The following is a 57,671-nucleotide window of genomic DNA, read 5'->3' as shown; positions in this document are numbered from 1 at the left end:
AAATTGTTTAAAACCGCAAAACTGCTGCAATATCAGCTTGAATTGGCGCGCGTAGTATTAGCGGCAGATGTCAAACCTCTTTTAGAGCAAGCCTTTCATAATTATGGCCCGAGTGACCTTGTTTCGATTAGAACCAAAGAAAACCTGCTCCAGCTAATTTCCGATTCGCCGTCCATAACAGCGCAAGACCTTGTAGTCTTTCTTGAAAATAAATTAGTGATCTTAAAGCACTTTCCTGCCGGCACTACTGAAATAATCCAAAGAGAATGGGCTGCCGACCTTCATCATCTGCTTTATATTGCCAGCAGCCAAACACCGCTGCAAGTGGGACTTGGCAGTCTGGCCCAAGCCTATACCGACCTAAATCAGTCATACCAGGAAGCTCTATTTTCGCTTGCTTGCAGTAAGGGCTCGGCAATAGCCGCTATCTATGATTTTGATATTTTAACAGCTTATCTTATTGGTAAAATCCGTAATACACCGTCCTGCCAACCCCTTAATGAAACTAAAACCAAGCTGGAAAATGGTTTCTCCCGGAAATATGACATGAAAAACACCGTTGTTTGTCTTCTAAATAACCATTTAAACATTAGCAGCACCGCAAAAGCACTGTATGTTCATCGCAATACCCTGTTATTCCGCCTTGAAAAGCTCAGAGAAGCCACAGGACTTGACCCTTGCCGCTACTTAAATCACGCCATACTCTGTAAAATAATTTTTGATGATTAAGCTAAAGAAAACACAGATCCGCCGAGCCTTGGTCAGCAAAGAAACTCGCTTTTGCACATATCCTATTTTAGAAATAGTTGTACTTTCTTAGGATATAGTAAATTTACCAGGATTTTAAAAGAGGAAGTCATCTCCATTACCCGAGATACTCCCTCTTTTATTTTTCTGTTTAGATATTAACCTACTACTTGGGCAATCAGCATAATTCCAGCTAGCCCCAGTACAGCAGCTACTGTCGTAGCCAACGTATACGTCCTGAACATATGCGGCAATGACATTCCGAAATATTCTTTAACAATCCAGAAGCCAGAATCATTTACATGGGAAAAACCAATCGCACCAGCGCCAATTGCTACGGCAATATAGGCGGGATCTATGCCAGGGTATGCCTGAAGCACGGGAGTAATAATACCGGCAGCAGTCATCATGGCAACCGTTGCCGAGCCAACAGAAAACCGCATAATAATTGCGACAATCCAGGCCATAATTAACGGACTCATATGCATACTTGTCAATACTTTGGCAATCTCATTGCCCAAGCCACTGTCAATAAGAACCTTGTTGAAGGCACCGCCGCCGCCGATAACCAACAAAATACCGGCAACAGGTCCAAAACATTGTTCAGTAAAGGCTGTTAATTGATTCATAGTAAAACCGCGGGCAAAACCAAGTGTATAGTAGGCAACAAATACCGAAATGAGCAGTGCGGTAATTGGGTTGCCTACAAAATTCACCAGCGGCATAATGGTCGCATCCTTAGGAACATTAAGCTCAATAATCGTTTTTGACACCATAATTAAGAGCGGTAGTAAAATAGTAAGCAAGGTAATACCAAACGGCGGCAGCTTAGCGTCAAGTGTCCGCTCGCTTTTCGCCAAATGAGCCGGAGGTTTAATATCCACTTTGCCACCGAAAAGATTAATAAAGACCGGGCCAGCCAAAGCAGCCGCCGGAAACCCTACTAGTAAACCATACATAATAACCTTACCCACATCCGCCTTAAGCGACAATGCAATAGCCATTGCGGCCGGATGGGGTGGAACAATACAATGCACAGTCATAAGTGTTACGGCCAAGGGAACACCGATGGCTACCAAAGATAAACCGGTTTCCAGAGCTACACTAAACACAAGCGGAATCAAAAGTACAAAGCCTACCTGGAAAAATACCGGAATACCGGCAACAAAGCCCACAATCATCATGGCCCATTGAGCATTTCTTTGTCCAAGAGCCTCAATCATGGTACGGGCCAGGCGTTCAGCGCCACCCGATACCTCCAGCATCTTACCAAGAATAGTACCCAGACCCAAGATGGTAGCCAAAAAGCCCAGTGTACTTGCCATCCCTGCTTCAATTGACGCACCAATTTTGGCCAGAGGCATCCCGGTAGCAAAACCAACAAACATACAAGAAACGATAAGTGCTAAAAATGCGTGAAGCCGAACTTTCATAATCAGAAAAACAATTAAGCCAATCGCTGCAAATAACACTAACAATAATGCTGCACTACTTCCCATAATATCCTCCTTAGTATTTTCTTCCTCTAGAACCGCCGATTTTCCCGAATCACCGCCCTACCCTTTCGGTTTTTATACCATTCTGCCGTTTATTCATCCTAATTATAACGGTCATTATAAACACAAACAATTGACGCTATTCACAACGTTCACCCTCTTTGAGTGCAATATATTGTATGTTTTATCTAATATATGAGACAAAAATAGCCTTTAAAGGAATCAATGAAAGAAAGTAGGATATGCGCTTTTACACATATCCTACTTTTGAGTAAGAAAAAGGCGCACATTTTGCCAACGCGCGCCGATACCGTAATTAAATTTTATATATTCGCAAAGCGTTTTCGCGAAGAATCTTCCGGGCAATCGCAATAGCCGTATCCTCGTCGATGATATCGTCATCAATCATGCCGCTAAGCGCCATATAGACAGCGGCCCGGCCGGTTTTTGCGCAGGTATAAATGTACCGCTCGCCCCATAATACGTCGGAACCGTAAATGATTTTGTCCCATAATACAGGCTTTTCCAGCCAGTCCCGCAGCATCTTGGCAATAATTTTCGGATGATTGGCAAACATAATCCGTCCCGAAATATCTATACACACATTATTGGGAGTCAACCCTCCCAATGCCAATACTTCGGCACTGCCGTAACGGGGATACCCGCCATGCAGGATAACAATCTTGGCATTTTTCAGTTCTTCGTCTGCCAGCATGTTAGCTAAATTAAGAGGATCAAAATAGTTCACATAGTTATCGGTTATAGCAAAGTGAAACTGTACCGCCATATCATAACGAACAATTTTTCGCATGATATACCAGACAAGCATATCCTGCAGCTTGGTATAGGCCTCTTCACCCCCGTTTCTAGCCGCCAAATAAAGAGCAGGCCCTTCGTCAATGGCAACGTTTTCAAAATAGGTAGTCCGGGCATATGCCATGACAAATTTGAATGCGGGTGAGTTATCTTGCACATAGCCGCCCAACACCTTATCCACAAAACGCAAATACCCGGCAAAATCCTCTTCTTGATACTGGTATTTGGTCTTAAGCTGCTCCAACTCATACTCAAAGTAGCCGATAAAATACTTGCTCAAAGGACGTTTCTTCATGTAGGTATTATCGAAAGGAAATACCAGCGGGTCAACAGCCGGAACAAATCGTATATTTGGTTTGTTGGCAAGTTCCTTGGGCAGGGCAATATTGGCCATAAGCAGTTCCACTCCGGCCTGGTCCATAAGCTTGTCAATCCAATCAGCGATCGCCAGCCGCTTCTCTTCGTAAGTTGCTACCAGCTGTTCCCGCTTTTCCGGATCTTGTAGTTCACTTGCCGTAAAGCCGTAAAACTGGGCATACGCCTCATAGTGCAAATCCCGCAAAAAAGGGAAGCCACCACAGCTTTCCTCCGGAGTTTTAAACGTATCGGTTGCAAACGGAATTCTCCGCTCCTCGGGCAACCCGGAAAAATACATGGCAAATCCCGGGTGTCCATGGTCATCAATAATTCGCAGGGTATCAATCGTGTGTTTTAAACGATCATACATGAAATGCACCTCCGCTTTTTATCTCGTACCTTTGCTTCGTATTTAACCACCTAGACAACTCTATAGACTGAGGCTATATAATAATAATAGCCTCAGTCTTTGTTGATTAGAAGAAGAAGTTTAAGGTAGATTGAATACTGTTATTGTTTTCACCACCGGAAATCGGCCTAATGCGATCATAAGTTAATGTCCATTGAACGTTTTTCCAGGGAACATATACATAATCTACCCGCCATGCGTTGATACCGTCAAACGTATTCTGCCATGCTCCGGCTTTGTCTGTGGTCAAAGGAATCCAGCTGAAGGCCCCTCGATTATAAGCGCCGGCAACTCCGCTCGGCATATGACGGTAGGAAATTCCCCAACCACTGTCACCTTGTTTAAACGGATTGACCATATTGGTATATAATGCCGGCATATAGTTCGTTGCGGCATACTTTGACTGCAAGCCAATAAAGTAACCGTCCTGTTTTCCCTGATAATGCCGGCCGCCAGCAGTGAAATCATTGGCATTATTCTTAGCATATTCAAAAGAAAGCGCCAAGCCGGGGGCAATCTGGGCAGCTCCGTTTATAACCTGAAGTTCCAAGTCTTTGACATTATTGTCATAGTTTTGCTTTAGAACATAGGCACCGATATCCATTTTGTCATTGGGCCTATAGGTAACTTCGCCAAAGTTAATGGCTTGTCCTGTCGCCGTTAAATAAGAACTGCGCGCGCTCCCGACTTTTACCGTTAGTTTATTTCCCAACTTCGTGGTATAGTAAGCACCTTCCGTATCGCCGGTATTGCCAAAGAAGGAGCCTTTCCCGGGATAAAGCTGCATTTTGCCCAATTCCAGTTTGCCGCCGAAAATATCTTTGCCTGTCAGCCAGAAACGGTCAAAGCGGGTTGTCTCACTGGTAGTCGAATCAAAATTCCATTTGGCTTGCACGAGACGAGAATTCCACTCCCACTTGTCACCAACCGGTGCATTCATATATATCCGGATTCGTTCCATAAACTGATCCTGATCTTTAACTTTTCCATTAGTAATCCAGGCCCCGTGATTGCTGTCAGGATTCAAGCTGTTGTGCGTATACTCAATACGGTTATCAAAGAAAAAGTTAACCTTGGCTTTAGCCTCGGCCCGGGCGGCTTGGGCTTCGACTTTAGCAAGCCGGGCGCCAATTTGCTGCAAATCTTTGTCATATTCGACGGCCAGTTTATCAATAATAGCCTTTTGCTTAGCATCCGCCTTTTCCAGCTTAGTCATAGCGTTGGCGACAAGCACGGCCATTTCGTAGCGGGTAATTGCCTTGTCGCCGTTAAACCGGTTGGCGTCACCTGAGATTATACCTTCCTCGGCCAGTTGCTTGACAGCGCTATATGACCAATGCTTGGCCGGTACATCGGCAAAGGTTTCTCCCGGGGCCGCAAAGGCCGGAACGGTCATGGCAGTTGCCATAGTTAGCGTTAAAGCAGCAATCAATCTTCTGGTCATTTTTTTAGTTTTTTTCATTTACTCTTCTCCCCTTTTCGTAACTACTCTATTACCACTTAAACACCGTTGTCGCTACAGCAAGACCAACCCCTGACCCGACCATGACAACAACATCACCCTGTTTTATCCGTCCCTCTCTTTCGGCTTTCAGCAAAGCCATCGGTATACACGCCGAACCGGTATACCCGAATTGATCCATTACACAGGTAGTTTTCTCCCAAGGCAGCGCCAGCTTGACCATGACCTCTTCAATTACCCAGCGGTTAATTTGCGTAAAGACCACATGATCAATATCTTGTATTGTCAGTCCGACTTTTGCGAGTGCCTTGGGTATGCACTCCGGCCATAGCTGGATATTGCGATCAGGCGGCAGCGGCTTCAGAAAAGTCAGCAGATGCTTCTTCTCTTCAACCGCCTCTACGGTCACCGGATGCTTGGTACCGCCATAATAGATTCCCAAAAAATCATACTGCGTACCGTCTGCATATAAATAGCCGCTTTGGTATCCGGCTTCACCCTCTTGTCCCTGAAGGACGGCAGCTCCGCCCCCATCGGCAAAAATGGGCGCTACCCGTTCGTTGGTCATATCGGCAAACTTGGTCATGTTATAGACCCCAATGACTAATACATTGGTATAGGTTTGGTCATATCCTATCATGCGGGAAGCCATGTCCAGCGCCGCTACAAATCCGGCGCAGGAAGCATTCAGGTCAAAAGTTCCCGCGTTCTTCGCCCCTAATCGCCCTTGGATTACACTGGAGGTAGCCGGACTCACATACTCAGGAGTATCTGTCGCCACCACAATCAAATCAATGTCTTCCGGGGTCAGTCCGGCATCCAGCAACGCTTCTCTGGCGGCGTGAAACCCCAGATCAGCACTGGAGTATTCTTCCCCTGTCCAATACCGTTGTTTTATACCTAATTTGTTTTCGATACTGTCAGGGATAGGTTTACCCATAATGTTGGCCAACTCTTCATTAGTAACCAGCTTAGGAGGAACCCATTGGCCTAGACCAATAATTCTAGCCCGTCGCATACACATTGCCTCCCTTTTATACCCGCTTGTCCATCCCGGCTTACGCCGGCAAAAACCGCTGCTATCGTGAACGCTAAGTTATACTTTTGGACAGGTCAAAAATTCCGCCAATAACCGGGCGAACAGAGGAGGATTTTCTATCTGCGGGTTATGCCCCACTCCCGGCAATACTTCTATCCGGCTGTTCGGGTAAACCGCTGCCGTATTATGGGCTTCATTCACCGTTACAATGACGTCGTTTTCCCCATGTACCACCAGTACCGGCTTTAGAAAGCTTCGGGCAGCCCTGCTGAAATCTATCCCATCCAACGCACGCGTATTAGGGATTAACGCAGCCTTGGCCTGCAAGCAATCGGCCTGGAGGACCTCCAGTACGGCTTGCGGTACAGGCATAGCCATCGTACCCTGCAGAGAAGCTGTCAGAATCGTATCATTCTGTAATAGCTGCTCCAGCAGCGCATAATTGATGTCTTTCATACCGGTTAGCGGGGCAGAATCGACCAAAACCATCGCGGATAATAATTCTGGAAAAGAAGCTCCCATTTGCATGGCTACCGCGCCGCCTAATGAGTGTCCGACAATAGTAAAGTCAGTAAAATCCAGATCTTTAACCAAGTTGGCAATATCTTGAGCATGATCCTGCAGGGATACTTGCGCGGGGGAAGCCTGCGATTTCCCAAACCCTCGCAGGTCGACCGCAACCATATCGAATTGCGCCTGTAACAGCTCCATGATTGGGGCCCACCAATTGGCCGAAGCCAAGTTGCCGTGAACAAATAGTATTTTCTTAGCGCCTGCTCCGGCGCGAATATAATGCAATCCTTTCACCGGCTTTCGTCCTCTCATCAGTACTTGTCGATCTCATTGCCTGTCCAGATATCAATGGCCTTATCGGCTGACCGTGGCACACCAATTGTCATACTGGCCGGAGCCGGAGTTCCGTGTTCTACCCACTCTACTAGTGCATCAAAGGATTGATGTACATACGGCATGAGCGATTGTAGCTTATGCCCCTTATCTACGCCAGGATGATTAACAAGTCCGTCAAAATGGTTACCTTGCTCAACCATGTACAGCCGGTACATATTCCCCTTGCCATTTTGTTGTACAAGACGTTCATAGGCTTTTGCATGCACATTGGGGAACAGCAGGGAATCCCATGTGCCATGAATAGTGATAACCGGCTTATGTACCTTACCCGTGTTTTCCAATGCAGTTATCCGCTTAATGGCCTCCGGGCGGGCAAACCAGTTATACTGCTGGTAATCTTCCGGATGAGACAAGAACTCCCACCAGTCCCGTTTTTTAAACTCCGGATCATATTTAGCGCGGTGCAGATTCAAAGTAGGCAGCCAATACGAAGAACCATGCAAGGGCCACAAAAATTCGGATTCTTGAGGCAGGCCCATGGCATTAAGCGACTGCACTGCCCGTTTTTTTGCCTCAGGCTCCGCCCCAGCATCCTTTAGTACCTGCCAGGCATTCACAGCGGTAGTCAGGCTGGAGATTAAATTTTCCTCATGCCCCCGCCAGAGCACACCTTCCCAGTCGACCATTCCGTCATACAGCTCAGGGTTATGTTCTAACGCATAGCGTGTAACATACCCGCCGTTGGAGTAACCCCATAAATAGGTGTACTCCGGTGTTTTACCGCGTAAGCGTTTAAGGACATCTTTGGCGGCCACTGTCAGTTGGTGGAACCGGATATTCCATTCAGCCAGCGAGTCCTGCTCACTGCTTAAGGCTGTCATGGCTTTGGCCCAGGGATATATTTTTCCATCAGGAGCCGGGATTTGTTCGCCTGTCGTTCCTTTGTCACAGACAGCGTAGGCATAGCTTGCGCCATCACCGTCAAGCTTTGTTAACACATAATCACTTATTAATGCATCTGTCGAGCGGGCATCACCAAAACCGGGAGCACCAACGACAACCAATCGCCCATTCCACTTTTCCGGCACCCGGATGACAAAATAGCAGTCCTCAAAATACCCGCTAATCTCCATACCGGGCACTTTACCTTTGGGAGTATACCAGTCAGGCCGCTGCGGCTTACCGGAAGCCCAGTTGCTTTCCCCCAAAGCTGCCCGGCGTGCTTCCGACAAACTGCCAATGGCCGGATTATTTGTCGTTAGGTCATCATAATTTATAACATTGACAGAGTGCGCACCGGTAATAAAGGTCGAGGCGGCCTGTACCGGTTGTACCAGAGTTGCCAGCCACAATACAGCAGCCAATAATGCCCCTATGAATTTACCTTGCAACAAAATATTCACTTCCCTTCCTTACAATTATGGTCTTCCAAAAACTGAAAGTATATCCCGGCCGCCGTATGCGGCTTTTCAATAAACGGAGAATGGCCGCAGTTTTCCAAAAAGGCAACCCGTGCCCGGCTCATCGCCCGGATAGTCTCCTGCATGGCCGCAACGGGAATTATACTGTCCTCGCGGCCATGCAACAGCAAGGTAGGAGTGGTAAGCTTCTCCGCTTCGCCAAGTAATACTGTTTCGTGCATGGTCTCCGGATTGCGAAAGTATATTTCCGGCGCGCAGCCAAACGCATCTTCCCAGAGCTCGGTAACAAAATCCTGATTCTCTACATAGGGAACACAGCTTAGAATGGCTTGCCGTAAAAACTCCTTGTCCTGTTGCAGTTTGCCAAAGACCTGCCTTCCTTCATCTGACAAATCCAAGCCGCCGGCCGGTATACTGTCCAGCAGGGTAAGCGTTTGCACCTTATGCGGGTAAGCAATCGTATAAGCCAAAGCGATCTGCCCACCCATGGAATGTCCAAGCAAATGGAACTGTTCCAATTGTAAGGCTTGGGCTAATACATCTATGTCCTTGGCAAACTGAGAAATCTGATACCCTTCACTTACGCGGCTGCTTTGACCGCAGCCGCGCAGATCCATAGCGATCACCCGGTATTCTTGCTGGACATACGGCCACAAATATCGCCACCAGCGGGTGGAAGCCAAATTGCCGTGAATCGCGACAATATTCCGGGGACCCTTTCCGTGTTCCTCATAATACATATCCCAGCCCGGCAAGTTAAGAAACGGCATATCAATCACCTACTTCCGCAAAATCCATTCCCGCCGTTAGTTACCAAGGTACCAACGCGTTATGCATTAAGCTTGGCTGCTACTTCCTGCCGGCTTTTCATTTGCCCTAAAATAAGTACTACGGCCACACCGATCAGTAAGCCGGCAATGGCCAACTGCCACAGTAGCTGATAGCTGCCGGTTGCATCATAAATAGCACCGCCGGCATAAATGCCGATAGCCGCTCCGGCGGCCCCGACCATGGCCATAGCGCCGCTCACCGTCCCCAGACTCTTCCGGCCAAAGGTATCGGCGGCAAAAGCAGAAAATAGCCCATAACTGCCATAGTGGGAAATACCCATAATAAACACAAAAGCGTAGGTCATAGTAATATCTGTGGCATTGAGCAGCAGTACTGTCCCGATAGCCTGAATCGAGAGTGAAATGACTACCGCCGTGCTACGTTTCATGAAGTCGGAAATAGTCGGCCAGATTAACATGGACAGCACCGCCAAAACCATGTTCATCCCCAGAGCTACGGTAGCAGCATCTTTGCTCAAACCCATTTTGATTAAATGCGGCACCTGATGCACTTGCTGCGCCCAACCGTTCCCGCCCATGATAAAATAAGCGAAAAACAGGCACCAAGCCATGGGGGAAGTAAACAGTTTGGTTAACGTCCATTCCATTTCATTAGCAGCAACCGGGGCCGGGGTACCCGTGTTTACAGCAGCCGCGGGCTGTGAATCCCCGTCCGGCAGTAACCCCATTTCTTCCGGTGACGAACGCATCAGGAAATAGGCCGGGATAATGACAACAACCAGCGAAGCAATCCCCATAACCATAAACATTCCCTGCCAGCCGATGGTCTTAAGTAAGTCTTTGGCGAGGAAGGTGAAAACGGCCATCCCGCCGGGAGATGCGACCAGAGCAATCGATAAGGCTCTACCCCGCTTTTTAACAAACCAGCGGTTTACCGCCGTAGGCCCCGGAATCATTCCCATCCCGGTATTGGCCAAACCGAGCAGCACGCCATAGTATAAATAGAACTGCCAGGTTTGCGTTACCGTAGTGACCAGCAGGAATGATATTCCTGTTAACAAGGCGCCGGCAATAAGTACTGTCCTAATACCGATTTTGTCCATAAACCGGCCCACAAACGGAGCAGCTACGGCATATACCAGCATATTGGCCGACATGGCGCCGGCGATGGAAGCCCGCGTCCAGTGCAAATCGTCGAGCATTTGCAATTGCACTACTCCAAAAACCCCTTTGGTTCCGTAGGTAATGGCAACTGATAAAAAGGCTACCAGTACAATCCACCAGCCATGAAATATTTTCTTTTGCTCGGCCATGCTACTTTACCCCCTGCAAAAATTCAGCAACCAAGTGGTTATACTCTTGCGGATTTTCCAGTTTGGTCATATGAGCCGCCTCAGGAATAATCGCAAGCTTTGAAGATGCGAGTACCGATTGCAAAAACTCGGCATAAGCCAGCGGCGTTGTTTGGTCAAACTCCCCAACCATCAATAAGGTTGGCAGCACCATTTTGCTGTGATATTCCCGATAATCGGCTTTCAGTGTGGAAATGGTAGCTTGCCGGTAAGGGTCTTTACGATTAGCCGCAAACAAATTCCTTACCTCGGTTTTGACTTCTTCCGGTGCCCCCGGGCGGCAAGCGCCATTGGCAATTATTTCGGCCATTTCAGCCATTGTCAGAGTATCAATGTTTTTTAGCCTTGTTTCCAAGCCGGTAGTACCTAATGGCGGAGGATAATATCCGGCACTGTCGCTCAATACCATCGCCAGCATGCGCTCCGGGTAATGGGCGGCAATTTCCTGACTGATTAGCCCGCCCATAGAATGTCCGACAAAAACGGCACGGTCGATTTTTAAATAATCCAGTAAAGCTAACACATCGCGCGCAAAAAGTTCCATAGTAATAAACTCGTCGTTGGTACCGCTCTGTCCGTGTCCACGCAGGTCCATGGCAATCACCCGGTGGTCTTTGCTAAAATGAGTAACTTGGTGACGCCAAGAGCTTGCGTTTTCTCCGAGGCCGTGAATAAACACAAGCGCCGTTCCCTGGCCAGCGTCCTCATAATATAGGTCAATTCCGTTAATAGTGGTAAACATTGTCTTCCTCCCTGTTTGAATATTTCCACTAATAAGATAACCAATAGCAGTTACTCGTGAGTTACCAAACGGTTACAAATCGAGTAGGAGCTAAATAATTAATTTATTTAGCGACCTCTCACACCACCGTACGTACCGTTCGGTATACGGCGGTTCAATAATTTTAACGTAAATGAAATGCCTCGTATTTCTTCGCTATGTTCATATAGCCTAGAGATTCGAGGTATTTGTCTGTTAGTGTCCTTTGTAAAATAGCACTTCCCGCAACACGCCAATACCCTAACCGTGTATTGGCATACTGCCAAGCTCTATTCCTATCCAGTCCCAGCTTTTGTAGATTCACAAACTTAGTCTGAACTTTCTTCCATTGCTTCCATAGATACATTCGCAGCCTGCGCCGTATCCATTTGTTCATTTCTTTCATGTTATTGCTCATGTTTGCAATGGAAAAGTAGTTCAACCAGCCTGTTGTATATTTCCTCAGTTCTTGCAGTGTGTCTTGGATTGCCCACCCACGACTTCGGTTGGTTATTTCCTTGATCTTCTCTTTGAAACGTTTCAAGACTTTCCCATGCGGACGTATTCCGATTTGTCCCGCTACCTTATGCAATGCAAAGCCCAGAAACTTCACCCTCAGCGGACTGCCGATTTGGCTTTTCCGCTGATTTACTTGTAACTTCAAAGTTCCCTCAAGGAATTTCACACAACTCGCCATGACCCGCTTGGCTGCACGTTCCGTCCTGACATAGATATTGCAGTCATCTGCATATCTTACGAACTTATGTCCGCGCTTCTCCAGCAGTTGATCAAATTTCGTCAGGTAGATATTGGATAGCAGTGGTGACAGGTTTCCTCCCTGCGGGGTTCCCGATGTACTGGGGCTGACTATACCGCCTTCCATGACTCCACTTTTCAGGTATTTCCGGATTAAGACGATGACTCGTTCATCCTTGATTTCTTCACGGAGCATGTTGATAAGCATGTCATGATTTACCGTATCGAAGTACTGCGCCAGGTCAATGTCTACTACTTTCGTGTATCCTGCCCTATAGTATGCTTCGGCTTGCTTTATCGCCTGATGCGCATTTCTGCCTACTCGAAAACCATAACTTCTTTCTGAAAATTTCTTTTCAAAGATGGGCGTTAACACTTGGGTTATGGCTTGTTGTATTAACCTGTCTAGTACGGTCGGTATTCCTAGCTTTCGGGTTCCTCCGTCCGGCTTAGGTATTTCTACCCTTCTCACGGGTTGAGGGGTGTATCTTCCGGTTCGCAGGGATTCAAGAAACTCTTCTTTATTGTCTTTCAGCCACTGCTTCATATCTCCAACCTGCATGCCATCCACTCCGCCTGCACCTTTCTTGCGCAGTACCTGGGCATATGCTGCATTGAGATTGTTTCGGTCTAGTATTTCTTCTAACAGATTTACGCGGTTCTCTTTTGCATCTTCCAGTGTCGTCATGCTCCGCGCTCCCTTGTTACTCTCTGCTTCCAGCATACCCTGGCAAGGGCAGCCCATTTTACTGGTTTTCTGCTCTCTTAACATGACTTCACCTTCCTTTGCTCAAGAACTCGATTATTGTTCAGTCCTTCTCGAAAAAAACTTCGGTACTATGACCTCTGCTGACTTCTCACAGTAAATCTTATTTCAACCATGCTTCGATTGAGTTATCTTCACATGTCTGTGAGATCTCCCCGGGTAAGAACGCAATCTTTCTCTCCATCTATCTGCCACATTTACAGCGCAAACTTTCGGATAGTTTCGGGCTTCGGTTTGTTATGCAACCTTACCCAGTTTACACTGCCTTATATGTGATTTCTGTTCGTCAGACCAGAGATTTGCCGCCGACTTCCTTCAGATTCCACCTCGCGGTGGACACCCTTGTCTTGAGCTATGCGCTTGGCACTATCTACCCGCGCTCGGGACTTTCACCCGTTAGATTGCGCCCATGCCGGGCGCACATAATAAAAGGGCTGAATTGTTTTTTAACAATTCAGCCCTTTTATTGGTATTTCTCATATATCTGTTTTGTCAGCAGCGATGGTTCTACGCCCAATTCTGTTTCCAGCATGGCCAGACATCGCTTAAACGTACGTGCCAGCAATACTCGGTTAGCTTGTTCCCCATAGCAAATCAGCTTCAATTGATAAGCCCGTTCCCAACAAGCATCGATTTGCAAAATTCGTTCTGACCAGGCAATAGCCTGGTCATAGTCCGCCTGGTCGATATACAAGGAAGCCAGCAACTCGGCGCCTTGCACTGCCAGCAGTTCCAGCCGTTCCCTTTCCTTTAACGAAATGTCGTCAAGATTCTCCCCGGCTAAATATTCCCCTCGATACAAATCCATAGCTGTGAGAAGTAATCCTTTCGCCTGCTCTGTTTGGCTGTTTAGCAGGCTGCGCCCTTCAATCAATAAAGCTTCAAACCGTTCGACATCAACCTGGCATTCCGGGCTTACAATCAACTGGTAGGCAGCACCTTTACGGACAATAAACCGGCAAGCCGTTCTGGGTTTGCGCTCCGGTTCAAGAACATTGCTCAAATGATTAAAAACCACCTTAAAGTTGCGAGCGGCGGCTTCCTCATCCGCATCCGGCCAAAGATGCAGCATGAGTTTGCCTTTGGTTGCCGGCGAGGTTCTTAAGGTAAGCAACAAATTTAATAGTTGTTTGGCACCGGCCCGGCGCCATTCCGGGGGTGATATTTCTTGTCCATATCGCTTGACTTTGAGCGGTCCTAAAGCCTGAATAGCCAAAGGTATCTTATCCGGTGCATAGCCGGAGGTAGCCGGTTCCCTGCTGTTTAACTCTGCAAACCAATTTCTAAATGGTTCTGAAGAAAACCCTGAGATGTCGCCCAGTAAAGAAGACCTCTCCAGGAGAAAACCATAATCATAGCGCTCGCAGTACTCCAGCAGCCGCGAGTAACAGGCCGCAAAAGCCACGTTGTCGCGTGTATGGTAGGCTTCATAGGTAAGCCACCAATAGCACACGGATTGTCCAAACCAATCCCGGCACTTTTGGAATAAGTGCAGGGCTTTTTCAGAATAACCGTTAGCCTCCTCATAGCGGCCACATAATGCGGCCCCCATACCTAACGTATGATATAACACAGCGGTAAACCAATCATCATGCACTTTTTCCGTGATGCCTATGCCCTCGGTTCCCACCCGCTTGGCGGCCTGCCAATTCCCGTCAAGCGCGTACATTAAACACCGGCCTTGGTGCACTTCAGTTTTCCCCCGTATAATACCCAGTTCTTCGGCCAAACTCAGCGCCTTTTGGTAAGATTTTTGACATTGTTCCTGATTTTCCCGATAATTGAGCAGCAAAGCATGCCCTTGCCGCACATAGCCAATAGCGGCAACAAACGGAGACCTGAGCTTCTCGGCCGATTCAATGCCTGCTTGCGCTAGTTCCAAGGCCCTGCCGGACTGCCCGATGAAGGTATAACAAAGCGACAACACCAAGGGGCTTTCCCGGAAAGACCGTGGCACATGATATGTCGTTTGTTCCTCTTTATATTTCCGTTCTAATATCTCAATGACCTCGCCTAACCGCCCGGTCCGCAGAAGAATACGCACTTGGAGATTATTTCTATCCTCAGCGCCGTAGGGTACCACACCGGCCATCAACCGGCAATACCGCTCTGCCCGCCGTGAATCTCCCTGATTGATCATATTCTCGGCCATAAGACCAAGTAACACACCTTTTTCCTCCAGCGGTCCCTGTCGCAATATTTGATAGGCCTGCCGCAAATAACTCTGGGCGTGACTGGGCTGAATAATATCCAGATAAGCTTCTCCAATCCCCCGGCAGGACTGACTCCAGCCAAACAAATCCTTTTGCTTTTGAAATTGCTGGCCGGCTTTTTTATACCAATCAATAGCCTGCTCGTACAAACACGCAAACCGCGCCGCATCTCCCGAAGCCAGATAAATTTCCGGGTGTTGTTTATAGGTAGCAGGCAATTGCTCCAAATAACTGGTTAGCAGCCGGTCGCGGCCGCTGCTAACCCAGCGCCGTCCAATTTCACACAAGATGGTTTCAGCCGTTTCCCACTGCTCTCCGAGAATTAAAAAGTGCAAGGCCCTGTCGGCATTCTCCCGTTTCCAATAATAATAACCGATTTTACTATACAAACCGGCCAGGTCAGGGAGTCTAACTTCGGCTTCCCGGCATAGGAACTCTCTAAATAATGTATGGTAGCGATAAACACCTTGGCCTATCCGGTAAATAAACAGACCTTTCTTTATAACTATATTTAACCATTGCTGAGAACGCTCCGAACCCAAGATTTCTTTGCAATAGGATAAGGTAAAGGACTCGACAAGCGCTGTTTGCAGCAGGAACTCCTGTACTTCAGGCGCCTGACGTTCCAGCACATCGTGGGCCAAATACTCGAAAAGTCCGCCTAAATCCCCGGTCTCAACACTTAGCGGTTCGGCAAAATAGTCCGCCCTCCCCTGCCATTGATTTGCCAGCAGCTTAATAGCAATAACCCAGCCTTCGGTACATTCCAAGATTTTTTGCACTTGCGCTTTGCTTATCGGCAAATCTTTAATCGTGTGAAATAACTTTTCTATCTCGCGAGAGGCGAAGGTTAAGTCGCTATCGACAAAATCCAAGACCCTGCCTTTGGCGCGCAGCCGTTCAGCTTCCGGCAAGCCGATAGGTTCCCTGGATAGAATTACGACGCGGATTCCGGAGGGACAGCAAGCTAAAAAGCGATCAAAAAACAAACGTATTTCGGCATCGGCCTGCACATACTGCCAGTCATCAATGACCAGGATTCCCGCGGCATTGCTTCCGCCGAAAAATTCAATACCTGCCATCAATATAGAAAAAGCGGTTTTCCAATCGAACTTATCTTCTGTCGCTGTTTTATCGAAATACCATTTTTTCAGACCGGGGAGCAGAGAGTTAAGGGCTCCCGCCAAATAGGCAGAAAAAATATATACATTGTCATCTTCCGGACCGGGATTATACCAGCCAACAGGCAATGGCTGGTCAGACAAATACTGTACGAGCGCCGTGGTTTTTCCGTAGCCGGCGCCAGCTATCATTACTGTCAAAAAGTATTGGGGTATCTTCGCCAGTTTGACCCGTAAACCTGGCCTTGGCACAACATCCACGCCCAGAGTGGGTATAGTTATTTTGCTTGTTAACACAATGGTCTCTTGCATGGTTTGTCTCTCCCTTGTTATGGCAAGGTCACCGGCGCACACTTATCCTATCCGGCTTTTCTTACGGAAAATATATGTTTGTTTGTAACATCGAGATACTAGGAAAAGTTGCTATCTAATAGATTCTTATACTAGACAACTATTCTATTCCCGTACTGATAGAATCCTGCAAAGAATTGCAAAAATTATCGAACAATTTTACTCAACACTATAGATAAAAAAACCACGGTTTGAGCCAAACCATTGGCGACAGCTAACATCGATGCAGCCATCATGCTGTTAAAAAAGTGATGCTATCTGTTGGGACAAAAAAAACTCCTCTGTTTGCCTAAAGATATGCCCTTACGGATACCCTTAGACGAACCGGGAGTAAAAAATTCTAAACGATAAAATCCAAATATATAATCTGCTCCTATTCCCCATCAAGCATCAAGCAGCAATTTATCACCTGCTTGCGTCGAAGTAGCCGCAGCTGTTCCCTGCGGCAGCTCTATCACATAGGCGGCTTTAGCAGCAGCGGCCAATCGTCCCGGCATGATTCCTTCAACAACTTTTAGTACGTTATGTGAAGCGTCGACAAACAACACGTCAATAGGAAACCGCATACCCAAAGTATGAATACTGGAACACGGAGTAATCATAAGCCCCCCGCCCGACCGGAGGTGCTTAGTAGCAAGTAGGCCAACCAACCGGGTAAAGAAATTATCCGCTACTTTTATACTGTGACCAATAACTACTTGTTTGGTTTGATTCACGACTCGCACCAAGAATCCTCCCATCGTAATGCCACTCACGCTGCGTTGATTTTATTTTAAGAGATTCGTAAACATCTGGATAATAGCCGGCCCTAATAGCACGACAAACAGCGACGGAAAGATAAATAATACCAGCGGCAGCAGCATTTTTATCGGCGCTTTCATGGCTCGTTCCTCAGCCCGCTGACGGCGTTTTTCCCGCATCGAAGCTGACTGCACTCTAAGTACATTACCAATACTAACGCCTAGTTGATCGGCTTGTACCAAAGAAGTAGTAAACAGTGATAAATCAGGCACATCACAGCGTGTTCCCATAGCCACAAGGGCATCGCGCCTCGGTACTCCCATCCGGATTTCCTGAAGTACCCGGTTAAACTCGTCAACTAGCGCCCCTTTCATCTTTTCGGCCAATTTGGCCAGCGCCCCGTCAAAACCAAGACCAGCTTCAACACTAACAGTTAACAGGTCAAGCACATCGGCTAAATCCTTCTGGATGCTCTTCTTACGGGCAGCTATTTTATGATTTAACAAGAGCATCGGCAACAGTTGGCTAAATAAAAAGGCCATGAGAGTAAAGCCTACGATTTTATTACCGGGCATCCCGGCAAAAATACTCAAGGCACCGGCGATAACCGGCAATGCCACGGCCAGAAATCCCATTATACTTAAAAACTCGTCACTTGTTAGCTTGCCAAGACCCCCGGCCATTAGAAGTTTTTGCTCGATAGTAGCCCGTACCGCCTTCGGCGTAATTTTAGCAAACAAAACAGCCACATCGCCTTTTAACGGGCTTAGAATACGCTGAGCAAAAGGCTTTGCCAGCTCGTCGTCAATATCGGTTCGGCCTGACATTAAACTATCCAATGCCTTTAACCGCATTTCTACCGTGCCATTGACAGGTATAAGTGCATGTAACGCTAAATACAGGAGTACAAACACTGTTAAAAAAGTTAGTAAGATAATAACAATAAGCACCTTATTATCCCCCTTTATTTTGCGATTAACACATAGCTATTTAGGCCAAAAGGTTTCGTTAGGCAAGACAATTCCATTCGCGGCCAGTTTCCCCAAGAACTTAGGCCGAATGCCGGTAGGCTTGAAATAGCCGGTAATTTTACCATTAGCATCTCTGCCTGTCTGTTCAAACACAAAAATGTCCTGCAAGGTAATAACATCGCCTTCCATCCCTTGCACTTCGGTCAGGTGGGTAATACGGCGGCTGCCATCCTGCAAACGGGACTGCTGGAGAATTAGATCAACTGCCGAAGCAATCTGCTCACGAATGGCTCTAACCGGTAAATCCATACCGGCCATCAACACCATTGTTTCCAGACGGCTGAGCATATCGCGGGGTGAGTTGGCATGACCTGTTGTCAGTGAACCGTCATGGCCAGTATTCATAGCCTGCAGCATGTCAAGTGCTTCGCCGCTTCTTACCTCGCCGACAACAATCCGGTCAGGCCGCATCCGGAGACTGTTACGTACAAGGTCGCGCATGGTAATGGCGCCTCTGCCTTCAATATTGGCCGGACGGGTTTCCAGAGTTACTACATGCTCCTGTCTTAGCTGCAGTTCAGCCGCATCCTCGATAGTAACAATGCGTTCATCATGGGGAATGAAGGAAGAAAGAATGTTAAGCGTAGTTGTTTTACCAGACCCAGTACCGCCTGATACCACCACATTGAGCTTGCCTTCTACACAAGCTTTTAAAAATTCGGCCATTTCCTGGGTCAAAGTGCCAAACTGGATAAGATCGTTGACTGTTAACGGGCTTTTAGCAAATTTCCTGATCGTTACACTTGGCCCCTTAAGCGCCAGGGGTGGAATGATGGCATTAACCCGGGAGCCGTCAGGCAGACGGGCATCCACCATCGGTGAACTTTCGTCAATACGCCGGCCCAAGGGAGCTACTATTTTCTCAATAACATGCATAACATGAGCGTCATCCCGGAACCGGACATCTGTCAACACAAGTTTGCCTTTGCGTTCAACGTATATTTGCGAAGCACTGTTAACCATGACTTCTGAAATAGAATCGTCTTTCAACAGCGGGTCAATGGGGCCATAGCCCAATACTTCATCAACAATTTCGGTAATAATTCGTCCGCGTTCGCCGCGCGGCACCGGTACAGTTTCTTCGTCCATAACAGTATTAGCAACACGGGATACCGCATCCTGTAAAACTTTGATATCAGTATCTTTAGCAATAAGAGCCTGGCTTTCTTCGAAACTCATTTCCTCAATTATTTTCTTATGTATTTTTACCTTGAGATTTTGGTAAGGATCATTTTTTACCACAGGAGCGGGCTTAGGCTTTTCTACACTCTTGACGGCCTGCTCTTGCTGATTATTTGCAGCTTCTAAGCGTTTTAACAGTGACATAGTGGCTCCTCCTTACTCAAAATTTTTTGTACTAAACAAACGGAATTATTGAGTTAATTTGCGGAAACTGATTCATAAGGAACTAAGGAAGCACTGTATACTCCGTAATCCGGCGCTGTTCCTGCGGTATCTCCGGCAATTACCAGCCTCATAAATTTACCGGTAACATAGTTTAGAGAGCCTGACCCGGCCACCCCTTCTAAAAAGAACCCGGCAAAACCAACAATTTTAACATCATGCCGCCCGGTGCCATTGGCAATGGCTTCAATAAGCGGCACTACCACGACGCGCGATGACCCTTTTTCTACAGTATTGAAAGTTGCGCTTGGATCAGCATTAATACGATAATTTACACCTTCTTTGGTACCGCCGGACATATTACCAGTCTCAGTTAACACCCACTGGCCAACCGTCAACTTACCCTCATAACCGTATTTAATATTGTCGGTATAGTTACGTGAACCGGTTCCTCCTAACGCCAACGCGTCGTAGTTGCCGCTATACCCGTCACCCGCACCGACCTTTAAGGTATAGGTCTGTCCGTAAATAAAGTTCTGATTTACAACACCAAATGGCACAACCCCTACCACACCGCTTACCGGGCGCAAAACTGCGGCACTTCTTGCCCGTACATCAGACTTGTCCATACCAAAAAGCTGGGCAAACGTAAGGGGAACTGAACGCTTGGCAGTTACGGTAACTGCTTTATCAGTAGGAACAGCAACATTAATTACATCGTCGCTGTTACCGTTTTGGGCAGCATAAGACTGACCGCTTATTTGTGCTTGCACAGTATCTTTAGGCAAATCCTGCACTCCGGCAAGTGCTGCGGCATCGACCATGTTAACAAGCTTGGCTCTGTTAACATACAAAGCGCCAACATCAACAGCAATGGCGGCAACACCAAGTAAAAGAGTCAGGGCTCCCACTGTCACTATGGCGGCCGATCCGCGTTGATTCTTAAAATATTTCATCATGGCTGTTCCACCCGCATCACTGACCGGCCGGCAATTACCGCCGGGTCAGGTGCAAACGCGCTTTCAATAATGTCCCTGATAACAGGTGTGTTTACCTCAATCGGTTTTTTCACCGTGACGGTAACTGATTTGCCCTGCACCCGTCTACCGTCCTGATAGGTAATAGTAACACTTAGCCCATTATTACTTATATTCGCTACCGCATCTGTAACCGCCGTTCGCGCTGCAGTATCATCACTGACGGCTGCAGTTCGTGCCCCTTCCCTGGCAGCTGCTGTTAACACTATATATTGATTGATTACTTGTCCAAATTCTAAAATACCGAATAAGAGCAATATCAGTATCGGCATCACCAAGGCTGTCTCAACAACGGCCTGGCCACGGTTTTGTTTGAGATAACGGGCAATCTTCATACTATCACTCCCATCATAAAAATAGATTTAGCTTCAGGTAGGGTTTGAACCTCATCCGAAGGTTGGTCGCCCTTACCCAAAGACTTATCCGCTTTGCCCTTCCTATCGGAGCAGGGGCTTTTTTAGAGCGTTAGTCACAGCATAAAGGTTAGTGAGGCTACTATACGTAAATTGTAACATTAGCATAACAGGGATAAAATCATGCCTAAGTCTTATCTCACCAGGGAACTTAGTCCTTAGACCTTTGGGAAGATAGTCCTAGCCTTCTTGTTAAACTTTTTTACAAAAATAAAACCCCCTTACCAGTTGGGCAGGAGGTTTAATATGCATTATGTTATCAATCATTGCCAGTAAATTATAAGTCCCAGGTAAGCGAAACCAATTTTCATCAAGGACCGGTTAATTGACCAGTAACTTGAGTAAGTTTCGCGACAATGCCGTCGCCGAGGTTGCCAAATGCCACCATAGCGCCAACTGCTACCAGGGCGAGAATGAGTCCGTACTCTACCATACCTTGACCTTTCTCATTAAAAAAACGAGTCTTAATTAATTCCACATACATTTTTAGCATTTGCTATACCTCCTAATTTTTCTGCTATATTCTTGCGGGTGGTGCTTGTCTGAATCTGATTTTATTATAGCAATAAGGAGGCAGGTTAACATCGTCCTAGAGTCTCAATCGCAGTAGGTTCCAGGGCTTATTCTTTCAGGTTTTACTGTAGGTGTGCAGTCCCAAATTAATTAAGGATAAATGTCCTACCCTGGGTAAGGAATCCTATTGTTTAAGCGGAACAGTAACAAACACGCTTGTACCCTTGCCTTGTTCTGACTTTACGTTAAGGTCCCCCCCCAGGAGGTTGATGCGTTCCCGCATACCCATAAGACCGAAACTTTCATTGCCAACAGTGTCGATGGAAGCAAATCCCTCTCCGTCGTCTTCGATTACTGCTGATACCACACTAGGACGAAAATCTATCCGCACCCACACGGAGGTAGCCTTAGCGTGCTTTTCTACATTATTCAACGCTTCCTGGATAATGCGAAATAGTCCAATCTCAATGTGCGAATCCAAGCGTTTCTCTTCACCTAATACTTTAATCTCGGGATAAACCTTGCTGCGTTCTTTCATTGTCTCCAATACCCGTCTGACGGTAGGCACCAGTCCTAAATCATCCAGAGTCATTGGCCTTAAATCAAATATTATTTTCCGTGTTTCACCAAGAGCTGCCCGCACTTGCTCACGTAAATCTTTAAGCTCAGTTTTGGCTCTGGCAATATCTGTCTCAATAAGACGCTCACATACTTCAGCCCGAAACACAATATTAGCCATAGCCTGGGCTGGACCGTCATGAATCTCTCTGGCCACACGCCGCCGTTCTTCTTCCTGCGCTTTAATGATTTTAGCACCAAACATTTGACTGGCTTGCAGAGATTCGATCTGGCTCACGACTATTCCCATTTGACTGCCTAAATACCCTAGTACGGCACCCACTTGAGACACAAGGCTTTCAGCTTTTTCCACAGTTCCTTTCAGGGTTTTGAGCCTGAGTTCCAAATCGTCACGCTGCCGCCTTAAACTTTGTTCCTGCAGTCGTGCCATTGCCAGTTCCAGTTGTACATTGCTGGTATCCTCATAGGCGGCTTTAACATCGGCTTCAGCATATTTCCCAAAATTACGGCTGACTTCCATAAGTCTGAGACGGGATCGACGCTCCCGCTTTTCCAGTTCATCAACCTTAAAAATTATATCAGCCGTCTCTTGTTTAATGCGCTCAACATCCTTGCGCACCTTTTCCATTTCTTCTCTGGCTGCTTCATATATATCAAATATTTGTGTCTTACTTTTCTCTACTGCTGCGATAGTACCTTTTACAATTTTATCAAGAACCTTTGCATCGAGATTCTTCATTTTGTCACCACTCTAGTTTTTCAGATATTATAAGCAGATTCGCCAAATCACGCACTTATCCTGCTGTAAAACATGCCAAAAGAGGGTAGGAAAAATCTCCCCCCTCATTTTCTAAGCTATACTTCTATATTGACAATTTTTTGGATTGCAATAATCCCCAATAATTGGCCGGCTATAGCTGTTCCTAGCATAAACTGGCCGGTAGGGTGGGTAAACAGAATATTTACATAGCCCGGATTGATAAGCCTTAATGCCAGCAGCAGCACAACCGGCAGCAAACTGACGATAACCCCCGACATCCGCCCTTGGGCAGTCAGTGTTTTAATCTCGCCTTTGATACGTATCCGTTCTCTAATTGTGTTTGCGATACTATCTAAAACCTCGGCCAGGTTGCCCCCAACCTGCCGCTGGATGAGTACGGCAGTAATAACAAGGTCAAGGTCATCGCTATCTACTCGTTTGGCCATATTACTCATGGCCTCTTCCGTCGGAACCCCGAGGTTCATTTCCTTAATAGTCCGGCCGAATTCCGTTGAAATCGGCGGCAGCATTTCCCGTGACACCATTTCGATAGCCTGCATAAAACTATAACCTGTTCTAAGAGCATTGGCAATTAAAATCAGGGTGTCACCTAACTGGTCATTAAAAGCTTTGGTTCTGCGTCTTATTTTTATTTTAAGAAATAAGAATGGCACCATATAACCAGCAAGACCGCCGATGACCGCACCAAGTATCCCGCTGCCGATCATACCAAGAGCTGCGCCTGCCAAAGCTGTTCCCAGGCAGATTACCAGGAACTCCGAGCTTTTAAGCGGTATCCCCGCCTGAATCAAACGATGTTCTACCTTTCTTGACCAAGAGCCGTCAGATAGTTCAATCTGCTGACTCAGCCTGCGGACTACGCCCCGCCAGCCTTTCAAGTGACTAGGAGCCGGCCGCGTTTGAGTCTGATTAACCTCCGGCTGAATCGCCTGCTCAAGGTATTGGCCAATACGCTGGTTAACAGCAACACGGTCACGCTCTTGCCAGCGATAAACCAAGAAACCAATGACAATCAGGTTAATGAGTAGAACAAAAGCAATCAACAACAGCATATTACCGCTCCTCTTTACCCAAATAACCGTTTAAACCGGCCGACAACACCCTTCGCGGAAGCGGCTTCTTCCTGTTCCCGCCAATCCTCTCCGGAAACCAGCCGGGCTAAACTAAATATACTTTGTGCAACCGGTGTTTCCGGATGGCTGTTAACAAAAGGCACACCCCTGTTGACGGAAGCAACTACCACCTTGCCATCACTAGGCACAGTTGCCGCAAACTGATATCTAAGGCTTTCTTCGATCTCATCAAGATTCATTCCCGCATCAGTATTGGCTCTGTTTAAAACAAGCTTGACCTTATCTTTGCCGTAATTAAGCGATTCCATAATTTCCAAACACAATTTAACATTCTTTATTGTCGGTAAATCCAAAGCAGCCACTACCAGCACAATATCCGAGGCATCAAGTACCGCAAGCATGCTTTCGGAAAAGGTCGGCGCCGTATCAATTATTGTATATTTAAAGCTGGAACGCATGGTCTTAAGAATAGCTGCCAAGTGACTGCCGGTAATTGTCTCAGCCTGTTCAGGCCGGATAGGTGCAGACAGCAGTTTAGCATTATTGCTAAAGTGAGCTAAGTAGCCCTCCAAAACAGCTGTATCCAAATTTTCAATGTCATGTACCAAATCGGCAATCGTCGCGCGAGGTATTAAATTTAGAAACAGTGCCATATCACCAAACTGTAGGTCAGCGTCAACTATACCAACACCGGCGTTGGTTTTAGCAGCCAGAGCCACAGCCAGATTTGTCGCAATGGTCGTCTTACCAATCCCGCCTTTAGTGCTGAATACGGTAATAATTTTACCCTGTTCTTCCCTTCTTGGTTCGAACTTTATCACATTGCGCCGCCTGCGCTCGTTGCTAAAAGTTTGTCTAATGGACTGCAACAGTTCATCACGACTAAAAGGTTTAACCAGATAGTTTTTTGCGCCGGCTACCATTGCTCTTTTGAGGTATTCCTGTTCTCCTTGAACGCTCATGATAATTATGCTGGCGTTAGGAGCGTCAATCGTAATTTGTTCAGTAGCGGTAATGCCATCCATTCCCGGCATATTAATATCCATAAGAATGATATCAGGGTGCAGCAGCTTTACCTTTTCTACAGCCTCTGCCCCGGATTCGGCTTGCCCCACAACCTCGATATCTTGTTCGAACTCCATTAGTTTACAGATGTTTTCCCGGGTGGCCGCAACATCATCAACAATAACAATCTTTATTTTTTCAGCCATCTAACTTACCCCCTAAATGGGTTTTCTTTGGCAAATCCTTCCATGTCCCGGGTCTGCTCGGGAACATACTCTGCGGGATTAACCAGGGTCGGTGTTATAAAAATTATAACTTCTGTTTCGCCGCGGCTAAAAGACGTACTTTTAAACAAACTTCCCAGAACCGGTATATCTCCCAGAAGCGGAACTTTAGTTACGTCTTTGGTCACTTCACTGGAAATCAGACCACCAATCGCCATTGTTTGACCTGAAGACATAGCAATAGATGTTTCAGCTTTACGAATTTTAATCGGCGGAATCTTCATACCCAGACCGAGTTCAATTTTATGCTCGTCAGTCCAATCAAGGGTACTGACTTCCGCTTTTATTTTACTTTGAATAAGCTGACCAGCCGTTACTTCCGGCGCAATATCCAATTTAATGCCATAATCTTTCCACTCTATTGAAATCCGTCCATCATTTAAGCCAACAGGTACCGGAATTTGACCACCCACCATAATATTGGCCTTATCGCCGCTTAAGGTAATCATATTAGGCTGGGATAATATCTTCGCCAGTCCGTTTTTGATCATAGCGTCAAGCTGGGCATTGATAGGAGCATATGTACCTAAATTACCGAAAGCTTTTGGGGCGAGTGAGTTGGCCATCGACTGGCCAAGGTAAAAGTTACCCGGGGTTCCGGCAGCATTTCCCGACCATTTAATACCGATATCCTTAGCGGCTTGGCGGTTAATTTCCACAACCCTGGCTTCAATTTTGACCTGTAAAGGACGTGTTATTTCTAAAAGGTTAACTACTTTATCGGCATAGGCTGACGCCACTTTCTCAGCCCTGCTCTTCTGGTATTGGTCGTTAACCGCGCCTTCTAAGATAATGGTTTTATTGACTTTACTTACCGAAATATCTGTAAGTCCCAGGATATTCTTAATATCGTTGGCAATGGTAACATCAGCCGCGCCCACTTCAACTAAATAGCTGTAAACACTATGCCCCGCCCAGATGTGAAGTGTTGTTAACCCGGGCGCTTTACCGACAAGCAGTACTTCAACACCTGACACCACTACTACATCGGCAATTTCCGGATTGGCCACAGCCACTCGCTCCACCGCATTAAAGTTCAAAATCCGGGACTGATTGATAGCTACCGTCAGTTTCTCATCGGCAGAAGCGGCCGCCGCACTCGCTAACATTATTATAATAACTAAAATAATTGTAATAGGAAATTTAAGTGTATTCATTTGACTCCTACCTTTCTGGCAGCCTTTACTTAAACAACTGGGGCTAATTTATTGGTACAATTTCAGTTTTGGTGCCGCGAATCATCTGAATACCACTGACTGGCTGCTTTGCCGCAGGCGGCGCAGAAGGTGCAGGTGCCGGCTCACCAGACTGTTTATCAGGTACCGGCGAACTATGAATACCTACAATATCTTTGGGAGTGACCGAGCCAGCAATACTGACATCAGCATTCTGCATAAACGACCGGAGAGCAAGCCGTACTTTGCCTTTTTCTTCCGACAGGGTTACTTTTGAAGCTTCCTCCGGCGACACGGCCAGCGTCACAGTAGATGTTTTAACAAGTTCTTTCTTATCCTTGGCATTGCTGCTAGTTTGTTCAACAGCCCCTGGCTCAGCTTCCCGGTTAGCTGCTAAAACCATCACATTCTGCAGTACAAACTGGCTGACATTATCGCCGACAATATTTTGATCAAAGGTTACAATAACGTCGACAAAATCGCCGGCCTTAACAAAACCGGCTACTCCGGTTACTTCATTAACGCCGATGGTAACTGCCCGCTTATCCGCTGGAATTAATCCGGTAAATCCGGCTGACTTTCCTTCAACAACAATCCGCCTTGCGGTAACTTGTTCACCGACAACTATTTGTTCCTTACTCATTGCTCCAATGACTTCTTTCGGATCCTGAACACCCCCCGGCTGCAGGTAAGGTGCAGGAACCATTGCAACTTGCACCATTTCTGGAGTAATCCGGGTTTTTGGACCAATATCGACTTTAGCTACAACTACCGAAACGGTATCCTTGGGCTGACTGTTGCTCGTTCTTTTCAAGTAACTATAGACAAGTCCGGTGGTTATAAAACTAAGAATGATTGCAATAATCAGAAGGCCTTTGTTAGAAAGTTTAAGCACGTTTTCCCTCCTGTCTATAAATGCCAAATAGGAACCTGCTGGTTACTCTATACTTAAATTTTATACTTAAATCAGACAAAAAACCACCGGGGAGATTCTCCTATTTTCTTTAGGACTTAGGGTGGAAAGTGACACAGTTTCAGGACTTTAGTCCTGTTACAGCCAGTGCTTTTTCCGGAAATAGCTGATCATGAACAGGCTGATTACCAGCATTAGTGCCAAAACTGCCGGATAGCCATACTCCCATTTCAGCTCCGGCATAAATTCAAAGTTCATACCATATAGCCCGGCGATAAAGGTTAGGGGAATAAAGATGGTAGAGATGATTGTCAGCATCTTCATAACTTCACTCATGCGGTTGCTAATACTGGATAAATAAATATCCATCATACCAGACAGCATATCACGGTAAATTTCAGTAGTCTCGATGACCTGAATGGCGTGGTCATAGACATCGCGCAAATAAATTAATGTCGCCTCCCGGATATGAGAAGCACCTCTCTCCAGCCCGCTGACTACCTCCCGTACAGGCCACACCGACTTTCGCATAAACAGCATATCCTGCTTTAATTCATGCAGTTGGTGCAATAATTCAGGTCGCGGCCGTATTGCAATTTGGTCTTCCAAAGTTTCGATCTTTTCACCAAGATGCTCAAGCACCAGAAAATAATGGTCAACTATACTGTCCAAGAGGGCATATAGTAAATAGTCTGCTCCCTGACGGCAGATTTTGCCTCGTCCGCTTTTTACACGTTCCTGCACAGTAAACAGTACATCCCGGTCTCCCAGCAAACTTTCTTGAAAAGAGATTAAGTAGTTAGAACCTAAAATAAGGCTTACCTGCTCGGCAGTATAACTTTCTTCGTCATCCGCAACAGCCAGAGATTTCAAAATAACGCATAAATAATCTCCGTACTCCTGCAGCTTGGGGCGTTGATTGGTGTTTAAAATATCCTCCAGCACAAGAGGATGAATCCCGAACTGCTGCCCAATGCCTTCTATGGCTTTGGCGTTAAGTCCCCGCACATTTATCCAGGTAACGCCAGGCAACGCCGCCAGCTGCCTTAACTCAGCAACAGGAACATCGTTTGTTTCGGTAACTGTTTCGCCGTTATAATTTATTACATCAATGTACGCCTTATCTGCCCGCGTATCGCCAATATGCAGCAATGTTCCCGGCGGCAGACCTACCTTGGAAGCCAACGATCCAGTAAATTTAGGCATAATACACCTCACAAAAAAGTATTACGAAAAGTATTCACGTTACCTCCATACTTTACCTCTAAGTTATAAGATTAATTAACACAGCCGCCCTCGCTATTCTACTTGAAAGCAAGGGCGGCTGTGTTTTTACGAGCCAATCTTACAATAAATTATATTTCTGCATTTTCTGGTAAAAACCGGAACGGTGAATTCCCAGTATCCTCGCTGCTTTACTCTTATTACCGTCAGCAGCGGCCAACGCATCCATAATAGCTTGTTTTTCAGCGTCATCCTTGATTCCGGCTAAGCCCTGAGCATCTGCTTCATTCACCAGTTTGACTTTCTTAGCCTTTTTTAGTATAGGCGGCAAATGCTCGGGGGTAATTAAACTTTCGTCATCCATTAGATTAATGGACCGCTCAATTACATTTTCAAGTTCACGCACATTTCCCGGCCAGTCGTATTGCATTAATAGCTGCAAAGCTTCCGGGGTTGTTCCTTTTACCCAATGCTCTACCCTTCCATTAATTTTTTCAAGAAGTGTCTCGCATAACAAAGGAATATCCTCCACCCGCTCGCGTAACGGGGGAATACTTAATGTAAATATATTTAACCGGTAGTATAAATCCTGACGAAACTGACCTTGTTCAATCATTTTATCCAAATCGCGGTTAGTAGCGGCAATAACCCGAATATCAAGTTTAATTATTTTGGTTCCACCCAGGCGTTCTAACTCCCGCTCCTGTAATACGCGGAGAAGTTTTACCTGCATGGAAAGTGGCATTTCTCCAATTTCATCTAAAAAAATCGTACCTCCGTTCGCCAGCTCAAACTTACCCGGTTTTCCACCTTTGCGGGCACCGGTAAAGGCTCCCTCCTCATAGCCAAATAGCTCAGCCTCCAAAAGCTGCTCAGGCAAGGCGGCGCAGTTAACTTTGATAAACGGATTTTGCCGCCGCGGACTGGCATTATGCAGAGCATGGGCAAACAATTCTTTGCCTGTCCCGCTTTCGCCTAATATAAGTACCGTTGAATTGCCCTTAGCCGCTTTGGCGGAAACAGTTTTCAGACTCATCATTTCATCACTGTTGCCAACAATATTTTCAAAAGTATAATTGCCACCGTAAGTCTTAAACAATTCCTCTTTATAATATTCCAGCTCAGACTCCAGCTTCCTGATTCTACCGGCCAATGATTTGAATTCTTTGATATCTTTAAAAACTACGTTCCCAACAGCACCGATAGTTTCACCGTCCTTCACAATAGGAATCCGGGAAACAACACAGGTATTTGATTGGATTTTTTGGATGTCTGTCAGTTCGGCTTTTCCCTCTTGCGCTACCAGATGCATTCTGGTATTGGGAATAATATCGGCTACATGCTTGCCAACTACTGCCAAGGGATCAACATTGAGAAATTCTCCATAGGCTTTATTCATTAACGTAATGGAACCTGCTTTATCGACAACCACGATGCCCTCTTGCAAACTTTCCATAATCGACTCTAGGGTACTCTTCAGGCGTTTTATATCCTCAAGCTGGGTAACGGCTTCATGCAACTCGGTAATATCCTGAAAAATAGCAAGCGCTCCGATAACCTGATTATCTGTAACAATCGGTACACGATTTGTCAATATTTCACAGTTACCAACACTCTGACGTTGATTGATCTCTGCTTTTCGTGTCTCCATAACCCGGATCAGAGCAGTATTGGGAATAATGTCATCCACCATATGACCTATAACGTTTTCAGCCTTTAAGCCGGTAATACCCTCGGCTGCTGTATTGAAAAAAGTAACAATCCCGTCGGAATCGACTATTACTATACCATTTCCCACCGAATCCAACGCCACCCAAATTCCCGACAGGTCAGACAAAAAAGCAGCTATAAGATCGTTCTTTCGCATTGCAGAACCTCCTTTGCGATATCAAAAGAGTATTATCGTCTATTAATACCAATTATAGATTGCGTACCAGTGCCTGTCTACAAAAATTTTACAGCGTACGATTTTGTACACTGTAGAACAACATTTCCCGATAAAAAAATCCCCGTGTCTGCTGTCCTGTTTTTTACACATATGTCTAACTTTTTCTACGCTTTATTTATAGTGCCACCACAACGCCCGATTAAACTATACAGAAAATATAGATTTGCACTTTTTTTTTGATAGTTTAGTATTGGCACGATACTTGCTTAATAACTAAGTGAAGCATTTCATTTTTATCAGAAGGGAGGAGTTTCCTGCAAACAATTATTTTGAGCTTAACACAAAATACTAAATAATTTAGGAGGTAAATTTACATGGAAGTAATCGGCATTCTCCTTAGCTTATTTCTATTAATGTTTTTTGCGTATCGGGGGTTCTCCGTTATTTTATTTGCCCCTGTGTTCGCGTTGCTTGCGGCATCATTATCCGGACTTACATTAATGCCGGCTTATACGGAACTATTCATGGCGAAGGCTGTTACCTACATTAAGTCCTTCTTCCCGGTTTTTTTACTGGGTGCCGTATTCGGCAAAATCATGGAAGACACGGGATTAGCCAAAGGCATCGCCCACGCTATTATCAAAGGCCTTGGCAAAGAACGCGCTATCCTGTCGGTCGTTTTGGCCGGTTGTGTATTAACATATGGCGGCGTCAGCCTGTTCGTAGTAGTATTTGCCGTATATCCTTTTGCGTCGGCCTTATTTAAAGAAGCCGGAATTCCCAAGAGACTGCTACCCGCCACTATTGCCCTGGGAGCGTTTACGGCTACCATGGACTGCATTCCCGGCACACCGCAAATCCAAAACCTGATTCCTACTAACTTCTTCGGCACTAATATTTATGCGGCTCCCATTCTTGGTTTAATAGGTGGTGCAGCGGTTTTAGGTCTTGGAATTACTTGGCTGGAGCATCGCCGGAAAAAAGCAGCTGCCGCCGGGGAAGGCTACGGTAACCATACGCAAAATGAACCGGAAATCAAAAACGATACAGCTTTGCCTTCCTGGCAATTAGCCATTCTCCCATTGTTAACGGTTCTAGTTGTAAACTTCCTCATGAACAATATGTTCAACTGGAATCCCTCTATGCTTGAACCGTTCAAAGCTATGAAACTGCCGCTGACAGCTCCTGCCGTTAAAAATGTTATCAGTATCTGGTCTCTGATAATTGCCCTGGTCTCCGGTATTGGTTTAGCCATAGTATTAGGATACAAAAACCTTGGCTCCGTTGGTGTATTGGCTAAGTCCCTTAATGCCGGTGCTATCGGTTCCTTACTAGCAATTATGAATACTGCTTCCGAAGTAGGTTATGGTAACGTTATTGCCTCCCTCTCCGGCTTCCAGTCCATTTCTCATGCTTTAATGAGTATTAAAGTCGGCGGTTCCCCACTGGTTTCGGAAGCAGTAACTGTTAATATTCTTGCCGGCGTTACCGGTTCGGCTTCAGGTGGTATGTCAATAGCCTTAGACCTGATGGCCAAAGATTGGGTGGCCTGGGCCAATTCCATCGGCATGTCGCCGGAAATCCTTCACCGGGTAGCCTCAATGGCATCAGGTGGTATGGATACCCTCCCCCATAACGGCGCAGTTATTACCTTATTAGCCGTATGTGGTATGACGCATAAGGATTCCTATGGAGATATCTTTGTCTTAACTTGCCTTAAGACATTAATGGTATTCGTAATAATCGCCCTACATGCTTTAACAGGAATCCTCTAGAATAACCCGTCCGGAAAAAATCAAAACCCCTGTGCTAGTATTAGCACAGGGGTTTTTGTAAAAATCCCCATTTATTGACCTTTACACCATCTATAAATAAATGTGAGGAAGCGATTTTATGACCGATTTCACTCGGATAACTAATAGCCCGGCTATTCTTACCTATTTCGAACAAGTATTCCCGTATTTGGCCAATTTGTCAACAGGTGAGGTGGGTGTCAGCCTGACAGACAGAGACAAATATCTATTATACCAACCAAGCCGGTCTTTACATCTAAAAATCAACAAAGGTGATTCGATTAAACAAGGCAGTGCCGTCTACCGTGCTATCCACGAGCAAAAACGCATCATGGTCCATGTTGATAAGACCTTGTTTGGGCAGCCCTATATCGCTGTAGCCGTCCCGCTCTATGATGACCGTCATCAAATAGTGGGCGCAGTATGTATTCAGGAACCTGTCGAACGGCAAGAATCCCTAAAAGAAATGGCAACCCAGTTATCCTCGTCTATTACTATCCTGGCCGGTGCAACCCAGGATATTTCGGCCCAGACGCAAGAATTATCGGCGGTTAGCCGGACACTAACACAGCTTTCACATGAATCGGAAACAAAAGTAAGCGAAACTGATCAAATCCTAGGATTAGTAAAGAACATAACAGGGCAAACCAATTTACTGGGGTTAAATGCCTCCATTGAAGCGGCAAGAGTAGGGGAACAGGGCCGCGGTTTTAGTGTAGTAGCGGAAGAAATCCGCAAGTTGGCCGCCAGCAGTACGGACTCAATCAAAAAAATTGACGCCATCATTAAGGCTATTCAAGTCTACAGCCACAACTCCAAATCTCAGATTGAGCATATTGGCAATGCATTAACCCAGGTAGCCGAATCCATTAGCAGTATTGCCGGAACAGCTCAGCAAATTAGCAGTATGGCTCAGCAGCTAGATCAAATGGCCGACTCTTTATATAAAGATGCCGAATCCTTTAAATAGGTGTTGTATAAAAAAACAGACGCCTGTTCATATCAATAAACACTTTCTGCAGCTTGTCTCTCCTTAAAACCCTAAAATTCAATGCTTTCGTCATATCCTTTGTTGGCACACTCCTTGCATTATCTATTGGCAGAAAGCTAAGACTCCGGATTCTATGGATTACCCGCCTCTTATCCAGCTTAAACAAAAGTGATCGAACCGGAATACGATCTCGTAAAAAACTGGACCTTCTAATTTCTAATAGAAAAGGAGTATGTTTTCTGCTCAACCAAAAAGGTCTGAACCGCAGCGCAAAGCGGCTGACATATTATAATGTATATGAGGGGTGTATTTTATGGTACAAGACGTAAAGTTTGCAGACATCAAAGTTGGCGACAAAGCGAGCATGGCCAAAACAATTACAGAATTTGACGTATATACCTTCGCCGGTCTTACCGGTGATTTCAATCCGGTTCATATTAACGCAGAGTTTGCCAAAAATACTATGTTTAAAGAGCGTATTGCTCATGGTATGCTTTCTTCCGGTTTTATCTCCGCGCTCCTTGGAACAACGCTTCCCGGCGCTAATACGATTTACCTGGGGCAGGAATTAGCTTTTAAAGCTCCCGTAAAAATTGGTGATACCGTAACAGCTACTGTAGAAGTCATCGAGAAACTCGAAGCAAAAAGCCGTCTAATTCTTAAAACTACGGTAACTAACCAAGAGGGAACCGTAGTAATCGACGGCAAAGCCACAGTAATGAAAAAAGACTAGTTCTAACTGGTCATAAGTATAAAAAATGATTAGTCAAACCGGACGATCCCCCAGGATTGTCCGGTTTTTTGTATGATTGTAAATGAATACTCTATCCCCTCGTTCTCATCTTAGCCTAAGTCCTTTCCTCTAACTCAAGACGATGTGCCCTTCAGAGTCTTTGCAAAAATAATAAAAAATCCCTCCGGAACCCGGAAGGATTGAAAATAAACTGTACACTTATCCAGCGGTTGCTAATGCCAGCTTTGCCTTAATTTCTTCATATACTTCTTCCCAAACAATAATTGTTGTTTTAGCAAAGCCATTAAATACTGTGGCCGAAGCCGATGTATACGCTCCGCAGTTAGGCACCAAAATCAAATCGCCAATTTCCAGAGGTGCAGTTTGCTTATCCCGGAACATAATATCTAAGGAGTCGCAGCTAGGACCGGCAAATGTAGCCGGGATTGTCTTACCTGTTTTAAATGTTTCCAGTTCAAAATCCCAGTGGTCAAAGATAACGCCCGAAAAAGTGCCGTAGAGACCATCATCAAGAAAATACCATTGCTGGTTATTGCGCACTTTTGTACCAATGACTTGGGTAATAAGGTTAACAGCTGTACCGCAAATATAGCGTCCAGGCTCAGCCCAAATCTCGGTATCGGGGAAATATTGTTTTATGGTTGCATAGATTCCTGTAACCATAGCTGCGACATCAGGTTCTTCCGTTAAGGTTGGAATGGGGAACCCGCCGCCAATATCCAGCATTCTGAGATGTAAGCCCTTCTCAGCAGCAGCGTCAAACAGGCTGCGGCATATTTTGAGAGCATCAATATATGCTTCATTACTTGCCGATTGGCTGCCAACATGGAAGCACAAACCGGCTACATCTAGCCCCGCCGCTTGCGCTTTGATCAGAAGGTCGAGTGCTTCCTCCGGATGCGCGCCGAATTTTTTATTAAGGTCAACAAGCGCCCGGGGATTATCTACCCGAATACGCAGCAGAACCGTACCACCGGGAACAGCAGCTGCCATCTTGGCAATTTCGCTTTCACTGTCAAAGGTAAATTTATTAACCCCGATAGTATGAGCTACCTGTAAGCCGCTTGCAGTTTTAACCGGATTGGCGTATACCATACGGGCTGAGTCAATCCCCAGCTCATTGAGCATGCGCATCTCGCCATCGGAAGCGACATCAAAACGGCCTCCAAGTGCGCTAAGTTTCCGGATGATGCGTTCGTCCGGATTGGCTTTGACGGCATAGTATATTTTAACGTCTGGCATATTCTCCGCCAGCAGATTGTAATTGAGTTCAATTTGTTCTAGAGACAGCACCAACAGTGGGGTACTGTAGGTATCAGCCAGCACCTTAACAGCGTCCTGGGATAACCTAAAATATTTCACTTATCATCGCTCCTTTAAGCCCAAAATTTTGTCGAAAAGTACTCTATGATTGTAACATAACTAGACCAAAGTGCAAGTAGTTTTTTTATAAAAATAAAACCCGCATACCAATATAGGATACGCGGGAAAAATGCTTATTAACCATGGCATTTGTTATGCCGTTTTACCCCTGTCTGCTAATAGGATTTTTCTTGGACTTATACCACTATTTAAAAGTTTGGCAAAATACCTTTTACTTGCATCGATCTTGTCCATAACCTGCAGCGACACGGCGGGATCACCATAAATACGCCACATTCCCCGGCAGCTTACACACTCACGCCCTTTATCCATAAATCCCAATACATCTTTAAGGGGTATACCTAAGAACACACCGATCTCATGTGGACAACCATGCTGATAGCGTTGTTTGAGATAATCCATATTCTTGGCCAGCGAATATTCGGAACTATAGCCAAACTCAGCCAAAAACCGGCAGTTATCGGCTTGCTCTAAACAGCGTTCAAGACTGTCAGGATGGTAAAACAATATCGTAATACTGTTTAGTGACTGACGCATAATAGTCCAGTCGATGACTGCCTGCCGCAGAAAGGCAGCGCCAAAGTTTCGCCAATAACTCAGGCGATGAAACCGGTTGTTGTCAGTAAACGTTAATAGTGTCGACGGCTTTTCACCCATGATGGTAGGCGCTAATTCAACCGTCAGCCATTTCAAAAAATAACCCGGTGTATTTTGTTGCTGAGCCCGCAGCAACGACTCGCCTGTATGCCTGCATCCCATATTGCTGCCCCCTTTCGCATATAACTATATAACATAATATGCAAGAAACTAGCGCAAGGATATAAAGTGGGATCAGGCTTGAGTTAAGCCTGACCCAATTTCCTGGCATATGGCAGCATAGCTATTGAGCTTCAGGTATAATCAGGCTAAAATGTAATTAGACTATCATTTATAGGAAGAAAAACCATGACAACAACTCTTACTTATGAACAATTCTCTGCACACGCTGCAGCTCTTATCCCTAAAAATGCCTTTATGACTACCGCTCACGGCGGAAAAACCAATACAATGACCATCGGTTGGGGTGGTGTTGGCATTATGTGGGGAAAACCTGTTTTTACCGCAATGGTACGTCAGTCCCGTTTTACCAAAGAGCTTGTCGAAAAGAGCGGTGAATTTACCATTACCCTGCCCCTTACTGAAATGAAGGAGGCCTTGGCACTGTGCGGCTCCAAATCCGGACGCGACATGGACAAAATTGCGGCAGCCAATCTCACCGTTATCGCAGGTCAAGCCATAGCTACCCCTGTAATCAACGCTCCCGGCCTGCATCTGGAATGCAAGGTTGTCTTCAAGCAAACTATGACTGAAGAAAACCTTGCAACCGAGCATCAAACCAAATGGTACGCTAATGGCGACTATCACACTTTCTATTTTGGTGAGATTGTTGCCGCTTACAAAACCGAATAACACAGAGTAGACAAAACCCGCTTCAAATTTGGCTTGAAGCGGGTTTTGTCTACTCTCTTGTCAGTATTTTAGGCACTAGTTATCTTGCTTTCTCGCTGCCAGCTGCTCGCGGTCTGCCCTGGCCTCATGCCAAGCGTCCCTTGCCATGTTAAACACTTTCGGCTCCAGCTTGGCTGCTTGACTGCCTACGACTTTCCCTAAATATAACAGCGCCTTTTCACTTTCTCCACAGCGCCGCGCCAATTCGCCGATCAGATAACCAACAGCGGCTTCGCTTAAGTTGCCAATGGGCAGCCGTTCTCGCATCAAAGCCTGTTCATAATATTCGCAGGCTTTGGCAAGAGCGGTTTTTTCTTCGTCGGCTTCCTCGCCTTCACGATACATCCAGCCCAACCGTAAATAAAGTTCTGCAAGTTGACTGGCCGGAGCGGCTATTAAATCGGCAAAGAAAATAGCCAGCTTATAAGTGGCTATTGCTTGCTCGCGCGTGCGTTCGCCGCTGAAATTTACATTAACTTGCCGTCCCGCCAAAAACTTTGCTATTTTGTCTCTGGCCGCAACCGAAAGATTCTCAAAGTGATCATCTGTTGCCGCATAACCGCAATGAGAGCACACCCAGACAGTATAATAATAAGGGTTTATATCTTTGAAATGCGCGCAAAAATCACTGTCCTGCTTATCCAAAACCTGCCGTCCGCGCGTACGTGTAACACTAAATTTTTGTTGGCACACAGGACACTCTTTTTCTACCGAATATGTCGGCTCTGCCATACATCATCGCCTCCATATATACCTTACCATAATACTATCTGGGTCTCAAGAAATATTTAACATATCATGTTGCAGATCCCAGATTTGGGAAAAAAGTCCTAGTTTCAACAGTAATTCCCTTAGACTGCCTTGTTCAGCGATTTTGCCATTTTGCAATACAAGTATTTCATCCATAGTTTCAAGACCTGTCAACCGATGAGTTATGAGCACGACAGACCGGCTTCCGGCAGCCTCTAGAATATTCTTCATCACGACTTCTTCCGTTTGTGCGTCCAGTCCGGCTGTCGGTTCGTCCAGCAGCCAGATTGGCGCCGCTTTTAATAAAGCCCGGGCCAAGGCAATGCGTTGCCTTTCGCCGCCCGAGACAGCCAAACCGTTTTGTCCGGTTCGCGTATCTAGTCCGTAGGGCAGCTTAGCAATAAACGGACTAAGCATAGCCCGGTCAATGGCCGACGCTAGTTCAGACGGGGTGGCGTCAGGCTTAGCCAACAGAATATTATCGCGAATGGTCGCATTAAACAAATAGGTGTCCTGGCTGACCACGCTAAACGTCTGCCTCACTGCTTCGGGAGCATATTCCCTACTATCCTGACTGTTTAACAATATTGAACCATGATTATAATCCCAAAACCGCAGCATAAGCCCGGCCAGCGTACTTTTCCCGGTTCCGCTTTCGCCAATAATAGCCAACCGTTTCCCCGGTGGCAGGGTAAAGGAAATATCGGACAGCACTACAGGTAAATTAGACGAGTAGGCAAAGGACAGCCTATCCACTACAACAGATACCGGTTCGGTTAGCGTTGTTATTTTCCCCTGGCCGCCAACAACCGGCTTCTGGCTAGTTATAGCAGCAATTCGTGTAAATGCAGCAACACTTGCTTGTAAATAATGGACAATCGTCGACAAGGGCAAGATTGCCTCAAAGCTAGCCTGTACCATAAGGGCGAGAACTGCTAAATATACCCCCGGCAGTTCTCCTGAAAACACGACAGGTGCCGTAAAAACTATAACAGCAATAACGGTTAGATTCATGCCCAAATTAGCCATTGCCTCTGCTAGTACCGCAATCGCGTTAGCCTGACGCTGGCGGGCTGTTAATAATTTATTTGCCGCATCCAGCTTCTCGGTCTGTCTTAGGGTCTGTCCCCAGGCAGCAAGTTCTGTAATTCCATCAATACTATCGGTTAAGACAATATTTAATTCAGTTCGAGCCGCAATAACGTTTTGACCAGCTTTACGACCCAAGCAATAAATGACTGCCGGCAAACTGACGCTTACCAGCAAAAATGCACCGGCTACCGGCCATACCAGCCAAGGGGCCAACCACCCCAACAAACCTATTACCGTTACTATTACTATGACAGCAATTCCGAGGGGGAAGACTGCGCGAAGATAAAAAAACTGCAACGTCTCGACATCCGCTACCATACGGCTAAATACATCACCTTTGCCAATTCCCGCCAGGCCCGCAGGCAGTAAAGGTTCCAGCTTGGCATACAGCCTTATTCTGATATCCGCTAACAGGCGAAACGTAAACTCATGTCCTATGTACCGTTCAATATAGCGGCATACTGCACGTGACAGGCCAAAAAAGCGGACGCCGACAATGGCTATCGACAGTTCCGCCACTGACGGATGTAAAGCTGCCGCTGAAATAAGCCAAGCGGAAGCCGCCATCAGGCCAATATTGGTATATACCGTAAAACTGCCCAGCACGCAAGCAGCCATAACCAGCCATAAAGCACGCCCGCTGCCTGCTAACAGCTTCAACATACGACTCCCCCCTGGCCGCAAGATGCAGTTACTAAATCTTTATACAAACCTGCCGCATTCAGTAGCTCGATATGAGTGCCGGCTTCCATGATCCGGCCATCCCTTAAAACCATAATCTTATCAGCCTGACGCACAGTTGTTAAACGGTGGGCAATAATTATCGCAGTCCGGCCTGCAAGCAATCTGGCAAACGCTTCATCCAGCAATGCCTGCGAGTTGACGTCAAGCCCCCGCGCCGCTTCGTCCAGAATAACTAATGGCGCGTCCTGCAAAAAGGCCCGGGCAATCGCCAGCCGCTGCCGCTGGCCACCGCTTAACTCCCGGCCGCCTTCGCCAATTTCCGTTTGGTAGCCGCGAGGCAAACCCATAATAAAATTATGTGCACCCGCCGCTTGCGCTGCGGCAACAATATCTTCAAACCGGGGGTCCGGACAGGCCATACCAATATTATCAGCTACGGTGCCCTGAAATAGGTGCGGACGCTGTGGTACATACGAGACATGACGCAGCCACTCGTCCGATTTTAGTTCCTGCAAGCGCTGGCCATTAATCAGGATTTGTCCGGCTGCCGGTTCAAGAAATTTAAGCAATAAGGCTGCTACCGTACTTTTACCGGCACCGCTTGGCCCCACAATCGCCAAATGCTGGCCAGGATCCAGGACAAAAGATATGCCGCTCAAGGCAATCCGTTTCCCTTGTTGATAGGCAGCATGCACATCACGAAATTCCAACGCAAGCTGTCGTGTCGGCGGCATAGGTATTAAACCGTCAGACGCGCGCCCGCCTGTCAGTTCAAACAGACGATAAATCGCTGCGGCCGCTGTTTTTCCGGACATACCGGCGTGAAATTGACTGCCTAGCATTCTAAGCGGCAAGTAGTATTCGGGTGCCAACAGTAACACAAAGAAAGCCTGCGTAAAGGTAATCTCTCCATACACTAGACGAAGACCGACAGTTACCGCCACCAGTGCCGTACTGATGGTTGCCAGCAATTCTAATGCCAGCGCCGACAAAAAGGCTACCTTGAGCACATCCATAGTGGCTTCCCGAAATTGCTTACTCACCCGGGCAATGACAGCAATCTGCTCAAGACTTCGCCCAAACAATTTCAGTGTTGTCAGACCAGAGAGCACATCAAGAAAATGGGCACTTAATGAATTAAGAACCTCCCATTGTCTTGTATTGCGCCGTTCAGCCATCTTGCCGATAAGCACCATAAATACGGGTATGAGCGGGGCTGTCACCAGCATAATAGCCGTAGAAGTCAGATCAATTGCCCCTACTGCTAATAGAATAAGCACAGGAATACAAACTGCTTTAGCCAACTGCGGCAAATAGTTAGCAAAGTAGGCCTCCAGGCTTTCTATCCCTTCACTCAATACATTGACAAGCTCGCCGGCCGGATATTGAGCCAACGAGACCGGCCCTTGCCGCAGGAGATGATGCAGTAACCGCTGTCTCAAACCGGACTTGATTGCGGCTGCTAAAGTGAATGCCAATACGCCTTCCCAATACATAACCAACGCACGCCCCACGGCAATTCCCCCCAGCAGCCACAATGTTGTGGTCACCGCCGCCAACTCCTGTCTACTTAGAAACAAACTAGCTATAACTTGGGTTAGATAGTAAGCCTGAGCAATGGCAAATATTCCACTGCCAACACCCAAACAAGTCACCATAAGTAACAACCCGTACTTTTTTCCGGCCTCCCGGCTCAATTCTTTCTGCAGCAAAAATCCTCACCTGCCCCGCTAAAGAAAAACCGCCAAGCCTGGCGGTTGTTTATATGTTAGAAGCGATTCCCGTCTGCCTGAACCAGGAACAGCAAGAATCCGGTCAACTTACCCAAAACTTGGCCCAAGCAAACGGTCCCGTATCAGCTATATACTACGCCTGGCAAATTATTCCCTTCTATTTAAACAGCATTAATGGCGAAAAACCGGGAAGACCCTTTTCTGCATAAAAAAGAATGAGATTGCACCATTACCATGGGCAATCTCATTCTTCTTTATGCTGCTAACCTACCGGCCCAGTTTCCTCAAGTAATTCAATGCTTACATGCAAGGTGTTACCTTCCTCGAGATAAGTAACATGAGCAGTATTACGGCCTTTGTCAACATCTTCAATCCATACATAATTATTACGATACTTAACGCCAATAGTATCTGGCGACTTTAGAATTTGTTCGGCTCGTCTCGCGTCCAATATACCACCCCTTTTTTAAGAGTAGTATTATACACTATTGGTTGTTATTATTCCGCTAACTGCAAAGGCGGACAATCTTCCCGCAGCAGCCCAAACAGTTCCAAATCCACATATTTCCCTGCATGAAAAGCAGCCTTACGCAAGGTTCCTTCATAACGATAGCCACACTTTTCCGCGACCTTACGGCTGGCCTCGTTGCCGGCTATTACTGTCAATTGCAAGCGGGGAATAGGCTTGGATTCAAACAAGAATGATGAAAATAAGGCTAGTGCTTCCGACATATACCCCTTACCCCGGTCTTCCCGCTTAAATATCTGATAGCCAACCTCATACCCAGCCCGATAATCAGCATTACGATAATAGATGATTTCCCCGATGATTCGTCCTGCTTGTTCCTGGTCAACCATCAGCAGCCGGCCAAAGTTGTCATGCCAAAAGCCCCTTTCGGCAAATCCCCGCCGGAATGCCGGTTCGGCCGGTATATCAATAAGCCAATACTCACCTTTTTCCGATACATCGGTCATCAATTTATAAATAAGCTCAAGATCGGATTCCCTTACTGTCCTGAGACATACTTTTTTACTTTGAAGCACACAACCACACCCCACAAACACCAACGTCCTCTCTTCTATCTATAATAGGCACACTTAAATAGTATTCTCCATTATCTAACAATATCATAAAAAAGTAAACCCCGGCATTGGGCCATGGACGGTTATTTCTTTTTTACGACTAACCTCTTGAGCTGACGAATGCGGCTGCAAATGTCAGGTTAGCCATTTCAACCTTGTTTATTCGCGGCTAGTAAGCGGAGGGATATTGATAACCTTGCATCTGCTTCTGCATAAAATTGGCGAATTCCTGACGTACGCCGCAGCTATCCCGGATACCTTCCCGATAAACAATTTCAGCCGCCAGTCCGGATTCAAGGGTGGTGGCGGCCTCATACGCCATAACCAGTCGCAGCAGTTCCGGGTGCTGCGCTTCCAGTTCGCGAGCACTTTCCATAAGCTGTGATAGTACAGAGTCGGCCTCTTTCACTGTTTTTCTGTATTTTTCATCAGCAACACCGGCGACACTGAGGATATTACCCACTCTGTCAAAGACGTACTCGTTAAAGGCCTGGTTTAAAATACTGTTAAACACAACAAAAGCCCCCCCTATACTTAGGCTGCGGCATACACGTTACGCTGCCACCAGCTTTTTTATAGGGGAAATTAAAAACGCATGCGAGGTTTTATACCCTACACATGCGCTTTGCTTCGTCGTATACTAAATCCCAATACCAACAAGCCAGGACATACCCAGCCGTCAACAGAAAAGCGGTCAATAAGCTATGTAAACGAATGCTTGTCTTCCGTTGACAGTGTATCAGGAATAGGCTTAGTCTCCTGCTGCATGAAATCGCACAGCCTGCTCCTCTCCTGCCGGCAACTCCGTTACACTCAGAGCCTCGCTTGTGTTCAAGCGGGCGGCGTTGTATAATAGAAATGTCGTCGTGGACAGCTTGACTGTTATGTGTAGGTGCTATGACACCTGCGCGTGCCTCGGGAGTGTTACCGCACTTCCGGGTCACGGCGACTTTTAATTTCCACCTAACTTTAATTATAGCTCATTTCAAACGAATTGCAAGTAAACTAACGCCGCCCAAACAGGATTTTTCCTGGCCGGTTGCATATTTTTCCATCTATGGGTATAATATAAGAAAAGGACTGACGTGCGCTAACACGCCAGCCCCACAGGCAGTCTAACCGGAAAACGGTTAGCCCAAATTCGTGTTATTTAAGAAATAATCGCCGTCTTGAGCAGGGGCGGTTATTTCTTTCTGGTCGTGACCAATACCATGAGCGTGGCAAATGCAACCGCAAATGTCAATGCTTCGTAAATAGTCATCCTACCCACCCCCTTCCTGAAAAGGAAGGGGCTAACCGTCCCCCGAGCAGCCTGTACTCTTAGTATAGCATATTTTACCAGTGCGAAAAAAAGATTTTCCGGTTTCCGCTGTTTTTATAGCCACTGTGGCCGCCTTCGAAATGAGGCGGCCTTTTCTTATTTTCCTCACCGCGCAGTTCGCGGCTCCCTAGCTGGCGGGAGGGGGAGGTCTATTTTATTACTAAGTCCTGTTATATTAACAGTGCCCGTTGTATCAATGGTAACTTCGACAGTTGTCTCCGAATGATTACCAATAGCAGGGTGGTTTTTCAGTCTGTCTGTAAGAAATAGTAGTTCCTGATTAGCCGAACCCAATAAATATTCCTGTGTAGGCAGCTCCTGCATAAATGGCCCGGCGACCAGCAAATCAACAGCAGCAAGGAGCCTGTTCCAGGCCGGGTCATTACCTGCTTTTAGCTCAGTATAAGTATAGCCGGTAAAAATGACTATATTCAACCCCTGTTGCGTTAGAGTTTCTGCCAATTGAGCCAGGGGCAACGCTTGGGCAAACGGCTCACCGCCTGAAAACGAAACCCCTGCCAGCCCTTGGATAGCCAAAATGCGGTCTGCCAGCTGTTTTACTGTAATAATTTTATTATCCCGAAATTCCAGCATATCCTGGTTAAAACACCCGGCACACCGGCGCGGACAGCCTTGCACCCAAACAACCGCCCTAAGTCCCGGACCATTGACTTCTGATCTTGCCAAAAAGGCGGCCATATTGATAAGGCCGCCTTTCTGGTTATTTTCTTGCTTGTTCATCGCTGATTATTCCTAACTCTAGCGTTGTCTCCTGACTGTTCATAATACTCAGGCGTCATTTCCCGCAGCTTAACTTCCCCCAGTGCTTCTTCAATAGGCTTGGTAATATCCAGACATTTGCCGCCTTTGGCTCCAGCCACTTTGATACTGACGTTTCCGCTCCCATCAATGGTAATTTCCAGTTCTTCCTTTTCCATAGCATACCGTCCTTTCGCCGTAGCCCTAGTCTTCTATTTCCAGGAATACCTGACCAGAATTCGTCTCGCCGGCAACCTCGCCGGGATAGGAAGCCGACTGAGCACGTCCTTCCTGCAGCCACTGCCGGAGATACTGGATATTTTCCCGTTGAGAAACCGACAACGGCACTTGACGTTTGAGGGAAACCACAATATCCTCGGTGGTAATTTCACGCATGTTATCACTAAAGGCCAAATACATGGCATCAATAATTGCTTGTTCAATTTCCGCCCCGACATAGCCATCAGATTCTTTAACCAGCCGTTTTAAGTCAAAGTCGCGCGGGGTGCGATTACGGCGTTTCAGATGGGTGGCAAATATTTCGCGCCGTTCCGCCATATGCGGCAAATCGAGGAAAAAGATTTCGTCAAACCGGCCTTTACGCATAAGTTCAGGCGGTAAGGCGGCAATGTTATTAGCGGTAGCAACTACGAAGCAGGGCGCTTTCTTATCCTGCATCCAGGTAAGCAAGGTGGCAAATACCCTTTGGCTGGTACCGGCATCACCAGCGCCGAACGCAAAGGCCTTTTCAATCTCATCCACCCACAGAATGCACGGGGCAATGGTTTCGGCAATATTAAGCGCTCGGCGGGTACGGTCCTCTGACTCGCCGACATACGCCCCGAATAAAGCGCCAACATCCAGACGCAATAGTGGCAGCTGCCATAAACTGCTAATCATCTTGGCGGTCAGGCTCTTACCCGTACCGGGAATTCCCACCATAGCAATACCTTTCGGGGCCGGCAGACCATATTCTCTGGCGTCTTTGGTAAACGCCATTTCCCTTAACCGCAGCCAATCTTTCAGCACACCCAAACCGCCGACACTTTCCGCCGTCTCGGTTGCATTCAAAAACTCCAGTGCTTCGCTTTGCCGTACAAGCTGAGCCTTTTCCTCAGTGATTAGGGAAATACTGCGGTCGTCCAAACACCCACAGGTAACAATGGCTTTGGAAAATACGCGGCGGGCTTGCCCTGCCGTCATACCCATAGCCGCCTGCACAACCTTTTCCCGCCCGGTATCATTCAAATTTATTTTAACATTAGCACCTTTTAAAAGACCGTCAAGCACAAAGTCCAATTCCTCGCCATTCGGACGTTTAAGGTGGATTACCACTGCCTCATCCTGCAGTTCGTCAGGGATTTGACCTGTTGGGGTAGTAATGACAAGGGACGTCCGGGTCTGGGTCAACCGCTGCACTACACTTCTGAGTTTCCGGCGAACCGGCGGATTGGTCCAAAAATCATGGAAATCTTTGCAGACAAAGATAGTCCCGGCATTTTCCATCCCGGTCTTTTCCATTAAATCCAGGGCCACCAGCGGATCCCGGCATTTAAGATCAAGCGAAGTACGTCCGGTAAGAACTACAAAACCATCGGCAACATCCCAGGATAAACAGGTACGATTTTTTTCTTCACACACCGTTCTCACATATTCAATGGCACGTTGCTCTTCCGGCGTCACAATAACAATGAGCGTAACCCTTGCCCTAATATAAGTGTCAAATTGCTCCGCAAAGTTATCCATAGCGTCCCCTCCTTACACCCATCTGCGAACAGTCAGCCGGATTTCCCCGGTCGCGTCCCGCTGTTCTTCCACTACATTAAACCCCTGTCTGCGAACCTGCTCCATAACGGTACACAATGCATACCGCTGCTGCACCTTAGCCGTAAATTCCTTCTCACTCGTACCTTGTACCCCAAACCAATCGGCCACAAAGCTAAAGGTGCCATCAGTTCCCAGCACAAAACCGATATCATAGCCCTGCTGCACCCTCACAGCGATGTCTACCGCCGTTTCCTGACCACGATATCCCCTAATAGAGGTTTTTTCCTCTGTGACATAACCTAATTCCTTTAGGCAAGTCAGCAGCATCTCTTTATCAGTAATCCTGGTTGCCACCTGAGTAAAATGCGACATATTCATTCCTCCCTGCTACACAAGCTTAACAACAGGCAATTGGTCGGCAACAACTCTGTTTGTTGCTGCCTCAACAGCAGTTACTACCAGTTGGCCGGCACTATCCAGATTAACTGCAACTGTAATGGCCGACTGCCCGCTGTCGACAGGCTCTTCCATGCTTAAAATGACCGGCTTGCTATCATTAATGCAGTGAAAGTCCTCTAGCCGGTAGATAAATAACCCAAATTCACGCTGTCCATCATAGCTGGCTTTTATGGTAAATTCAGTTATCGACTCAACACTGGGATAAAATGCCCCTTTGGTTACAAGTTCACGGTATTGGTAGTAATTTCCTGCCAGATAGCGCAATCCGTAACTGTAGCGCAGACAGCCGCAGCCCCCGGCACCGGAGGCCAAAATGGCTGCCCCGCAAGCTGCGGCATCAATGGGGTGTTTATCGTATACAGGAATAGCAGTAAAATGTTCGTGGATAACAGCCAATATATCTGGTTTTACCTGACTGCCGGTTACTACCACCCCAGCTAAACTGCTATCGGCGTACCCTAGCCGTGCTGCACCACGCAATGTCTGTCGAAGGTTATTCGCCAAAATTATATCCGGAGCCACATCCTCCTGACAGTCTAGCCAATCCTGCCTGGCACTTATTATTCTGATATACCTTGCTCTTTCCCATGAATGTGGAACAACCTGCACTATTGCTGTTAGAATACTATCCGTAGTTATCTTACTAACCACATAAACAAATTCCGGTCTCACCGGCATTCCGGCTCCCCAGGCTGCCGCCCAGGGTTCCTCCATCAGTTCCAACCTGCTGAAGCCTGCTTGCCTGACGGCATCTTCCAGCCACCGCTGGTACTGCTGCCAGATTTGATCTGACAAACAGGCTTCAACAGGCATCGTAAACGTAATTACAGCTTGACTCGCTAACCCCAAGGCCTGACCGGCACGCGTTAAAAACATGGCTAAATATTGTTTGGCAATGTCCTGCCTGTTTAAGCGGCGGTCACCGACCAAACTATAAACCTTCTTGCCTGTAATTACATCAAATTGCAAATGATTAAATACCTGCCGGGTACTACCCAAGCCATCGGCTTCGTCCATGACTTCCTGCCCAATGAGACAAGTCTCGTCTTCTCCGGTGCCATAGCTGATGACCGCAGGAGCCAAAAACAGCCTAGCGCCCTTACCAATATACCTATTTGATACCGGCCGGGTCACTCCGGGTATATATAATGTCCCAGCCCGGTCAAGGCCTTGCCGCCACCAGGCGGCTACCGTATATTCATTGTCAAAATCCACAGCTAACCGTCCAGCCATCGGCATCACCTCCCCAGCCTATAACAGGATATCGTAACAAAACTTAACCGAAAGCAGTGTATGTAAAAACTCACTGGCCTGTCTCGCTGCCGGTACCTGCTGCCTTGCGGCCAAATCAGCCGCTTGCCGCCAGTCTGCCTGGGTGGCAAACGCCAACGGCCTATCCCAGCGGAGCTGCCTTACCGCCATTGTCCTTTCATCAGGGTTAGCCACCAAACCTTGAGCGACATTACCACTTATCGCCAATAACTTTCCTGCCTCCGGGATACTCCATAAAAGGTCACCGGTAGTGGCCTGCCAGACCTTGATGGTACCATCCGCCCCGCCGCTCACAAACAGCTTACCGTCAGGACTGATACACAGCGATTCTACCTTGCCGGTATGAGCAGCCCACAGCTTGTTGCCTCCTCGACCGCCGGCTACAGCATAAGAACGGATTTTCCCATCCCGCCCGCCGCCGATTACCGCCTTGTTCTCCCAGTCGACCGCTGCAGTGCTGAACAAACTGCCTGGATATTGCCCCCGGGTAATCATCTGTGAACCATCCCAGCTCCACGCTCTGGCCGGAGCCACGCCACCCGCACAAGCAAGCGCCAGTAGTGTCCCCTGCTGGCCTGCGGCCAATGCGGTTACCAACCCGGGCTGGCCACTGACACTGCTCACCCATTTAATATCAGGCATACGCCAAATATGAACCTTACCTTCCTGACCGGCAGTAACTAAGTACTGACCGTCAGCCGTGAATGTCACACTGGTAATTCCGGCCGCGTGAAGGTCTGCCGTTCGCCACAGAGCGCCGCTGGCTGTCTGCCACAGCCGCAGCCGCCCGTCACTGCCGCCGCCAACCACAATACGCCCGTTGGGATGAAAGGCGGCGCAATTAATACTAATACCGGCTCCCCAATTCTCAATAACCGACACCTGCCGTCCGTCAGGCACAAACAAATCCCGCCCAGTCTGCGGGCAATTCGCTATAAGTTTCTGCCAGTTGGGGCGTTCCCATTCTGCCGGCTGCCAACCAGCATCAAACAAGGTTAACACACACTCGGCTGCCCAGCCCGGTGGGGCCTTACAGGCCAGCCGGTATAATTCTGACCAGCGCTCCTGGCTTACCAGCGTATCCAGCATCGCCGACCAATCCCGGTCACTAAGGTCTTCGTATTCCGCCCGGTTACTCCCGTCTAACAGCAAACTAACCAATAACAAGCTATGACCACTACCGCGAGCAGCCTGTAAAAAACGCTGCCGTTCGGTCGGAACGGCAGCTTCATAAGCCTTAGCTAATAGCGGACGATGTGTCTGCCAATCTAATGCATAATATTTATCCCATTGGCCGGTTATACAATAATATAATGACGCTTTACTGTCATCAACCGGGGCATAGCCCGCAAGAATCGCCCAATCCTGCAAGCGCCCGTTATCCTCGGCTAACACTCTTTCGCATACTGCTTCCGCAGACTTGGAATCAGTCAAAGTCAGCAGTAACTGTCGTGCCCGTCCGGCTATAACCCTGTCAGCATCATCTACCGCAACCAATAGTTCCGCAATCAATTCCCGGCCTGTTGGCAGCATAATCCGGCCGGCGCCCGTCTTAAGCACAGTTAATAGTCTTATCCCTAACGGCTGCGCCGCCAGATAACCTGCTTCTACAAGTATTTTCTCAAGCCCCGCGCTGCGGGTCTCAGCCCACAGCCTGCAAAAACAGTCTATTGCACCACCATCGGTTAAGTGGCGGAGAGCCGTCTCCGCATTAGCGGCAATACGTTTATCCTGGCTGTCAAATGCCCTTACTAACGGTTCGATTGCCTCAGGCCCCATATCGGCAGGAATATGCAGTTGATTGCTGCTGAGTGCCGCTAGTACTTTTTCTTCAACCGCCTTAGCTTGTTGTTCGTCCTGTTCATCCGTTGAATTATCGGTTTTAGACAAAGTCCCCTCGGCTTCGGCTCGCATCTTAGTCATGATATCCCAGACTATTATCCGGATATTCTGATGCTCACCGGCGGCTACTTGCTCTTCAATAACCGCCTCGGCCTGACGCTTGACTTCTTCTATATAGTCGTTAGGAAAAATCATCGACAACTGCCACAAATATTCTTTGTCTTCCCCCTGCAGCGGCACGACCTCACCACCTTACCGATAGTTCATACCTAATATTTTAAGTCTTTAGCTGTAACCCGTTTACGAAATATCCAATATACCCAGCCTTGATACACCAAAACAACAGGAACAAGCGCCAGGGCTGCGATTGTCATTATCTTAAGCGTATACGGAGTAGAGGACGAATTGGTAATTGTCAGACTCCAGGCCGAATTAAGACTTGACACCATGAGTCGGGGGAAAAGCCCCCAAAAGAAAGCAATTGTGGTCAGTACGACTGTCAAACTGCTGAGGATAAACCCCAGCCCATACCGTTTAACGAGTACCGCTCCGTAAGCTCCGACAAACATAACTATTGCTCCCCACAGACCTACTCCGGCACCTGTTTTGGTAAACAAATCCGTATTTGTATAAGTCATACCTACCAGGGTCAGGCAAAAGACAGCTGCTCCTAAACCAGCTTTTATCGCTGCACCGCGAGCCCGTTCCACTAACTCGCCCTCGGTCTTTAACGTCAGATATAAGGCTCCGTGAAAAGTAAATACCAGTAAAAATGCTACACCACCCACTAACGTATAGGGACTAAGCAAATCGAAAAAAGTGCCGACATACTGCATTTTAGCGTTAATCGGAACACCCTTGATTAAGTTAGTGACAGCCACACCCCAAAGTAAGGCCGGAATAACGCTGCCAACAAAAATCATCCAATCCCAAGTCCGCCGCCAGGCAGGATTTTCGTCCTTGCTGCGAAATTCAAACGCCACACCCCGGACAATGAGCGCCATCAGCATAAGGAATAAAGCTAAGTAAAAACCGCTAAACAGAGTAGCATATACATGCGGGAAAGCAGCAAACATTGCGCCCCCGGCTGTAATCATCCAGACCTCATTACCATCCCATACCGGACCAATTGTATTAATGAGCACCCGGCGTTCGGTATCATCTTTTCCCAGGAAAGGAAGCAAAACACCGACGCCATAATCAAATCCTTCCAGGAAGAAGAAGCCAATAAACAAAACCGTGAGCAATATAAACCAAAGTATACTTAACTCCATAATGCCGCCCCCTTTGCTGCCGGTTTATTTGGAGTAGTTGGTGTCGTTACAGGACCTTGCCGGACAAACTTTTGCACAAGATAAACAGCCGCAGCTGCCAGCAGCGCATAAAGCAAGGTAAAGCCAATTAACGAAATCCAAATGCTGCCGACCCCAACCGAAGGTGATACCGCCTGTTCCACTTTTTGCAAACCAACCACAATCCAAGGCTGCCGGCCGCCTTCAGCTACAAACCATCCGGTCGAGTTAGCGATATATGGCAAAGGCAAACTCCATAACACGGCCTTAAGAATATAGTCCTTAGCCTCTATTTGGCCGCGCCACCAGAAAAATCCTGCCGCCAGCACAACTGCGATCATAATACTGCCGGCCGCCACCATCAATCGGAAGCTCCAAAATACAGGAGTTACCGGTGGAACATAATTTCCGGGACCATACTTAACAATATACTCTTTTTCAATCTCTTTGATTCCTTTTACCGGTGTATTAGCATTATTATAAGCCAGCAAAGACAGCATGGCCGGGATTTTTATTTCGGCAGAATTGGTTTTGTTCTGCTCGTCAATCGCAGCCGCTATCGCAAAAGGAGCCGGATTAGCCGTTTCCCACAACGCTTCCGCGGCGGCTAACTTCATAGGCTGCACTTTGGCAATAAACTGAGTCTGCGCATGGCCGCTGCCCATAAGCAACAACAAACTGGCTGTTGTCCAGATTAACCCAAGCTTAAAGGATGCCCGGAAAAACTCCATATGAGTCTTGCGAATTAAATGAAATGCACTAATAGAAAGTACAAAAAAGCCAGCAGTTACTAGTCCGGATAATACTGTATGCGGAAACTGATACATTACATACGGATTGGTTATAAGCTGTACAAAATCCGTCATTTCCGCCCGGCCATTTTGAATGATATAGCCAACCGGGTTTTGCATAAACGAATTGGCCACCAGTATCCAAAATGCCGACAAATTGCTGGCTAAAGCCACAATCCAGATGCTAGCGGCATGCAGCGCCTTGGGTATGCGATCCCAGCCAAAAATCCATAGCCCTAAAAAAGTCGATTCCAGATAAAAGGCCGTAAGCGCCTCCATTGCTAATGGTGCACCAAAGATATCCCCCATAAACCGGGAATACTCCGACCAGTTCATCCCGAAGTGGAACTCCTGAACAATACCTGTGACCACACCCATAGCAAAATTAATAAGAAAAAGTTTGCCCCAAAATTTGGCCTGTTGTTTATACAATTCATTACCGGTGCGGACATAGATAGTTTCCAGAATTGCTACAATAAGCGACAACCCCAGAGTCAATGGTACGAACAAAAAATGATAAACTGTCGTTATCCCAAATTGCCAGCGGGATAAAATTAACTCCTCCATTTTCCTACCTCCTTGAATAATCTTCAGCAGCCATGCTGCAAGTATAGTGTTGGAAGGTACCGTTGGTTTGGTATTAATTTAATGATAATTCCGCCAGCCATTTTTTGTCAATACTTATTTGTTAAAAAAATCTATTAAAGGATAACTATTCATAATAACAAATATACGTCCTGCACTTTTATCGAGGTAGATCATTACTGCTAAAAAAGACTCCTCATTGGTCATAAACCCTCTAAATCCGAATTATCGTGCAGGTAGATACTATAAATCCTGGATCAGTATATATCCTGCAAAAGATCAAAAAAATAAGCACAGCTTATGTCTGTGCTCTCCTAGGTGAACATGGCGTCCTCTACCTTATTTATCCTTTTCAACGATAAGAAATATACTGGAATCATCTACTTCTTCTATTTGATACCGATAGCCCACAGCTTGCCCTAATTTTTCCATATCCGCCTGAGTATAGGTAGTGGCAATAAAGCCATCCTTGCAGACAATCAAGCCGCCTTTAGTCTTTTCTAAATCGATTTGTCCAAGCAGGCCTTTGTCGGCTTGTTCCTGAAACCAAGCCAGCCTATGCTCCCAAAACTTAGGACTATAACTGCTAAAATAGGCTTTTCCACCTGGCAGGAGTCCATTCATAGTATGTTGAACAAACGGCAAAGCTTCTACTTTCATGGCCGATAAGGCGTTTTGCAAACATAGTATAACATTAAATTCCGGAGTAAACTCAAACTTATGAGCATCGGCCATTTTTAGCTCGCAATTGGGGCTATCTTTTAAATACGCTTGTCCGAACGGAATAGAATCTTCCGAGATATCTATCCCGACAATAGATCCCGCATAGGGAGCAAGTTCCTTCATAATACGCCCATATCCGGCCCCCAGTTCCAGAACTCTTTCCGAGCCTTTTAATTCCTGGCGCACAAAATTTATTTCTGCATCAAGATACTGCTTGATCCTGTCAATTTGGGTTTGATACACCTGATACAACTTTCCTGAATTTAAATTTTGCGCATAATAATTGGTTCCCATTATTACTCCCCCTTCGTTTTTCGTTGTTCCAACTTCAGCCATCCTAGATTTCACGACTTCGTCATTCCTTTTCAGCGCCCCCCTTTTTCTTTATAGCTCTAAACCCATAATATAGTTACTAGGGTCAAATCATCGTCGAAATAAGCATGTCAAAAGGGCTAACATTTAGATAACCTTCAAACCTAATTTTTAATATTAATAAAACAAAGCACCTCCAGGACATCATAATCCTGGAGGTGCTTTTATGAACTTTACTTTTGTCGGGGTATTGCTAGCGATCTATGCGGTGCTCTTGCTGCTTTGGTTTAGAGAGAAACATTAACAGGACTATTCAGTATACCAGTTTTTTTAAAATAAATCCCTACTCTGGTGTAATCCGCCTTCGCTACAGCTATCAATTTTTTTATTTGCTAACCATCTGCTATGATATTTTATACAGTGCCACCTAGTGCCTTGATACGTTTTATAGCTGTATTACGATGAGACACATCTTCTAGTGGTACATTTTCCAACATGTTGCGATAGGTCTCAATTGCCTCTTTATACAAATGCTGTTTTTCATAAGCTGTCCCCTTATTTAAATATCCCGCAGGAAACTTGGGGTTAATCTCAATCGCTTTATTACAGTCAATAAGTGCTAAGTCATATCTGCCAATTTTATTGTACATAAATCCCCTGTGATCATACGCTACTTCAAAGGTAGGGTCATTAATTATTGAGAGCCCGTAATGCTCAATCGCCTTATCCGCATCGCCCATTTTCTCATAGAGATACCCGCGATCCAAATAAGCGGCTGCAATCACCCGGTTATAATCTTTGAGCGCTAAGTCATATTGCTTTTGCGCAAAATATGCCCTGCCGCGTTTATAATAAGCTAATGTATCATACGGATTATCAGCAATCACTGCAGTACATTCCGCGATGATTCGCGCATTGTCAACAGGTTGTTTTTCAGCTGCGAAACTCACAGCACCCGGTATCACAAAACAGTAGACTAGCAAAACGAGAGCCACAATAAACCCTTGTTTTTTCATCCCAAACGCCTCCCAGCGATATGGCAATAGAGCCTGTCCTTGCCGTTAAATATCTTAGGCCTGCTTACATTTTGATATTGATACCAGCCATAAAATTGATTCCATCTCCCGGGAAATCATATTTTTCCCAGTAATTAGTATCAAACAAATTATTTACATGCAAATAATATTCAACATTCTTGTTTTCATGGTAGCTAAGATTAAGATCTACAGTGTGATAGCTGTCAAGTTTTTTATAAGTATTATCGGTGGTCAGAACATTGCCGAGGTAATGACCAAAAACGCTCGCCCGGAACTTATCGACCGTATAGGTTAAACCGTAGTTAAACATGTTTTCCGGCAAGTTGGCCGCTCTTGATTTGACTCCAGCTTCATTGGTATCTTTGGCATCCAGATATGTATAGTTGACAAAGCCTTTCAGACGTTTGGTGAAATACCGGCTGTATTCCAATTCTGCGCCTTGTATATCTGTTTTGAAAATATTACGAAATGTATTATATAACGGATTGCTTTTGTCAGTAATTTTGTCGATACGATTATCTATTTTGTTATTAAAGATCGCAACATCCAGCGACGACTTCTCATCAAAATTATGTTTCCAACCTAATTCATAGTTTTTTGCTTTTTCAGGGTCGGGGATTGCCGCGCCGGCCTTAATATTGCCTGTAACTTGTTTGGCTGTGACAAAATTATGTGTCTTGCCTGCAGAAAAGCGTAAAGTATTGTTCTCATCCAGGCGATGGGTAATATTAAAGACCGGGTCAGTCGTATCCTCATCCTTATCTTCATAATTCCGGAACGACTGTTGTACCTGATCATGACGCACTCCCATAGTAAGATCGGTTTTGTCACCAAGCCTCCAGCTATCTTGAAGATAATAACCGGTACGTTTATCACTGCCACTATCATATTTATTTAGGACATCGTTTGAATCCCAATCAATTTTGTTGTATTTGGCGCCAAAGGTGAGGGTATTGTTGCGGTCGGTCTGGAAATCGCCGGTAAATTCTATACCGTTCCCCTTTGATGTCCATTCACTGTTGTACCGAAGCGGATTGGTCGAGGTATTCAAACCTAAGTTTGCGTTAGTTACGTTATATACCGACAGATCATTGGCGTCTGTAACATGGTATACTTTTATATCATACTTAAACTTATTACTGGCCTTTTCTTCAAACTGCAAGGCAATATTAGTTTGTTTAAAGTCGCTATATTTCCAGTCTTTTGCGGCATACTTCATAATTTTTTTACCCTTATCGTCGTACTTCCCGGTCCAGACCCCTTTGTCACCGGACCAGTTAATATCCGTAGTGGTTTCCTGACCGGTAATTTGGTCAATGCCATTAGGTATTTCGCGGTCGGTAGTCATATAATAGCCGCTGAGTGTCAATTTTGACTCTTTGCCAAGATCCCATTTAATTTTGCCGTTGAAATACTCTGTATCAAATTCAGAATGATTTAAGTGCCCATCCCCTTGCTTTTTACCGGCGGTTATATAATAGCTGGCCTTATTGTCACTGCCGCTGTAGGAGATATAGTTATCAAAACTTTTATGCGAACCACCTGACAGATTAAGATTAAACTGACCCGGGCCTTTGCCATTTTTAGTCGTAATTAAAATAACGCCGCCTTTATAGTCTGTTCCGTATTGTACAGGACCCGGCCCCTTGATGATCTCAATCTTTTCAATGTTCTCAACCGGTACGGTTGCCAAATCAGAAGCTGAATTAGAAGCAATACCCGATAAAGGGAACACCGGCATGCCATCAATGTAAACTTTAGTTTGGTCGGTTGCCGCACCACGAATGCGCACCAGACGGGCAGCTTTATCGGCACGAGCCATATACAGCCCGGGTACCGATTCCAGTGCCTCAGCCAGATTGGTTGCACCCATCTCTTTAATTTTTTCAGCCGTAATAACCTCGGTCGTAACTTGATAGTCTTTCAATACTGTCGAATGGACTTCCACAGCCTCAAGCGTGACCTCCTTGGAATCCTCGGCCATAACAAGATTGAATTGACCGAACAAACAAATGCAGAGCGCAGGTGGGATGACCATTTTTTTGAAATTTTTGCGCATACAATAACTCCTCCCCCAAAAAAATTCTGCTAACTATTAGCCTTTCGGTATTCCTATGGATTTCTACAATGGAACATTTTCCGGCTAACCTAGCAAGCCAAAGTATTAACATAACACGGTTGGTTTTTATATTATCGGGCTAAACCCGTTATTTCCTCTTACCGCTACCGCCTTATGCCAATAACGGAATACAAACCTTCAATTTGTTTGCTACTCCGTCGTCAAGTTCAACGATCTTGACTCTTGTTGTATACAGGTCGCTTAAAATACTATCAGTTACAACCTCTTCCGGCGTACCCATTGCTGTAATCTTCCCGTTTTTCATAATCAAGACTTTATTGCACAATAAAAAAGCGTGATTGGGAAAATGCGAGGTCATAATAATGGAATACCCTTGTTTTGCTAATTTATCAATGACACGCAGTATTCGAACCTGATTGCCGTAATCAAGACTGGATGTCGGCTCGTCCATAATTAGTAATTCAGCACGCTGCGTCAGGGCACGGGCAATGAGTGTCAATTGCCGCTCACCGCCGCTGATATGACTAAAAAAACAGTCGGCCAAATGGGATATGCCCAGTTCTGAGAGTGCCGCTTCTGCCAGGTCATAATCTTTATCTGAGGGAACAGCGGTAAGTCCGACATGCGGCGTACGTCCCATAACAACAATATCCAGTACCCGATGAGGAAAGACTGTAGCAGTCGCCTGCGGCACGTACGCTAAATCGCCGGCCAGTTCTCTTGTCGGTATATCACCGATGTTGCGGCCTCTAATTTTAATACTGCCTGTCCGCACTATATTAATCCCCAGCAAACAACGCATCAAAGTCGTTTTACCAGCACCGTTCGGCCCCAAGAGGCAGACAACGTCCCCTTTATTGACAGAAAAGGAAACATCGGCAAGTAAATTACCGGATGCTGGATAGCAAAAACTGATATTCTCTACCGCAAGCAACGTTATCCCCTCCCTTTACTTGTATAATACCTAATAAAA

Annotated in this window: 50 protein-coding genes (1 of these 50 cut by a window edge); 6 read left to right on the top strand and 44 right to left on the bottom strand. The window is 46.4% G+C overall.

The window, feature by feature from the left end; genetic code table 11:
* Nucleotides 1–729, top strand: partial view of a CdaR family transcriptional regulator gene (locus tag SRRS_RS01195; RefSeq protein ID WP_371365484.1) — the 3' portion only. The gene continues 438 nt to the left of window position 1, outside the view; 729 of the gene's 1,167 nt are visible here — the last part of the coding sequence; its start codon lies beyond the left edge, outside the window; it ends in the stop codon at nt 727–729.
* A gap of 176 nt (nt 730–905) precedes the next feature.
* On the opposite strand, the gene SRRS_RS01190 is transcribed toward SRRS_RS01195, so the two are convergent.
* From SRRS_RS01190 to SRRS_RS01075, 24 genes are all read right to left on the bottom strand, one after another.
* A complete protein-coding gene (locus SRRS_RS01190) occupies nt 906–2,246 on the bottom strand; it encodes a gluconate:H+ symporter (RefSeq protein WP_371365482.1) in 1,341 nt (446 codons plus the stop codon).
* 313 nt (nt 2,247–2,559) lie between these two features.
* A complete protein-coding gene (locus tag SRRS_RS01185; RefSeq protein ID WP_371365480.1) occupies nt 2,560–3,786 on the bottom strand; it encodes an amidohydrolase family protein in 1,227 nt (408 codons plus the stop codon).
* Between the two features lie 106 nt (nt 3,787–3,892).
* Nucleotides 3,893–5,287: an S-layer homology domain-containing protein gene (locus tag SRRS_RS01180; protein WP_371365478.1), complete on the bottom strand. Its 1,395-nt coding sequence runs from the start codon at nt 5,285–5,287 to the stop codon at nt 3,893–3,895.
* A gap of 31 nt (nt 5,288–5,318) precedes the next feature.
* Entirely contained in the window at nt 5,319–6,305 is a 987-nt protein-coding gene (locus SRRS_RS01175) for a 3-oxoacyl-ACP synthase III family protein (RefSeq protein WP_371365476.1), read from the bottom strand.
* A 78-nt stretch (nt 6,306–6,383) separates the two neighbouring features.
* Nucleotides 6,384–7,133 carry an alpha/beta fold hydrolase gene (locus SRRS_RS01170; protein WP_371365474.1) on the bottom strand — a complete coding sequence of 250 codons (750 nt, stop codon included), beginning with the start codon at nt 7,131–7,133 and terminating at the stop codon, nt 6,384–6,386.
* Nucleotides 7,134–7,150: 17 nt separating this feature from the next.
* Nucleotides 7,151–8,578: a tannase/feruloyl esterase family alpha/beta hydrolase gene (locus SRRS_RS01165; protein WP_371365472.1), complete on the bottom strand. Its 1,428-nt coding sequence runs from the start codon at nt 8,576–8,578 to the stop codon at nt 7,151–7,153.
* Complete coding sequence (locus tag SRRS_RS01160) at nt 8,575–9,366, bottom strand: alpha/beta fold hydrolase (protein WP_371365470.1); 792 nt, start codon at nt 9,364–9,366, stop codon at nt 8,575–8,577. Before SRRS_RS01160 ends, SRRS_RS01165 begins: the two co-directional genes overlap by 4 nt.
* 59 nt (nt 9,367–9,425) lie before the next feature.
* Nucleotides 9,426–10,700: an MFS transporter gene (locus SRRS_RS01155; protein WP_371365468.1), complete on the bottom strand. Its 1,275-nt coding sequence runs from the start codon at nt 10,698–10,700 to the stop codon at nt 9,426–9,428.
* 1 nt (nt 10,701) lies between these two features.
* A complete protein-coding gene (locus tag SRRS_RS01150; protein ID WP_371365466.1) occupies nt 10,702–11,481 on the bottom strand; it encodes an alpha/beta fold hydrolase in 780 nt (259 codons plus the stop codon).
* A gap of 163 nt (nt 11,482–11,644) precedes the next feature.
* Entirely contained in the window at nt 11,645–13,027 is a 1,383-nt protein-coding gene (gene ltrA / locus SRRS_RS01145) for a group II intron reverse transcriptase/maturase (RefSeq protein WP_371361643.1), read from the bottom strand.
* Between the two features lie 457 nt (nt 13,028–13,484).
* On the bottom strand, nt 13,485–16,667 hold the full coding sequence (locus tag SRRS_RS01140) for a BTAD domain-containing putative transcriptional regulator (protein WP_371365464.1): 3,183 nt from the start codon (nt 16,665–16,667) through the stop codon (nt 13,485–13,487).
* Nucleotides 16,668–17,089: 422 nt separating this feature from the next.
* Complete coding sequence (locus SRRS_RS01135; RefSeq protein WP_371365462.1) at nt 17,090–17,431, bottom strand: DUF192 domain-containing protein; 342 nt, start codon at nt 17,429–17,431, stop codon at nt 17,090–17,092.
* Nucleotides 17,432–17,473: 42 nt separating this feature from the next.
* Nucleotides 17,474–18,397, bottom strand: a complete 924-nt coding sequence (locus SRRS_RS01130) for a type II secretion system F family protein (RefSeq protein WP_371365460.1) — start codon at nt 18,395–18,397, stop codon at nt 17,474–17,476.
* Nucleotides 18,398–18,433: 36 nt separating this feature from the next.
* The gene (locus SRRS_RS01125) at nt 18,434–19,804 is read right to left on the bottom strand and encodes a CpaF family protein (protein WP_371365458.1); all 1,371 of its coding nucleotides are present in this window, start codon (nt 19,802–19,804) and stop codon (nt 18,434–18,436) included.
* Between the two features lie 53 nt (nt 19,805–19,857).
* Nucleotides 19,858–20,781 carry a pilus assembly protein TadG-related protein gene (locus SRRS_RS01120; protein WP_371365456.1) on the bottom strand — a complete coding sequence of 308 codons (924 nt, stop codon included), beginning with the start codon at nt 20,779–20,781 and terminating at the stop codon, nt 19,858–19,860.
* Nucleotides 20,778–21,194 (bottom strand): TadE/TadG family type IV pilus assembly protein, encoded by a 417-nt coding sequence (locus tag SRRS_RS01115; RefSeq protein ID WP_371365454.1) that lies wholly within the window; start codon nt 21,192–21,194, stop codon nt 20,778–20,780. Before SRRS_RS01115 ends, SRRS_RS01120 begins: the two co-directional genes overlap by 4 nt.
* Nucleotides 21,195–21,582: 388 nt before the next feature.
* The gene (locus SRRS_RS01110; protein WP_371365452.1) at nt 21,583–21,765 is read right to left on the bottom strand and encodes a Flp family type IVb pilin; all 183 of its coding nucleotides are present in this window, start codon (nt 21,763–21,765) and stop codon (nt 21,583–21,585) included.
* Between the two features lie 204 nt (nt 21,766–21,969).
* Nucleotides 21,970–23,103 (bottom strand): sensor histidine kinase, encoded by a 1,134-nt coding sequence (locus tag SRRS_RS01105; RefSeq protein ID WP_371365450.1) that lies wholly within the window; start codon nt 23,101–23,103, stop codon nt 21,970–21,972.
* A 116-nt stretch (nt 23,104–23,219) separates the two neighbouring features.
* Complete coding sequence (locus SRRS_RS01100; RefSeq protein WP_371365449.1) at nt 23,220–24,197, bottom strand: type II secretion system F family protein; 978 nt, start codon at nt 24,195–24,197, stop codon at nt 23,220–23,222.
* A 14-nt stretch (nt 24,198–24,211) separates the two neighbouring features.
* Nucleotides 24,212–25,429 carry a response regulator gene (locus SRRS_RS01095; protein WP_371365447.1) on the bottom strand — a complete coding sequence of 406 codons (1,218 nt, stop codon included), beginning with the start codon at nt 25,427–25,429 and terminating at the stop codon, nt 24,212–24,214.
* Nucleotides 25,430–25,434: 5 nt separating this feature from the next.
* On the bottom strand, nt 25,435–26,664 hold the full coding sequence (locus tag SRRS_RS01090) for a type II and III secretion system protein family protein (protein ID WP_371365445.1): 1,230 nt from the start codon (nt 26,662–26,664) through the stop codon (nt 25,435–25,437).
* A gap of 43 nt (nt 26,665–26,707) precedes the next feature.
* Nucleotides 26,708–27,577 carry a Flp pilus assembly protein CpaB gene (gene cpaB / locus SRRS_RS01085; protein ID WP_371365444.1) on the bottom strand — a complete coding sequence of 290 codons (870 nt, stop codon included), beginning with the start codon at nt 27,575–27,577 and terminating at the stop codon, nt 26,708–26,710.
* A gap of 156 nt (nt 27,578–27,733) precedes the next feature.
* Complete coding sequence (corA, locus tag SRRS_RS01080; protein WP_371365442.1) at nt 27,734–28,801, bottom strand: magnesium/cobalt transporter CorA; 1,068 nt, start codon at nt 28,799–28,801, stop codon at nt 27,734–27,736.
* Between the two features lie 139 nt (nt 28,802–28,940).
* Nucleotides 28,941–30,686: a sigma 54-interacting transcriptional regulator gene (locus SRRS_RS01075; protein WP_371365440.1), complete on the bottom strand. Its 1,746-nt coding sequence runs from the start codon at nt 30,684–30,686 to the stop codon at nt 28,941–28,943.
* 395 nt (nt 30,687–31,081) lie between these two features.
* On the opposite strand from SRRS_RS01075, the gene SRRS_RS01070 reads away from it, so the two are divergent.
* From SRRS_RS01070 to SRRS_RS01060, 3 genes are all read left to right on the top strand, one after another.
* Nucleotides 31,082–32,482: a GntP family permease gene (locus SRRS_RS01070; protein WP_371365438.1), complete on the top strand. Its 1,401-nt coding sequence runs from the start codon at nt 31,082–31,084 to the stop codon at nt 32,480–32,482.
* Nucleotides 32,483–32,600: 118 nt separating this feature from the next.
* Nucleotides 32,601–33,470 (top strand): methyl-accepting chemotaxis protein, encoded by an 870-nt coding sequence (locus tag SRRS_RS01065; RefSeq protein WP_371365436.1) that lies wholly within the window; start codon nt 32,601–32,603, stop codon nt 33,468–33,470.
* A gap of 334 nt (nt 33,471–33,804) precedes the next feature.
* A complete protein-coding gene (locus SRRS_RS01060; protein WP_371365434.1) occupies nt 33,805–34,224 on the top strand; it encodes a MaoC family dehydratase in 420 nt (139 codons plus the stop codon).
* 219 nt (nt 34,225–34,443) lie between these two features.
* Here the strand turns inward: SRRS_RS01060 and SRRS_RS01055 are convergent, their stop codons facing one another.
* Entirely contained in the window at nt 34,444–35,607 is a 1,164-nt protein-coding gene (locus tag SRRS_RS01055) for a type III PLP-dependent enzyme (RefSeq protein WP_371365432.1), read from the bottom strand.
* A gap of 153 nt (nt 35,608–35,760) precedes the next feature.
* Nucleotides 35,761–36,387: a DUF3793 family protein gene (locus SRRS_RS01050; RefSeq protein ID WP_371365430.1), complete on the bottom strand. Its 627-nt coding sequence runs from the start codon at nt 36,385–36,387 to the stop codon at nt 35,761–35,763.
* A 186-nt stretch (nt 36,388–36,573) separates the two neighbouring features.
* On the opposite strand from SRRS_RS01050, the gene SRRS_RS01045 reads away from it, so the two are divergent.
* Nucleotides 36,574–37,077, top strand: coding sequence for a flavin reductase family protein (locus tag SRRS_RS01045; protein ID WP_371365428.1), 504 nt, complete (start codon nt 36,574–36,576; stop codon nt 37,075–37,077).
* 75 nt (nt 37,078–37,152) lie between these two features.
* Here the strand turns inward: SRRS_RS01045 and SRRS_RS01040 are convergent, their stop codons facing one another.
* From SRRS_RS01040 to cydD, 3 genes are read right to left on the bottom strand one after another with little or no spacing between them, the layout of a single operon-like run.
* Entirely contained in the window at nt 37,153–37,848 is a 696-nt protein-coding gene (locus SRRS_RS01040; RefSeq protein WP_371365426.1) for a DUF2225 domain-containing protein, read from the bottom strand.
* Nucleotides 37,849–37,893: 45 nt separating this feature from the next.
* Nucleotides 37,894–39,621: a thiol reductant ABC exporter subunit CydC gene (gene cydC / locus SRRS_RS01035; RefSeq protein WP_371365424.1), complete on the bottom strand. Its 1,728-nt coding sequence runs from the start codon at nt 39,619–39,621 to the stop codon at nt 37,894–37,896.
* Nucleotides 39,615–41,354 (bottom strand): thiol reductant ABC exporter subunit CydD, encoded by a 1,740-nt coding sequence (gene cydD / locus SRRS_RS01030; protein WP_371365422.1) that lies wholly within the window; start codon nt 41,352–41,354, stop codon nt 39,615–39,617. Before cydD ends, cydC begins: the two co-directional genes overlap by 7 nt.
* A 53-nt stretch (nt 41,355–41,407) precedes the next feature.
* On the opposite strand from cydD, the gene SRRS_RS01025 reads away from it, so the two are divergent.
* On the top strand, nt 41,408–41,584 hold the full coding sequence (locus SRRS_RS01025; protein WP_371365420.1) for a hypothetical protein: 177 nt from the start codon (nt 41,408–41,410) through the stop codon (nt 41,582–41,584).
* A gap of 53 nt (nt 41,585–41,637) precedes the next feature.
* On the opposite strand, the gene SRRS_RS01020 is transcribed toward SRRS_RS01025, so the two are convergent.
* From SRRS_RS01020 to SRRS_RS00950, 15 genes are all read right to left on the bottom strand, one after another.
* Nucleotides 41,638–41,826: an H-type small acid-soluble spore protein gene (locus SRRS_RS01020; protein ID WP_371365418.1), complete on the bottom strand. Its 189-nt coding sequence runs from the start codon at nt 41,824–41,826 to the stop codon at nt 41,638–41,640.
* A 47-nt stretch (nt 41,827–41,873) separates the two neighbouring features.
* Nucleotides 41,874–42,419: a GNAT family N-acetyltransferase gene (locus tag SRRS_RS01015; RefSeq protein ID WP_371365416.1), complete on the bottom strand. Its 546-nt coding sequence runs from the start codon at nt 42,417–42,419 to the stop codon at nt 41,874–41,876.
* A gap of 208 nt (nt 42,420–42,627) precedes the next feature.
* On the bottom strand, nt 42,628–42,972 hold the full coding sequence (locus tag SRRS_RS01010; protein ID WP_371365414.1) for a hypothetical protein: 345 nt from the start codon (nt 42,970–42,972) through the stop codon (nt 42,628–42,630).
* A 912-nt stretch (nt 42,973–43,884) separates the two neighbouring features.
* Nucleotides 43,885–44,520 (bottom strand): 4Fe-4S single cluster domain-containing protein, encoded by a 636-nt coding sequence (locus SRRS_RS01005; RefSeq protein WP_371365412.1) that lies wholly within the window; start codon nt 44,518–44,520, stop codon nt 43,885–43,887.
* Nucleotides 44,517–44,717, bottom strand: a complete 201-nt coding sequence (locus tag SRRS_RS01000) for a DUF2997 domain-containing protein (RefSeq protein WP_371365410.1) — start codon at nt 44,715–44,717, stop codon at nt 44,517–44,519. The genes SRRS_RS01005 and SRRS_RS01000 overlap by 4 nt, the downstream gene beginning before the upstream one ends.
* Nucleotides 44,718–44,742: 25 nt before the next feature.
* Nucleotides 44,743–46,284 (bottom strand): AAA family ATPase, encoded by a 1,542-nt coding sequence (locus SRRS_RS00995; protein WP_371365408.1) that lies wholly within the window; start codon nt 46,282–46,284, stop codon nt 44,743–44,745.
* A 12-nt stretch (nt 46,285–46,296) separates the two neighbouring features.
* A complete protein-coding gene (locus SRRS_RS00990) occupies nt 46,297–46,677 on the bottom strand; it encodes a DUF1257 domain-containing protein (protein WP_371365406.1) in 381 nt (126 codons plus the stop codon).
* Nucleotides 46,678–46,692: 15 nt separating this feature from the next.
* Nucleotides 46,693–47,997: a hypothetical protein gene (locus tag SRRS_RS00985; protein WP_371365404.1), complete on the bottom strand. Its 1,305-nt coding sequence runs from the start codon at nt 47,995–47,997 to the stop codon at nt 46,693–46,695.
* Between the two features lie 18 nt (nt 47,998–48,015).
* Complete coding sequence (locus SRRS_RS00980; RefSeq protein ID WP_371365402.1) at nt 48,016–50,118, bottom strand: WD40 repeat domain-containing protein; 2,103 nt, start codon at nt 50,116–50,118, stop codon at nt 48,016–48,018.
* A 29-nt stretch (nt 50,119–50,147) separates the two neighbouring features.
* Nucleotides 50,148–51,152, bottom strand: a complete 1,005-nt coding sequence (gene cydB / locus SRRS_RS00975; RefSeq protein ID WP_371365400.1) for a cytochrome d ubiquinol oxidase subunit II — start codon at nt 51,150–51,152, stop codon at nt 50,148–50,150.
* Nucleotides 51,143–52,528 carry a cytochrome ubiquinol oxidase subunit I gene (locus tag SRRS_RS00970; protein ID WP_371365398.1) on the bottom strand — a complete coding sequence of 462 codons (1,386 nt, stop codon included), beginning with the start codon at nt 52,526–52,528 and terminating at the stop codon, nt 51,143–51,145. The genes cydB and SRRS_RS00970 overlap by 10 nt, the downstream gene beginning before the upstream one ends.
* A 357-nt stretch (nt 52,529–52,885) precedes the next feature.
* On the bottom strand, nt 52,886–53,563 hold the full coding sequence (locus SRRS_RS00965; RefSeq protein WP_371365397.1) for a class I SAM-dependent methyltransferase: 678 nt from the start codon (nt 53,561–53,563) through the stop codon (nt 52,886–52,888).
* 431 nt (nt 53,564–53,994) lie between these two features.
* Nucleotides 53,995–54,597, bottom strand: coding sequence for a tetratricopeptide repeat protein (locus tag SRRS_RS00960; protein ID WP_371365395.1), 603 nt, complete (start codon nt 54,595–54,597; stop codon nt 53,995–53,997).
* A 64-nt stretch (nt 54,598–54,661) separates the two neighbouring features.
* The gene (locus SRRS_RS00955; RefSeq protein WP_371365393.1) at nt 54,662–56,677 is read right to left on the bottom strand and encodes a TonB-dependent receptor; all 2,016 of its coding nucleotides are present in this window, start codon (nt 56,675–56,677) and stop codon (nt 54,662–54,664) included.
* A 172-nt stretch (nt 56,678–56,849) separates the two neighbouring features.
* Entirely contained in the window at nt 56,850–57,632 is a 783-nt protein-coding gene (locus SRRS_RS00950; RefSeq protein ID WP_371365391.1) for an ABC transporter ATP-binding protein, read from the bottom strand.
* Nucleotides 57,633–57,671: the final 39 nt, after the last annotated feature.

The sequence above is a fragment of the Sporomusa rhizae genome (genome assembly GCF_041428845.1).
Taxonomy (GTDB): domain Bacteria; phylum Bacillota; class Negativicutes; order Sporomusales; family Sporomusaceae; genus Sporomusa; species Sporomusa rhizae.
Note: the sequence above shows the minus strand (reverse complement) of the source record. Positions and strands in the feature narration are given on the sequence as shown.

Bases quoted from the DNA above. Each gene is read 5' to 3' on its own strand.
- SRRS_RS01075 (WP_371365440.1), bottom strand. From the start codon at position 30,686: ATGCGAAAGAACGATCTTATAGCTGCTTTTTTGTCTGACCTGTCGGGA.
- SRRS_RS01105 (WP_371365450.1), bottom strand. From the start codon at position 23,103: ATGAAGAATCTCGATGCAAAGGTTCTTGATAAAATTGTAAAAGGTACT.
- SRRS_RS01050 (WP_371365430.1), bottom strand. From the start codon at position 36,387: ATGGGATGCAGGCATACAGGCGAGTCGTTGCTGCGGGCTCAGCAACAA.
- SRRS_RS01180 (WP_371365478.1), bottom strand. From the start codon at position 5,287: ATGAAAAAAACTAAAAAAATGACCAGAAGATTGATTGCTGCTTTAACG.
- SRRS_RS00985 (WP_371365404.1), bottom strand. From the start codon at position 47,997: ATGGCTGGACGGTTAGCTGTGGATTTTGACAATGAATATACGGTAGCC.
- corA (WP_371365442.1), bottom strand. From the start codon at position 28,801: ATGCCTAAATTTACTGGATCGTTGGCTTCCAAGGTAGGTCTGCCGCCG.
- SRRS_RS00960 (WP_371365395.1), bottom strand. From the start codon at position 54,597: ATGAAAAAACAAGGGTTTATTGTGGCTCTCGTTTTGCTAGTCTACTGT.
- SRRS_RS01175 (WP_371365476.1), bottom strand. From the start codon at position 6,305: ATGCGACGGGCTAGAATTATTGGTCTAGGCCAATGGGTTCCTCCTAAG.
- SRRS_RS01185 (WP_371365480.1), bottom strand. From the start codon at position 3,786: ATGTATGATCGTTTAAAACACACGATTGATACCCTGCGAATTATTGAT.
- SRRS_RS00990 (WP_371365406.1), bottom strand. From the start codon at position 46,677: ATGTCGCATTTTACTCAGGTGGCAACCAGGATTACTGATAAAGAGATG.
- SRRS_RS01160 (WP_371365470.1), bottom strand. From the start codon at position 9,366: ATGCCGTTTCTTAACTTGCCGGGCTGGGATATGTATTATGAGGAACAC.
- SRRS_RS01005 (WP_371365412.1), bottom strand. From the start codon at position 44,520: ATGAACAAGCAAGAAAATAACCAGAAAGGCGGCCTTATCAATATGGCC.
- cydC (WP_371365424.1), bottom strand. From the start codon at position 39,621: ATGTTGAAGCTGTTAGCAGGCAGCGGGCGTGCTTTATGGCTGGTTATG.
- SRRS_RS01125 (WP_371365458.1), bottom strand. From the start codon at position 19,804: ATGTCACTGTTAAAACGCTTAGAAGCTGCAAATAATCAGCAAGAGCAG.
- SRRS_RS01100 (WP_371365449.1), bottom strand. From the start codon at position 24,197: ATGCTGTTGTTGATTGCTTTTGTTCTACTCATTAACCTGATTGTCATT.
- SRRS_RS00955 (WP_371365393.1), bottom strand. From the start codon at position 56,677: ATGCGCAAAAATTTCAAAAAAATGGTCATCCCACCTGCGCTCTGCATT.
- SRRS_RS01155 (WP_371365468.1), bottom strand. From the start codon at position 10,700: ATGGCCGAGCAAAAGAAAATATTTCATGGCTGGTGGATTGTACTGGTA.
- SRRS_RS01190 (WP_371365482.1), bottom strand. From the start codon at position 2,246: ATGGGAAGTAGTGCAGCATTATTGTTAGTGTTATTTGCAGCGATTGGC.
- SRRS_RS01150 (WP_371365466.1), bottom strand. From the start codon at position 11,481: ATGTTTACCACTATTAACGGAATTGACCTATATTATGAGGACGCTGGC.
- SRRS_RS01110 (WP_371365452.1), bottom strand. From the start codon at position 21,765: ATGCTAAAAATGTATGTGGAATTAATTAAGACTCGTTTTTTTAATGAG.
- SRRS_RS01070 (WP_371365438.1), top strand. From the start codon at position 31,082: ATGGAAGTAATCGGCATTCTCCTTAGCTTATTTCTATTAATGTTTTTT.
- SRRS_RS01115 (WP_371365454.1), bottom strand. From the start codon at position 21,194: ATGAAGATTGCCCGTTATCTCAAACAAAACCGTGGCCAGGCCGTTGTT.
- SRRS_RS00995 (WP_371365408.1), bottom strand. From the start codon at position 46,284: ATGGATAACTTTGCGGAGCAATTTGACACTTATATTAGGGCAAGGGTT.
- SRRS_RS01120 (WP_371365456.1), bottom strand. From the start codon at position 20,781: ATGATGAAATATTTTAAGAATCAACGCGGATCGGCCGCCATAGTGACA.
- SRRS_RS01025 (WP_371365420.1), top strand. From the start codon at position 41,408: ATGTTAGAAGCGATTCCCGTCTGCCTGAACCAGGAACAGCAAGAATCC.
- SRRS_RS01040 (WP_371365426.1), bottom strand. From the start codon at position 37,848: ATGGCAGAGCCGACATATTCGGTAGAAAAAGAGTGTCCTGTGTGCCAA.
- SRRS_RS01065 (WP_371365436.1), top strand. From the start codon at position 32,601: ATGACCGATTTCACTCGGATAACTAATAGCCCGGCTATTCTTACCTAT.
- ltrA (WP_371361643.1), bottom strand. From the start codon at position 13,027: ATGTTAAGAGAGCAGAAAACCAGTAAAATGGGCTGCCCTTGCCAGGGT.
- SRRS_RS01095 (WP_371365447.1), bottom strand. From the start codon at position 25,429: ATGGCTGAAAAAATAAAGATTGTTATTGTTGATGATGTTGCGGCCACC.
- SRRS_RS01000 (WP_371365410.1), bottom strand. From the start codon at position 44,717: ATGGAAAAGGAAGAACTGGAAATTACCATTGATGGGAGCGGAAACGTC.
- cydB (WP_371365400.1), bottom strand. From the start codon at position 51,152: ATGGAGTTAAGTATACTTTGGTTTATATTGCTCACGGTTTTGTTTATT.
- SRRS_RS00970 (WP_371365398.1), bottom strand. From the start codon at position 52,528: ATGGAGGAGTTAATTTTATCCCGCTGGCAATTTGGGATAACGACAGTT.
- SRRS_RS01140 (WP_371365464.1), bottom strand. From the start codon at position 16,667: ATGCAAGAGACCATTGTGTTAACAAGCAAAATAACTATACCCACTCTG.
- SRRS_RS01045 (WP_371365428.1), top strand. From the start codon at position 36,574: ATGACAACAACTCTTACTTATGAACAATTCTCTGCACACGCTGCAGCT.
- SRRS_RS00965 (WP_371365397.1), bottom strand. From the start codon at position 53,563: ATGGGAACCAATTATTATGCGCAAAATTTAAATTCAGGAAAGTTGTAT.
- SRRS_RS01060 (WP_371365434.1), top strand. From the start codon at position 33,805: ATGGTACAAGACGTAAAGTTTGCAGACATCAAAGTTGGCGACAAAGCG.
- SRRS_RS01090 (WP_371365445.1), bottom strand. From the start codon at position 26,664: ATGAATACACTTAAATTTCCTATTACAATTATTTTAGTTATTATAATA.